Here is a 57671-nt window from a genome sequence, read left to right as displayed (position 1 = left end):
TCGTGGTGAACAAGATTGCCACGGGAGCCGCCCATGAACAGAGCGATGACCAGTATTTCAAGACAGCGGATGAATTGTATGACACGCTCCGTCCTCTGTTCTCCGGGCAATGGGACTTCGATTCCCTGTTTAGGCGCATGTGCCGTCCCACGGTGGAGATTGCCGGACGTGCGGACGCCTCATTCGAGACCGGGCGAATGTTCATGCCGGAATACCGTATGCGACCGGAAGAGCGGGAACGGTATGGTGACCGCCGTACGATGTTCCTCCGACTGCTTGACGACGGGCTGGACCGGAAAGTGCCGGAACCGGAGCGGGAACGCTATCGGGAACGGCTGGACGAGGAAGTCTATATCATTGAATCGACCGACAATGTGGACTATTTCCTGGTGCAGTGGGATATGGTGCGGGAGGCGCACCGGAGAGGCATCGCAACTGGTATAGGTCGCGGTTCCGCCGGGGGCTCGCTGGTTTCCTACTTGCTTGGCATAACCTCCATCGACCCGCTGAAATACGACCTTATCTTCTCGCGCTTCCTCGTGCCGGAACGCTGCGGGCTCAGCTGGAAAGACGAACTGACGGTGCTTGCCCCGGACATCACACTCGGCAAGGGCGAACGCTATGTGGAGATGGAATCTGAAGGCAAGACTTACCGTCTGTGCACGGATGCCCGGATGCGGGTAATCCGTAACGGAGAAGAGCGGACGATATACGCAGATGAATTGATGTGTGGCGACGAAATCCTTTTTGACCGCCGAGATTGCTTGTGGAACCTAAAGGAACTCGAAACCCATGAATCCGACCTACGAACACCACCGTCCCTATGACGGTTGCGACCTTTACCGGGGCGATGCACTCGATGTGCTGCCCCTGCTGGCTGAAGAAGGCATCACCGCCGACATGGTATTGTCAGACCCTCCATACGGTACGACACACTGCCGGTGGGATGCCGTGATAGACATCCCCGGGATGTGGAATGCCGTACAGGGCATATCCAGGCCCGACACTCCCGTACTGCTGTTCTGCCAGCATCCTTTTACGAGCCTGCTGGGCAGTTCCAATCTCCGCAGGCTGCGGTATGCCTGGGTATGGGAGAAGACGCAGGCGACAGGCTTCCTGAATGCCGGGCGTATGCCGATGAAGGCGCACGAGGACATTCTGGTCTTCTACGACAGGTTGCCGAAGTATCATCCGATCAAGACGGACGGGCACAGGCGCAAGGTCGTGATGGCCGAACACCAGCGGAAATGCGATGCCGGCGAGATATACCGGAAGCACGACAATTTCCGGGATTACATATCCACGGAACGCTATCCGCGCAGCGTGCTGAAGTTCAAGACCGACAAGCAACGCTCCTGCCTGCACGCGACACAGAAACCTGTCGCCCTGCTGGAATACCTGATACGCACCTACACCGATGAAGGGGACATCGTCCTCGACTTTGCGATGGGCAGCGGCAGCACGGCCGTGGCCTGCCGGAATACGGGACGCCGGTTCGTCGGCGTGGAGATAGACCGGGAAATTTTTCAGACAGCACTAAACCGTATAACCCATGGCTGACACCCGGGAAATCTGGGTGGATATCAAGAACTATGAAGGAAAGTACAGGATCAGCAACCTCGGGCGTGTCAAGAGTCTGGAACGGCAGGTTTCGCATGACGGCATTACCTGGATACAACCCGAACGCATTATGTGCCATTGGTGCGGGACGACTTCGCTCTATGACTGTGTCCGGCTCTACAAGGGCGGTGTCGGGAAGAAGTTCTCCGTGCACCGTCTGGTAGCACAGCATTTCCTGCCCGACTGGAATCCGGGACTGGAGGTGAACCATATCGACGGGAACCGCGACAACAACCGTGCGGATAACCTGGAGATGTGTACGCACCAGCGGAATATGGAACATGCCATAGCGGGTGGCCTCAAACGGGATTACGGCGAAAAAAGCGTGAATGCCAAACTGACCAACGGGCAGGCGGAAGAGATACGGGTGAGATATTCTTCCGGCCAGGCTTCCCAGAACAGCCTGGCAAAACAGTACGGCGTCAGCCGCCAGACGGTAAGCGCGATAATACGATACAAGAAATATATACGATAATGGACGAGGAAGAAATTTGGAAAGATATTCATCATTACGAGGGAATTTATCAAGTAAGCTCCTGCGGTAGAATTAGAAGTGTCGGAAGATATGTCCGTAATGCCACATCCCAATATTGGAGGAACGGACAAATCATCAAACCGTGGGTCGGGGGTACATCCCCGTATTACAATGTTTCTTTGGCCTCTGACGGAAAAATATGTAAAAAATTAATCCATAGACTTGTCGCAGAACATTTTCTTGATGATTGGAATGCGGCAAAGGAGGTTAATCATAAGGATGGCAATAAGCACAATAATCGAAGTGACAACCTGGAAATGTGTACCAGGCAAGAAAACGTCATGCATTCTATGGTGCATAAACTCAGGGATGATTATGGAGAGAACAGTGTGAACGCCAAACTGACAAATGAACAAGCGGATCATATCAGGCGGTTACACCGGTCGGGAGTCATGCAAAATGAACTGGCTGAACAATTCAAGGTTTGCAAACAGACGATATGCGATATCGTCCACTATAAAAAGTATAAAAAATGAAAGTGACAAACGTAACAATTAAAAAAGCGAATGAAGCATTCACCGTAATGGATTCGTTCGTGGGGAAAGGACTTGTGGAGGGCGGACATTCCGCCCTCCCGTAAGGCGGATATAGATGTCGACTATGCCTCCGACCGGCGGCAGGAGATCAAGGATTACCTGGAAGAACGGTACAACGCGGACGGCCGCCAGCGTGTCTTTTCCGCCGGCACCTTTACCACGATGAAACTGAAAGCCGCCTTGAAGGACGTGGCACGCGTACACCGCGTGCCTCACTCCATCGTGAACTATATTACCGCCATGATAGATGACGGCACGGACTGGACAGGACTGTTCAGACAGGCTGCCTCCAACAGAAAACTTCGGGACTTTATCCAGACCTATCCGCTGGTCATCGAGGACGTGCAAGGATTGCTCGGACAGCCCAAAGCGGCCTCCATACACGCCTCGGCCATCGTTGTCACACCGGACACGCGGGACGGCAGGCCCGCCGAATGCTTCGATTTCCTGCCGGTCCGCAAGATGGACGGGGCACTGGTATCGGAGTTCGACGGCTATTCGGTCGATGAGATCGGATTGTTGAAGGAGGATGTGCTGGCGACAAAGGAACTTGCCAAACTGAGTGCCGTCATCGCGTTGGTCAACCGGAATTTCGGGCAGGAACTCACCATCGGGCGTATCACGCAGGATATGCTGGAAGACGGGAAGACCTACCGGCTGCTCTCGGACGGTAACACGCAGAATGTGTTCCAGTTCTCTTCACCGGGCATTACCCGGTTTATCCAGGATGTACAGCCGGAGTGTATCGAGGACCTGATCGCCGTCAATGCCCTGTACCGCCCCGCCACGCTCGACATCGGCGCCACCGATGATTATGTCCGTTTCAGGCGTGGCGAGGTGGCCCCGGTCTATAACTACGGCTGTTATGAAGCGACGAAGAACACTTTCGGAATCATGGTCTACCAGGAGCAGTTCATGTCCGTCGCCCATACGCTCGGGGGATTCGACCTCGGGAAGACCGACCTCCTGCGCAAGGCCATAGGAAAGAAGAAAGCCGACCTGATGGCCACGCTGAAGGCGGATTTCATTGCCGGAGCCGTCGGGAACGGATGCCCGGACTATGAGGCGGAGGAAATCTGGCACAAGATAGAGGTGGCCGGGAAATATTCGTTCAACCGCTCCCATGCCGCGGCATACGCCCTTACAGCCTATTGCGGGGCATGGCTCAAGGCCAATTACCCGTCGGCGTTCTATACCGTGGCATTGCAATGGGCGGACGACAAGGAGATTCCTTCGCTGATGGCGGAGATGGAACGCTGCTCGCCGGCCAAGATCGTGCCGCCGGACATCAACCGCTCCGGGACGGAGTTCTTCACCGACTATGCCACCGATGAAATCTTCTGGTCGCTTACCCGAATCAAGCAGGTCGGCCTCAGGACAGTGGAATACATCGTCACGGAACGCGACCGGGGCGGGGCATATACGGGTATCGAGAACTTCATCCACCGCATATTCCGTTACAAGCTCAAGAAATACAGTTACTGGGACGATCCCGACAACGCGGAAGAGGCCGTGAAAGTCCCCGTGAACGCCCGGCATGTCAAGCACATGATCCTTGCCGGATGCTTCGACCGCATCGAAAAAGTCGGGGCGGTTACCGAACGCTGCGCGCTGCTCGAACGCGCCGCACGTGAACTGGGATTCTCCCTTTCCGAAAAGGACTTCCCGCAGGACATGCGCGGGCGGCATTTCTTCTGGTCGCAGCAGCAGATTGCCGTGTCGGGTATCGGCAGCATCGACTACCGCCGCATCTTCGACAATTCGGAAGCCAGCGGGCAGGTCAAGGGAAAAGCCTCCTACCTGACCCTGGACGAGGTGGCACGGGACGAGAATGACGGCAGGCGTGCGGCTGTCTGCGCCACGGTGGTGGATGTAGCCGAGCATACCTACAAGGACAGGGAGACGGGAAGCCGGAAGCGTTTCGCCAGGCTGACACTCTCCCAGAACAACCGCCTGGCGGAGTGCGTGTGCTGGAACGACTATTACATGGAGCACCGCACCGAGATCCAGTCGCTTAAGGACCGGGTGGTCATCCTCACGGCCGTCATCCGTTACAGCGACTACAACGGCTGCAATACATTGCAGACCTATAAGAACTCATTGTTATTCATCCAATCCTGAGAAGATATGGCACCACAGACTGAACAGAAAATATATGTAGGCATCGGGCTGGATTTCGAGACCGGAGGGCTGGACTGCCGTGAATGCGCCTGCACGCAGATCGCCCTGCAGGCCGTCCGTTTCGACACATGGCAGGTATTCGACCGCTACCAGGCGTATATCGCCCCCTACGGGAAACAGGACGCGGGACTTCCCCGGCGCAAGGTGTTGCGTACCCGCCATGAGCAGGCGAAAGGACAGGAATATGTCCCGATGAAGTACGAACAGGCGGCATTGGACTATTCCGCCATTACCATGGAGATGCTGCGCACGCAGGGTATGGACATGAAGAAGGTGGCCGGAGAAGTCATCGCCTTCGCCAAACGCGCCACCCTCTCGAAGGGCAACCAGTGCAAGCCCGTGCTGGTCGGACAGAACATCGCCTTCGACATCGGATTCCTGCAACAGCTGGTGAACTATGCCGGACTGGCCGCCGAGTTTGAAAAGACCTTTTCCGGGAGCAGGGACTATTACGGCAACTTCCAGCCGCACTACATCGACACGCTTGCCTTGGGGCGGCTGGCTTTTGCCGCCGATCCGGAGGTCACCTCGTACAAACTGGAACTGGTAGCCTCAAGGTTGGGCGTGGAACTGGACGATGCCCACGATGCGGCTGCCGACGTGACGGCCACGCTCGACATCCTGGGGGTCTATACCTCCCGTCTGCGCCAGACGGAAGGGACGGCAACCGCCATGCAGAAGAAAGAGAAAACCCGTAAATATTTCAAGATATGAGTATGGACACGAATAAGGAAGCCCCAGGCATTGACCGGGAACGGATTCCCGAGACCATCACATTCCGCACGGCGGACCGGATGACCTACGGGGCGCTGGGCTATGACGGGAACGAACTGATGGCGTTCATATCGGGCTACGACCTGGAAATCAAGTTCAACCTGCGGCTCATCAACTCGCTGGCGGACGCGGAGGCGTGTGCCGATGCGTTGGCCCAGGTATTCTATGACGCATTAATGGAACAATTGTTATGCAACGAAAAGGCGGGTTTTGTAAAACCTCCGGGACACAAACCCGCTACTCTTTCAGAAAAGGAAGGAAGAAACGATGTCAGACAAGATAGCGAACACGCAGGATAGGCCGGAAGAGAAACCGCTCACGGAGCAGGAGCTGCAATTCTGCAACCTCTATGTGAACGGCGGGCTGGAGTATGCCGGACGGCCGAAAAAATGCTTTGTGGAGGTATTCGGTGAGGATACGGTGAAGAATCCGTACGCTTCGGCCAATTACCTGATGAACAAACCGCATGTGCTGGCGCATATCAAGGCGCTGCTCTCCTCGGAACGGTTCGAGATGGAGACGATGGCCGTGAAGCTGCAGGTGGCCGAGACCCTCAAGGCCGTCATGGACGAGACGGCCACTTCGGACTATACCGACCGTTTCGGAGTGCCGCTTTCCCCTGCGCCGCTCAGGGCCGTGTCGGTCAATGCCGCCAAGGCGCTGATGGATATCTTCCCCATCAGGCACAAGGAGGAGAACCGCCTGCGCATCGAGGGCAGTGACGGCAATGTCATCTTCAATGTGATCGTACCCCAAAACCCTATGACAGATGGTGAAAAGGAAACATAAAGTCACCAGGGAAGAAATTGCCTGGTGGATATATCTGGTGATAATGGTCGCGCTGGTCATCTACGGATTCCGGGACAGCGCGGCGGCTGAGGTTCTGATAAGGGCCATCAGGGAGGCATTCTCACTTTTAATGGAATAATGATATGGAACAATTCAAGGAATTTGTAGTGAAGTACTTCAAGATTATCGTCGTGGTACTTTCGTTCTCGCTGACACTGTACATACAGCATGTGAACAACACGGCCCAGATTGCAGAACTGGAGACCAAATGTATCGGTTTGGAAGTGGAAATCAAGAACCAGTATGACCGCATCAACGCCATGAAGCTGGACAAGTCCGTGTTCGAGGCGACCATGATGCAGCTCAACACGGTGCAGAATGACCTGCACGAGATCCGGGCCGACATCCGGGAGCTGCTGAAATGCCAGAACCTGCATAAATAACCCGATTTTTAAACTGCCGGTTATGACAAAGAATACTTATGTGAAAATCATCGCTTCTCCGGAACTTTCCCGCATGAAGCTTGGCGGACTGGCCGGCCGGAGAGGGCTGGTCGTGGAGGACCTGTCCGGTGAAGACAGGAAAAACAAGGGCGGGCTGGTTCTGTTGGAAGAGGCCTACATGGATGAGTTTGTCTGGTTCATTCCCGAAAAATCCGTGACATATGAATAGGCTGGACAAAACACTTCTGATAACCGTGCTGCTGCTCGGCGGCATCCTCTGGTTGCAGCACCGGTGGACAATACGCCTCACGGAAGAACGCGACCGTTTCCGCATGAACAGCACAGCCCTGCTTTCCGATGTGAAGCGGATGCGGACCGATTCAGCGACGATGGCCCTCGATGCCAAGGCACTGCGGCTGACCATAGACGAGTATGAGGAGTTCCGTGCCGAGGATGCCGAAACCATCAGGCGGCTCGGCGTGAAAATCAGGAATCTCGAAGCGGCGGCCCGGCATGAGGTCGAGGTGAAAGCACCGATAGACGCCGCCGTCCGCGACACGCTCATTGTCCGTGATACCGTCCCGCTACTGCGGCAGAAAGTGGAGATGGTCACGCCGCATATACATTTTAGCGGACTGATTGAAGAGAACCGTCTCAAAGGTGACATAAAGATACCCGTGACGCTTAACCAGGCTGTATGGGTGGAATACAAGGGATGGTGGTTCTGGAAGAGGGTCAAAGCTATCCGTCAGACCATATCCAGCAACAACCCGTATGTGGAAATCAGGTATTCGGAATATATAAAGATAGACAAAAAATGATGGTGGACTGCAAGCGTTGGATAGGGTGTGTTGATTGAAGCGACATTTACTCCGGACCGGGATGTATCTCAAATGATGGTTTCAGATACATCCCGGTCCGGAATATTTTAGCCCGTTGCCTGATATGGCCATTTATAACGGGCACGAGTGGGCCTGGTCCAGAACAGTAGTTTGGAAAACCATCCAATCCACAGATTTGACATCCGCCAGACCCATTGTGCCGGTAAATCCTGCCATCTGTACAGCTATACGGTTGTTTCCGGCAGCCTGCGCCGAACAGGAAACATTGCAACAATTCTGCATTACCGATGACTTATCCGGCCATGTCCGGATATTAAATGAAGATTGGCGGGACCGGCTTTCCGTTTCATCAAGCGCACCATTTCTATATCTTTCCATTCCATAACAGGTAGAGGCATGCAGTGCGCGCACCTCTTCCGTTCCGTGCAATAATGACATTCTTTCATGTCTCCGCCATATCGAAGTAAAGAAATGTTAAGCAAGGTGGATTTTCTCTCATTTTACGATTGAGAAACATTATTATAGTAATATTTTTCCGGACTACATCCTTGCCAGACTGTTTGCCATATTCTTTAATGACAGAATATCAATCATTGAAAATTAAGTAATATGGCAACAGTAAAAGTTAAATTCCGGGCCTCTTCCGTCGAGATGAAGGAAGGCTCGCTCTACTATCAAGTGATTCACAACCGTCTGGTAAGACAATTGCATACCGGCTACAGGCTTTTTCCTTCGGAATGGGATGCCGGCATTTCCGAGGTCGTGGTGGCTTCCGGCACAGAAGAGGGACGCAGGAATTACCTGCTCTCCATGAAGACCGCCATAGCAGACGACCTGTCCCGGCTCCGGAGCGTCATCGCACGGCTCGAACGTTCCGACACGGGATATACCGCCGACAAGGTGGTGGAAGTGTTCTCCTCTCCGGCCGACTGTGGCGGTTTCCTTTCCTTTGCACGACAACTCATACAGGAACTGAAAAAGATAGGCAAAAGGCGCACGGCCGAAACATATACGACCGCCTTGAACAGTTTTTTGCGTTTCCGGGGCGAACGGGACCTGCTGTTCGAGGAAGTGGACTCCAACCTGATGGTGGAATACGAGACCTTTCTGAAAGGCATCAATGTCTGCCCGAACTCCTCCTCTTTTTACATGCGCAACCTGCGCGCCATCTATAACCGTGCGGTGGAAAGGGAACTGACCGTGCAGCGCTATCCCTTCAAACATGTCTATACGGGCGTGGACAAAACAGTGAAACGTGCCGTCCCGCTGAAAGTAATCCGCCGGATACGGGATCTGGACCTGACGCTCAGTCCTGTGCTGGATTATGCGAGAGATCTGTTCATGTTTTCATTCTACACCCGGGGAATGGCATTTGTGGATATGGCTTACCTGAAAAAGAAGGATTTGCAGAACGGAGTTCTGGTCTATCGCCGCCAGAAGACGGGACAGCAGCTTTTTATCAAGTGGGAGAAACCCATGCAGGAGATTGTCGGCAAGTACGATACGTCCGCGACTCCTTATCTGCTGCCGATCATCCGGGATATGGATACGGATGCCCGAAAGCAATACAAGAACGCCGCCCATCTTGTCAATGACAAACTGAAAAAAATAGGCCGGCAGTTAGGGCTTGCCATACCGCTGACAAGCTATGTCGCGCGCCACGCCTGGGCTTCCATCGCAAAGAGCAAGAACATTCCGATTTCCACCATCAGCGAAGCGATGGGACACGATTCGGAGAATACCACGCGTATCTACCTTGCCTCATTAGACACATCGGTCGTGGACAAGGCCAACAGCCTTATTCTAAAATCACTGTAATCGGGAGAAAGATTTGCATAATACCCGCACACCGTACGGACAGCAAAAAAGCCATTCGGAAAATGGCTATAGAAACTGAAAAGTTGTGCAATTTAAAACATCTCTTTTTAAGAGAAGTATTTTGCAAGTGCAAAGATACGCAAAAATCAAATAAGCGCTTCACGATTAACGAAATTTATTGTCCGTCAGAATGAAAAAACAGATGAGCCGTTAAGCGGGCATTTGCGATTTGTTTAGTAAAAATTACCGTTCAAAAAATAAACAGTAGAAAACCAGGTCTTTTCCTGAACGGTATTTTTCTTAAAAAGAGACAGACAGGAGACGGAATGATTTGACAGGAATCATGCAACCGAAAAAATGTTTTGCCAAACTTCAGAGAGCAACCATTGGAGTTTAAAAAACAAGTCGTTGAAATAGTGCGGGAAAATCCCGCCAAGGCGATAAACTGTTGAGTATTTGCCCGTTTCTCTCCGAAAGAGAAGTATTTGACGGTGCAAATATACGTATTTTATTGATTATAACGGCATAAACAGCTTGTTTTTTAAGTCTCAATCCGAGTTCTAAACCGGTTCTACTTCAATGAATGTTAAGCATTCCCAGTCGCTCGAACCGAACATAATCTGTTTTTCAGCCACTTATCATCAATGTTATACGCTACCACTTCTCTTTCGGAGAGAAGTATTGGTTTGGGAGTTGACGTGCCGGTTTTCCGGCCCGAATGAGATAACAAGAATAAGGAAAATATGAAAAAATTGATCTTCGGTGTTTTTCTTGCGGTTTGTTGGTGCACGGGCACTGTCAAAGCGCAGGATATCGCAGTAAAGACCAATCTATTGTATTGGTCAAGTACCACGCCCAACTTGAGTCTGGAATTTGGGCTGGGCAAACGCACGACCCTCGACCTCACGGGTGCCTACAACCCGTGGACGCTGAATAAGGACAAGAACAAGAAAATCAAACACTGGATGGTAATGCCGGAGTTCCGTTACTGGCTCTGCGAACGCTATAACGGCCATTTCTTCGGCCTGCACAGCGGTTACGCGTTCTACAACATCAGTGGCGTGAGAATCCCGTTCCAAAGCAAGTCCACGAAGGATCACCGTTATCAGGGCTGGGCTACGGGTCTCGGATTGTCGTATGGCTACTCATGGATTTTAGGCAAACGCTGGAACCTCGAAGCCACGATCGGTCTGGGTTACATCTACACGCAATACGATAAGTACGAGTGTGCCACTTGCGGCAAGTTCAAGGGCAACAAGGACAAGCATTATTTCGGCCCGACCAAGGCGGGCATCTCCCTGATATATATAATCAAATAACAAGAAAATGACTATGAGACGCATATACATCCTATTATTGCTGATATTGGCATGTTGTCCCATGATGTTGCATGCCGAGAACGAAACCAGTTACTTGCCTCTGATCGGGATTCGTCAGGGAGGGGTCGTCAAGCAGGGCCGCACGGTAGAGCTGACGATGTCCGTCGATTTGAGCAAGGCGAAAATCCGTACGCAGCACACCGTAGCACTGACACCCGTACTCATGTCGGCGGACAGTAGCCGCGAGGTGACCTTTCCCCCGATAGTCATCGATGGCAAGACCCGCCACAAGGTTTACTTGCGGGCGCAGCGGCTCGAAAGCGTGGAGCTTCCCCCTTTCCACAATGATTCCGCACAGGTAATCATACGCCACAGCAGCAAGGGGCAGCATTACGATTATGCGGCCACCGTGCCCTACGAGCGTTGGATGCTCGACGGGCGGATCAAAATCCGCGAAGAGGTACACGGCTGCGTGAACTGCGACAAGGGCAAGGCGGAGCAGTCCTTGTGGGCGGGCATACTTCCTGCCTATGTCCCCGATTACAAGCTCGACAGCATAGCCCCTGAACCTGAACCCGTGAAAGTGCGTGCCGAAACCCGCACCGCCCGGCTGCAGTTCCGGCAGGACAGTTATAATATATTGCCCGGATTCAAGAACAACCGTGCCGAACTGGACACCGTTTCCAACTCCATCGAGCTGGTAAAGAAAAATACCGACGTCAGGATTATCGGTATCTACATCACCGGTTACGCTTCTCCCGAAGGCAGCATGGCGCACAATATGGCCTTGTCCGAGAACCGCGCCAAGGCGCTGGCCGACTATATCCGCCGTTACGACGCTATCGCTCCCGAGATGCTCCACGTGGACTGGAAGGGTGAGGACTGGGAAGGTTTCGTCCGTGTGCTCGGCGACTTCCCGAACCTGCTGAAACGCGACGAGGTATATGAAATCATCGAACGTTACCCCGACGAACGGGATTTCTGCGAGCTGCAACTCCAGAAACTCGTGCCGCCGACCATTTACCACAGGCTGCTCACCGAGATATACCCCGCGTTGCGCCGCAACGAGTACCGCATCGAGTACAACGTGCGCAACTTTAACCTCGAAGAGGCTCGCCGCATGGTCGATGAGCGTCCCGACCTCCTGAGCCTGTCGGAAATGTACAAGGTGGCCGATTCCTACGGGAAAGGCACGCCCGGGTACGACAAGGTGATGGCCACCGCCTTACGCTATTTCCCCGCTTCGCCCTCCGCACTCAATGAGAATGCCGTGAACGCCATCTCCCGTGAGGAGTATGCCAAGGCGGTGGAGCTGCTCGAGAAATCGGAAGTCACCGCGCGGTCGGCAGAACTGCTCTCCACCCTCGGTGTGGCATACGCCGGGGCCGGACAATACGACAAGGCGGAGGATGTGTTCCGCCGTGCTTCGGAGGCAGGCTCCGCGACTGCCCGGCATAACCTCGAAGAGGTGCGGCAGGTCATCGACCAGTTGTAGACAAAATCCATAAGCGAGAAGTTATAAAAACCTTTTTACTAATTTTTAAATAACAAAAAGATGAAAGTCAAGAGTTTTTTATTGACAGCTTTAGCTGCTTCAATGACGTTTGTTGCATGTGACAACAAAGACGATGAAATGGGACAGTTGGACAACACCCCAAAGAGTGTAAGCATTGACCTGTCTAATGTGATTCCAGTAACCAGAGGCGCCGGTCAAGAGGTAGAAGACAACTCAAAGGTTTCTTTGACAGATTTACAGGTATTCTTTACAGACGGAACTACCCTGTATAAAGGAAAAACAATCGAAGGAACTGAGGCAACCCACTACTTCAGCAATAAAAGTAATTTTGACGACCGCGCAGATAAGGTATTCCATTTTTTACCTGCTGAGGTGAACAAGGTAATCGTTGTAGGTAACAACGGTAGTCAAATAAATGCATCTACTTATGTAGATTTGAAAAAAGACCTGATAATCGCCGAACAGCAAAATCCGACTGATCTAGACCTTTATAAAGAAGTCGAGTTGACTTCTGTGTCCGGTCAAGACGAGGCAGGACACCCGCTTTACAAAGCGAAGGTAGTGCTTGAACCGCGTGTATCCAGAATTGAAATCGGTAAATTTGAGTATACAGCTCCTACTCAAGGTCAGCGTAAGTACAAGAGTATTGAAGTTCAGCAGGTCATGTTGAACAACTATTTCGGGAAAGCAGACCGTCAGGGAGGAACAGCCAGTGACATACAGAACTCCGATATTAACCCCGGTTCTATATTCGGCCTTTTCGAGACAGCTGCTGATGCGTGGTATAACGATGAATTTACCTCAACAGAGAGTCCTGCAACCACCTTGCCTTTGGTTACATTGGATGAAAATACACAGTATAAGCATTCCTACGAGAAAGGCAATGTCCGTCCTGCATACCACTTCTTTCCTAAAGATAATAATATTGGAAATACTAACCATCCTCAAGTTCTTGTAAAATTGATTGGTACAACAAATGAAGGAACTAAGGTTCCTCTTTACTTGGCTACCAGTACATTCACTCCTGCTGTTACAGCAGATTTCGCCAAGATTTACGTCATGAACTTTGCATTTAGCGATGAGGATTTGGATAATCCTCAAAAATGTGTGGAGGTAACTGTTGACGTCATGAGCTGGGATGTAGTTCCTGTCACACCTGAATTTTAATTGATAACCCGATAGGCAGGGCGAAAGTTCCGCCCTGTCTATCCTTTAACTCTTCAATCACATATATATGAAATTGACGAATATTGTTTTCTGCCTGACGTTGCTCGCCGGAGCCGCCACATCCTGCATCCGTGAGGATCTGGACGACTGTCTGAGCACGAACACGCTGTTGCTCAGCTACAAGGGCGACGGCACCACGGAAATATTCCCCGACAAGATCTGCCGGGTGGAGATGTTCGTATTCGATGCAGAAAATCGATGCGTCAATTCGAGTATCTTACCAGAGGAACAGGTCAAGGACCGCACGGCTACGCTTCCCCCGCTCGCTGCCGGAGACTACCGGATTGTCTGCCTGGGGAACACCCACCACACGAAGGTCGATGGCATCGCCACGGGCGATTTCGGCCGGATGCTCTTTGCCGCCGGGGATTATTTCGACGAGAAACAGGTTGCCGGCAACGATTCACTTTACTATGCTACGACCTCTTATACCGTACTGCCTTACAGCGGTGATGAAGAGGCAAACCAGACCAAAACCATAGAGTTCGCCAGCTCTCACTACGATCTGTCGGTGGAAGTGGCCGGAGTTCCCGCCCCGGGAACCCGCGCAGGCTCGCTGCCTGTGCTTGAGATATGCGGAGTCTCGCCCTGTACCGATTTTGAGAATCGGGCCTGTGGGGAGGCAACCGACTATTTGCTTGAAACCGAATACGAAGCCGGAAAAGCGTTGCTCACGGCCCGTACCAACATAATGCGTCACAAGAACCACGAGAACGTGAACATCCGCCTGAGCGCCGCCCCGAACGGGGAACCGCTGGCCGAAGTCAACCTCGCCAGGTTCCTTGCCGACAATCCTATTATAGACTGTTCCAAACATGAAGTGCTCATCCCGATACGCATCGAGTTCAAGTCGGGAGAAATCACGGTAAGCGTACCCGAATGGTACATCGAACAAGTGAAACCTGAGTTTTAGACCGAACCGAAAAGAATATGCTGAATACAAGAAAAATATTATACTGGGCAGTTACAGCAGTGTGCTGTGGCCTGTTGCCGTGCGGGTGCGTCAAGGAAGATGCCGCATCGCTCGGGGAACGGCACGATGTGGCAGTGCGGCTCAACGTAGGGACATGCGCTGTCGGCGAAACCGACGGCACACCGACCGGCGAAGAATCGGCCATTCACTCGCTTCGTGTCTATGCCTTTGTAAAAGGACAACTGGCGGGCCACGAGTTCCGGAGCGGAGACATGGAGACTCCGGCTACATTCTGGATGGATCTGACGATGACTTCCCTGACTACCGAAACGGTAGACTTCTACATCATCGCGAACGAGAAGGCCATGAGTACCCCAGGTGCCGAGAAAACCTTTACGGAAAATACTACGGAAGCGGAACTAAATGATTTCACGTTTACCACGCTGACACGAGATGTCCAAGCCTACGGACTTCCAATGTTCGGCAAGGAATCCAAAACAATCGACTTCTCGAAACTTTCTAACCGTCAGCCGATCGACCCCGGCCATTCGGGGCATACACCGCTGGAAGATGTCTTGACGTTCCAACTGAAGCGTCCCATAGGCAAGTTGGGCGTGTTCGCGGCCAAAGAAGCAGGTGAGGCAGGAGAGCTGTGTGTAACGGACCTGACCTTGCTGGAAGCCGGAACGCGTGCGTATAATTACCTGATGCCACAGACCGACGAAACGCTGAAACTGGCAGGCGCCACTGGTACCGGCGAGTTTTCACTCGTCCCCTCTTCAGCACCGGTAACGAAGACGCTGGCCACGAATATCACGCCCGAAGAGAGGCAGAACCCCGAAAACTACACGCCTGTACTGGGGGCTCCTTTTTATCCTTTCGAGAACCCTTGGGGCAGCGATTCGTGGAACACACCGGGTGATGAGCATGGAAACATCCTCAAAATCGGCTACACGTTCGACAGCGAGCCGCGCGAAGGTCTGGTCTATATGCCACGCATTGAAAGGAACAAGTATTATGCGGTATGCTGCCTGATGCACAACAGCGGCAAGATAACTGTCGCATACGATGTGGCCGACTGGGAGGACGGTGGAGATTATCAGTTGGAGTTCGATTACCCTTCCTATGAACTGCTGCAACCTTTCGGTGGAGGGACCGCCCCCTACGCGCAGCCGACGGTTTACTACAATGGCGGCGCATCATCGACAGCGGGAACCTACTCTTTTAGGTTCACCATCACAGGTCCTGTGAGACAGGAATGGCAGCCCACGCTGTTTGATGCCACAGCCGCAGACTATGAACTGACGGTATATCAAAACGTGGATGGTGTCAACACACTCGTGACACCGCCTTATGTGGCTTCCGATACAGCGTACGAAATCCGGGTAAGGGCACTGAAAGGCGAGAACGTGGACAAGCAGTTCTCGTTGGGCATCGCCTATACCCCGAAGTGGGATCCTTCGGGAAGCTCGCTCCTGCTGATCAACATGCAGAGCGGAGCCACGAACTGGACAGGAAGCGAGAGCACCGAGAAGATTGTAATCAAACAGGTTGACATACCTACAAACTAACAAGCGATGAGACGGATTATATACAATATGATGATTTGTTGTGCGGCGGCATGGCTTCTTGCCGCTTGCAGCAAAGATGACGATCTCCCCGGCGGGCAGACAGGAGGTAACGGCAACAGCATTATCCTCGACATCTCGTCGGGAGCGTTGCCGGTGAGTCGTGCTACCGTACCGGCCGAAGGGGCGGAGGTCGCAGTGAGCCATATCGACGTGCTGATTTTCAACGATACCGACGAGAAAACGAAGGTGTGGAGCGACCGGGTGAACGCGTCAGCCAATGAAACGGGACGGATTACACTGCCCGTAAAACGGTCGTCTTTTACGGAAAATGAGAGGTATTGGGTGTATCTGATCGCCAACAGCACCCACCCGGAAAAGGATTTTGAAAACCTCGCGAACCTGAACGCCTTGAAGGCGATGACGCAGGAGGACGAGAACATTCACCTGACAGGGAAAGACATTGAAGGTGTCCCGGGAACATTCCTCATGGACGGCATAGCCTATCCCGAAGGGAACGATGAACCGGCGGTTGCTGCTCCGGTCGTCCTCTACGACGGCTCGCAAGGGAATGACACGCGGCTGGCGGTCACGCTGCGCAGGGCAGCGGCAAAAGTCGTGGTGACCATCAACAAAGGCCAAGACGTGACTTTTGATTCCAAAGGCATAGGTTACTACCTGCGCAATATGCCCTATACCACATCGGTAGTGGCGGGTGCGGACGGTGCGGCAAAGCTGAGGAATACCGCCCAGACCTCCGGCGGCTATCTTGAGTGGACGGCGAACAAAATTACCGTAACGGCTTACATGTATGCCCATGCTTGGGACAATGGAAGTTCCATGGAGCAGGAAGTGCGCCTGGTGATGAACATTCCCCTGACTTACCAGAAGGATACCGACCCGCAACTGCGTCCCGATAACTACTACCAGATTCCTGTCTGTAACGGCAAGGCCCTGAACCGCAACACCTGCTACAGGGTAACGGCAACGGTCAATGCCCCCGGAGCGGAAAATCCCTCCACACCGGTGCAGTTGACGGATTTGAAATATACCGTGGAGAATTGGATAGACGAGACGGTAAATGTCGGAGGCGGGGACCGCCCGACTTTCCTTGTGCTCAACCGGTACGACCTGGAAATGCACAACAAGGAGGACGACCGCACCAGCCTGATCTTCACCTCCTCGTCGGAAGTGACGGCACAGATTACCCGGGTTTACTATATAGACAAGTTCGGAAGGGAACAGAACTTGGAGAAAAGATACCCCGATAATCCAAACGATAACGAATGGGGAGTGAGTACCGGATACAGATGGCGCAGCCATGGCAACATCCTCATTACTCCCGACAAGGGGCTCAACGGCAAGCTGGATGTACACAGCGACCTCCCCAGGAACAATACGATACGTTATATCGAAGTCCGGGTAACAAATGAGGACGGCAACGAACGTACCGTAACCATTGAGCAGTATCCGTTGGAATATATCACGAATATCCAGGGGTGGTACTCGTACCGCGATGATTTCAAGAATTCAGATCCTAACCCGACTACCTATGAATATGTAGGTGATAAAATTACCGGAATCGCCCTTGCCACCAGAAATATCTCCAGTTGGAACGGAGAATATAGATACCTAACGGGGACAGATGGTTTATTTGGAGGTCCTCCGGACGGATTCTTCGTTTCAAAAGTAGCAAAATTGAGGAATGATGGAAGCGGACAGTCTGATTTATATGAATACTATTACACATCAAACTCAAACAGACTTCGGGAATCCCGCTATAGCGAAATTAACGGCAGAATGTACACCATTGTATTGACAGGGACATCCAGTGAATATACTCTTGGCCGTCCACGTATGGTCCAGGATACATACCATCCGGAACTTATGGTTACGGATCCGGGACAGGACAATGCCCAATTGGTCTCGCCGTCATTCATGATAGGTTCCTGTGTAGGCGAATTCCAAGTTGGAGGAGGAAACCTGAAGCTGGACGGGAGTGACAACAGTGTCCGCGTTGCACGCGAGCACTGCGCGCATTATGTAGAAACGTATAAAGACCCGAAAACCGATAGGACGGTTACCTTGGATGACTGGCGCCTGCCCACAGAAGCCGAACTTAAAATCATTTTTAAATTCCAGGGCTCGAAAGACCAGGATGCAGACGCCATAGACTACCGCTTGAACGGACAGTACTATTACAGCGCAAGCGGAAGATTTTATAATGAGAAATACACCGTTAGCGGTACCGGAGTGGCCTGTGTACGCGATGCCTACGGTAAAAAGGAATAAACGTAGAAACCTGTCAAAAAGAAACGAAATATGATAAAGGAAATAATAGACAAGCTTGTCGCCCTGCTTGCGGTATCGGCCCTGCTCGCTTCGTGCAGCGAAAGCGAGTTGTGGCAGAATCCGCAGACCGAGGCACGCGACGGCTACATCATGCTGAATTTCAAGACGGAAATTCCTGCGATGCAGGAAGTCGTCACCCGTGCGGTAGACCCTGACGGTGGCGGAGTGCAAGATATGACACTTTTCTGCTTTGACAGTTACGGGCTTTTCATCTCTACCGTCAAGGCCGGTGTCACGGTGCAGAAGCCCGGCCCGGGGGAGATGGAGGGCACATTCAAGGCTGAGGTGCCCGAAAATACCCGGACCATCCATTTCCTGGCCAACCAGAATATGGATGAATTCAAGGAGGACAGTTTCCGCAACAAGTCGGAGTCCGAGGTCATGGCAGTGTTGGAGGGCTCGTCCGGACGCATGATCTATTGGGGCCGTTTCGCCTGCGATGCAGGAAACGACAGCAATATAGCCGAACAGATGGCCACCTCGGGCAATTCCGTCAAACTGATCCGCAACCACGCGAGAATCTCCGTCGACAACCCGGACAATAACGGGCATATCGTGATTACGGGCTTTGCGGTCTGCAACACCAACGCTTTCGGAACGGTGGCCCCGCACCACCCGAAGAAAGGCTTTGATTTCACGTGGCCTTCCAGCGACGACCCCTTCGTCACGCTTCCCGTGAACGATGCCAAGATGAGCGATATTACGGACGTGACATCCAGCATGAACCAGTATGTCTTCGAGTGCGAGAACAGTGCCGATGCCCCTGTCAGCGTAATTCTTCGGGGACATCTTCCGGATCAGGACGAAGAGAAATACTACCGTGTCCTGCTGGTTGACGACAAGGGCGAGCAGCTCCTCGTGCGCCGGAACCACCATTACAAGCTTCACATCGAGGGCGCGCTATCTTTCGGTCAGGCCTCCTTTGCCGAGGCGTTGGAAGCGGCAGCCACGAACAACGTATGGATTTCCATTTCCGATGAAGTGAACGAGGTGGAAGATACGGACTATATCCTGACAGTAGAGAAGACTTTTGTCGTACTGGACGAGAGCTTTACGGAAAACGGAGGCAGCTACACGCTCAATTATACCATTAAAGGAAAAAATGACAAAGCCATCACCGAAGCCGATGCCGCAACGGTCTCCTGGATAGACAACGGGGTGGCGACGCAGACATTCGAGACGAAATTCGAGGTCGTGAACGGTGTCGGACAGGGACATATCCAGATACACCTGCTTCGTTTGGAAAATAACGAGAAACTGGAAGGTACGCTGCTTGTCAAGAAGGGACGGCTGCAACGCAAAATCAAGGTCATCACGATCAGGAAGCAGTCTTTCGTGCCTGCATGGGTCGGGACGGAAATATACGGTAATTTAGGGAACGGTGCCAACAAGAACAACCGTGCCCATGTTACGGCCATGTTCACCATACCCGAAAGCTGTCCCAAGGAGCTGTTCCCGATGAATGTGTACCTTTCCGTTGGCGATCTGGATATCCGCAACGCTTCGGGCATGGAACTGCCCGTGGTGCGCGAGGCGGACAATGACTGGTACAGCAGCGGTGAAATCTCTTCCGTCTATCAAGGCAAAGAGCCGGATTACAAATTTGTCTACACGGCCGATGGTCCCGGCGTCCAGCGTGTCTATTTCGAGAACATATTGAATCAGGAAAACGGCTACGAGGGCACGCTCTATATCGAAGCCGAATATTTCGAAACGATGCGGCGCAAGTTCAAATACTCCACCAATCTCGTATCCATCACGGTGCAGGGACTGAACAAATACGATGCCGTAGGCTCGGGCGTACAAGATGAAGTGATATACTATCGTCTGGTTCCACAGAAAAAAGGAGCCAACGTGCAGTTTGACATGCTGCTGGCAGAGAGGTCCGACAATGATCAAGGGACAGGGAACGACAATCCTGCCAATGCGCAAGGCAAAGACGAATTCCTGCTCTACTCGCAATACCTGGATTATTACGAGGACGGTGAGGAACCCGATGCCGGAGTGACTGCATTCGATTGCAAATTCTATCCCGATGAATCGAACAATTGGTGGCAGACCAACAATCCCCAAGGTGGCCGTATGCTGATGTTCAAACCGAGAACTGAAGTTTTGAGCAGCCCGTCGCAAGGTACCGGAAGATATTCCATCTACATGAAGACCAACCGTGCCCGGAGCGCCGAGGTGATCCACATCGCCTCCAACGACAACCGGCTCGGACCGGTATTGCCGGAAGATGCAAACGAGGATAATCCCGGTATATATGGCGGCCGATCATACCGCAGTACGACTTTCGAGCTGGCCAACTACACCCCGTTCCGGTTCGGAGCCCGCGTGAAGTACGGCAACAACGACTGGCAGGGAGAGGCCGACGAGCCTGACCGCACGGTAGCATCCGGTGCCATACCGGCAGACATACCGGAAAAAGTCACCCCGTTGGAATGGACATATCAACCCGACCAGCGGGTGGATATCGGCATCGATGTGACGAGCTTTGCCGGTTTTGACAACAAGTCGGTGGATCCTTTCGGCCAAGCGTTCGAAATCTATATCGACGCGCCTATGCTGAAAATCGATGCCGGCCGTCTTGCGGAAAACAGACTGGACGGAACCAAACTGAAAGCGCATCCCACGATTCCCGGGCGTTTTGTCTATACCGTGGATGCCAAGCGGGAGACGGAACGGCGATATGGTACGGATGATATTGCTAACACGGACAATATTGCCTCCAGTCAGCGTGGGGAACGCAAGACCCTGCCGTTCCTTGTGAATAGCGTCGTAAGTGCCGGGGACATCGTGATTTCGTCCGATGAAAGCCGGGTAGTGTATTATTCCAAGACTTTCCGTGTGTCGAACCAATCGATTGCCGGGACGCTTCAATATAAAAATACCGCCGGCGTGGTGCAAAACATACCGAAGGATGCTTTCGTATCCTTCGAGCGTACCCGCAACGGAAGCCGTATCGGGTCGGTAAGCGTAACAGCCGACGGCCAGTACGAACTTCGGCTTCGCAAGGAATATGAGTTTAACTGGTACACGGACGAGGTGGAACTGCATTACACAGGTGACGGAGGCATGGTTTATCATGCGACATACCCGAGCCTGTCCAGCCTGTTTGCCAGTCCGCACATCGTACTTGAACCGTCTGCCGGCGAATGAGATTTTCCGAACCGGTATATGCAACGGCACCGGACGTTTCCACATCCGGCGCCTTTTTAACAACATAAGATATGAAGATGCTGAATCATACTTTTTTCGCCTGTCTTTTGGGCATGAGTCTCGTTTCCTGTTCACATGCCCAACAGCAGAAAACCAAGGAATTCCGTCTGCCCGACGTGCCTGTCACGCTGACGGCGCCTGAAGACAGGGCGGCGTACTTGTCCCTGCATTACTGGGACCACTTCGATTTTGCCGATACGTCGCTCATCTCCCGTCCTGAAATCACCGAGCAGGCCTTTGTCGATTTCCTCGGCATCCTGCCCTATACCGACCGGGCACAGGCTGCCATCGATACTCTTTTCCGCCGCGCCGCAACCGGACAGGAGATGCTGTATCACTTCATCGGGCTGAGTGACAAGTACCTCTACGAGCCCAATTCGCCCATGCATGACGAGGAACTGCATATCCTCGTATTGCGGGCACTGCTGGACAACCCCTGCCTGTCCGATACGGACAAGATACGTCCCCGCTACCTGTTGGAAATAGCCATGAAGAACCGTCCGGGAGACGTGGCGGCGGATTTCACCGTCACTTGCCGGGACGGCAGGCGCAGGCAGCTCTCCGGCATAAAGGCCGACTACGTGCTGGTTTACTTCAACGACCCCGATTGCGAGGACTGCCGCCGGGTGAAGGAATTGCTCACCCTGTCCCCGGTTGTGAACGACCTGTTGGAGTCCGGCCGTCTGAAACTCCTCTCCGTGTGTGTGGAGGGCAAGACCCCCGCGTGGGAAAAGGCGGAATTTCCCGCCGGTTGGATAGATGGTTATGATGCCGATCAGCGGCTTACCCGCGAACAGGTGTACGACCTCAAGGCGATGCCCACCCTTTACCTGCTCGATGCGGAAAAACGGGTGATACTCAAGGACGCTTCGTTCGAGCAGGTGGAAGAACGGTTGTCCTGAAAGATGCCTCATGAAAGCCTATGAAGACATCCGGAAAAGACAGTAAGGAGAGCAACCGTTTCAGGGGCATCAGGCCGGAGACGGAGGAGAAATACCGCCGAGCGATCGAGATGTACGCTTCCACGGAGCTTTCCGGCTGTGAGATATGCCGTATCTGCGAAGTGACAGAATCGGGTTTCCGGTGTTACCTGACCAAGTACCACCGTGAACTCGTGCTGGCCCGTTACGCTATACTGTGCAGCAAAGAAGAGGCCGGGCAGATTAAGTTGGGACAGCTCCGGGGACAGTTGCCCGCTACCCGTGTCAAATACAAGGATACCATCGAGGCGTGCGGGAGCATGGAGCATATCGGATTGCACGTAAATTCGGGTTGGAAGGCACGAATCTGGGCAGGCAGCCGTGTACGCACTACCCCGAGATAATCGAATGGCGCGAGAAGGTGCGCGATTGGCTGGGTATCGGTGACGGGCTGCCGCGCGGCACGCGCCGCTCCTGCAAGGAATAGTATGCTGAGGCCGTCAGGCTCTTGCAGGGTAACTCGTATGTCACGGTGCCGGAGGTTGCCGACTCCTGCGGGCTTTCCTATACCGGACTGGAACAGCACCTGTTGTTCTACCATAAGGATCTGGTGAAGCGGCGCATCAGGATACGCAAGAAGGCTCTCCGACGGCAGCGGAAAGGGGAAATCACCGGTCGGGGTACCGTGCACGCCCCCTCTCCGGAGTTGGTGGAGAAGTATGCCGAAGCGGTGCATCTGTATGCCACGACACCCATGTCGGCCGCACGGATAGCCGGGAAGACGGGAGTGTCGAAGAAGGGATTCTACGAGCACCTGCAAAGGTGGCATCTGGACCTGGTATGCAGGCGGAAGAATATCCCCTACGAGGAAGGGCGGCTAGTGGACTGGTCTAAAGTCCGGAAATACAACCCCGCGACAAAGGCCAAATATGCCGAAGCCATCCGCCGGCTGAAAGAAAGCGGGCTGCCGACGGCACAGGTCGCCGCCGAGTTCGGGCTGCAACCCGAAGCGTTCCGCAGCTACCTGAAGGAACACGAGCCGGAACTGTATGCCCGGAAGGGAATGGTCAGGACGGATACGGGCGGCGCGGTGTCCCGCCGCAGCATGGAGAAATACAGCGAGGCCATGCACCTGTACGGCACGACAACCGAAAGCGTGAAGTCGTTGGCCAGGCGGTTCGGGTTCAACGACTGCTCGTTCGGGCAGTTCATCAGAAGGAATTTCCCCGAACTGGTCGAAAAGCACAACGAAATCGTCCAGAAAAAAGGAAAACAAAATAAATAACCGGCTTTCGTATGCCGCTCCGTTGCGGAAGATAAGCTGTCATAGACAGTCTGACAAAATTCAATTAGGATACCTACTATCAAAATGATTTGCAGGATTATCCGATTCTGTCATTTTTCAATACACTCTCTCTAATAATCATCAAGGTTAGATGGACATTCATCGCATTTTTTTTCTGTCTTTTAATCCTAAGTGTTGCATAATATCGGATAACGATTTAGGTTCAACGCAGCTGACAATCTTATTCAATCGACTATCAACTTTTGGGGAACCCCCAAGCATCATGGACATTTTTTAATATCCGGTTGCGATAAATACAGATAAATACTACATCTTCTCTCAAAATACTGTTATTGGGGACCCAGCATTATACCTTGATTTATAAAAACAAGGAATCTATATACCAATTTACTGTCAACCAACTTTCTTCCAACTTCGCCATACTTTCTCTATAAACAGATAGAGTTAAGTTACTTACTATCTGTTGGGGAAAACAAAAATTTTTTCTCTGTTTATAGAGGAAATAAGCAATTAAATGCGGGTAAAAGAAAACTTGCTCCTTATCTACAGAACGTAGCCCATTTGAAACCCGTTTAGACTTACTTAGCATGAAGTGACAAAAATTTGGCATGAAAACAAGTATCCTCGTCATGCGCTGTAAAGTGGTACATAATATATAGTATGAAAACGTCTAATTATTGGGAAGTGTATGACCGATAAGTTCAGACTAACAATAATGAAGCAAAAAAGGTTTTGTTACAAATAAGTCTGAGTGTAAGTTATAGAGAGATTGTTCGACAAAAATTCCGTTCTCTCCATAAGAGAAGTATTTGGGATACAAAATTATACAATTCACTGAAAATAACAATATAAAAATGATATAATTTTCAACCGAGTGCCTCATTTCAAACAGATGTTATAGGTTTTACTCAACAGTTGTTAAGTGAATCGTCTTCCAAGCAAATAAAACAAATATTGTTTACTAGCTGATTACAACCAATTTTATATTCAAATACTTCTCTTATGGAGAGAAGTAGCAGAAGATGGAGCCGGAAACGGCTTCAGAGATTTTGTGCATGTGTGAGATAACGGAATCTTTTATGGTGTAAACATGAACAGATATACTGACATGGGAAGTTATTCTCCAGCTTTTGAAAAGAATGTTTGTAACTGCTTGATATGTAGTATAATTTACAATCTTGCAGGATTAGAAGAATTGTCCTAAATCCAAAATATGGCTACTTCGGAAGGTGAAAAACAGACATGCTGGTACGTGATGCGCGACCTTAAACGGGCCAATGCCAAGTTGCCCGCATACAAGCAACTGTTGAACGAGCATTTCGAGGTGTTCACTCCCATGAAAGAGCAGTTGAGTGTTCATGGCGGCAAACGGACTCGGGAAGAAGTTCCCTTTATCCAGGATTTGCTTTTTGTTCATGATACCCAGGAAGCTATTGATCCGTTTGTGGAAAAGTATCCCACGATACAGTATCGTTTCCAGAAGGGAGGTGGTTACAAAAATCCGATGACTGTCGCTGATGCGGACATGGAGCGGTTCATACATGCTGTAAGTGTGTCGAAAAATCCGAAATATTATCTTCCTGGCGAATTGACACCCTCTATGTGCGGACGGCACATCCGTATTGTAGGCGGTCCTTTGGACGGTTATGAAGGAAAATTGCTGACTGTACGCGGGTCGAAAACGAAACGTCTGTTAGTGGAGCTGCCCGAGTTCTTTTCCGTAGGGGTGGAAGTCAATCCCGAATATATCAGGCTATTATAAAATAATGATATGTAAGCCCGACTCTATTTTGGATGATATATGGTCCAAAGTTAAAGCGGTGTGCATTGATTATGACCTGCCGGACGAGCTGCGGATATTAAAGGTTATGCTCCGGAACAAGATGAGTACTGGTTTCTGTTATCTGTTTTGACAAATGCATCTGTACAGAACAGCCCGGCGCATGTTACAATGAGGATAAAACCTGCATTTCTGGCTTTGTAAAATTGAATATACGCTAATTCCCGACAACGGATGAAACATTTTTGAAAGTAATGAATGGTTACAATTCCGGAACTGAGCCTTGCTGGATGCCATTGATGGAACTCATCGAAACATGCCTGTTCGACATCATTCACACAGAAGATACAACCGGACGATTCATTCGTCTGTATGGAGCAGGTGACTATTGGCACGCATTCGAAGAATCCGCCTACCAATTGAGTCAGCTGTTCGTGACACACGATGTAACTGTACTCAGGCATAAAGTTTACCCATTTCCCGTTTTAATGGTCAGCATCTCGGATGACGAACTCCAGGCTTACGGCAAAAATCACATCTTCAGAAAGAAAGTATCAGGGTACAGGGAACTTGTTGGGATAGGAATCTCGATGAAGCGGTACAAGGAATGGCACAAAAAAGAGGTGATGAAATTCTCTTCTCTTCCATGACTTTGCACAAGTAAAGAACAAATTCTGACATAATATGATTTTTTGGATAGTTAATTGCAGTATTGCATTCCTGATCTGTGTGTTCTGTGCGGGTATCATCATTCCCCAGATTTTGTTGATCGCTTTCCGCAAGCGGTTATTCGACCTTCCCGACGAACGGAAGATTCATCATTGTGCCGTGCCCCGGTTGGGCGGCATCGCATTCAAGCCGGTAGTGTTTTTCACCGTAGCCTTGTTGCTGGGGATCAATATGGTTATGGGGCATTCGGAGATGTTGTCCGAAATCGAGAACGATGTTCGGCCCTTGGCTTTCGCCTTCTGCTCCATCATGGTTCTGTATCTGGTTGGCATGGCCGATGACTTGATCGGCATCCGTTATCGAGCCAAGTTCGTTATCCAGATTCTGTGCGGCATGATGCTTATCGCCGGTGGTATATATATCGATAACCTGTACGGCATTCTAGGCATTCATTCGGTTCCATTATGGCTGGGGTATCCTCTGACCATTCTGTTCGTGGTCTTCATCATCAATGCCATCAACCTGATCGATGGCATTGACGGACTGGCTTCCGGGCTATGCAGTATTGCCTGTTTGCTTTATGGGTTGACTTTTCTTATGTTTCACCAGTATATATATGCCATGCTGGCGTTCGCCACATTAGGGGTGTTAGTGCCGTTCTTTTATTACAATGTTTTCGGGAATGCCGAGCACGGAAAAAAGATTTTCATGGGTGACACAGGCAGCCTGACCGTTGGCATGATGCTCTGTCTTCTCAGTCTCAAGTTGACTATGTGTGGGACAGATGATAATACGGTACATATAAATCCGATGGTGCTGGCATTCTCCCCGCTGCTGATTCCTTGCTGTGATGTGGTCCGGGTTTATCTGCATCGGGTACGCAACGGAAAGAACCCGTTCTTGCCGGATAAGAACCATATCCACCATAAACTACTTGCTGTCGGAATGCAGCAGCGAAGTGTCATGATTATCGTCATATCCGTATCGACCGTATTCATACTGTTTAATATTCTTCTCTCCCTTTATCTGAATGTAAACTGGATCGTACTAGTCGATATCCTGATATGGACTTTCACCAATATCCGACTGACGAAACGTATCGGACAGCTTCAGTCGAGACAGGCAACCAACAAATAAAAATCAATGAAATATGAAAATCAGATACATTTTACTCTTATTGACCGTGGCTTCCCTGCTAGGATCATGTGCCGCGCCGAAAGTCGCTTATTTTACGGACCTGAAACCGGGTATGGCAGAGCAGGTTCTTAATCCATTGGAAATCAGGGTACGTCCCGAAGACAAGATTTCCATATTGGTCAACAGCAAAGACCCTTTGTTGATGGACCTTTTCAACCTTCCGATTATATCCCGACAAATCGGTATAAGATCAGAAGCATCCAACAATCAAGGAATGTCAGGATACACGATAAACAAGGATGGAAATATCGATTTTCCCGTGCTGGGGCATATCCATGTGGCGGGAATGACACGCGAGGAGATTGCCTTGTGCATAAAAGAAGAGTTGATCTCGAAAAACCTCGTAAAAGATCCGGTAGTAACAGTGGAATTCATGAACCTGACCGTTTCCGTGTTGGGTGAGGTCGCCAACCCCGGACGTTTCAATATCGACAAGGACAGGCTGACGCTCCTGGACGCTTTAAGCATGGCCGGGGACCTTACCGTCTACGGGAAACGGGAGAACGTGCTGGTACAGCGGGAGGAAAACGGCAAAAAGACCCTGTACCGGGTCAATCTGAATTCGGGATATGACCTTTATGCTTCTCCCGTGTACTACCTGCAACAGAACGATATTGTTTATGTCGAACCTAACTCGGTCAGGGCAAGACAATCGACAGTCAATGGGAACAACGTGCGGTCTACCTCTTTTTGGTTATCGTTGGCCTCGCTGCTGACCACCATTACCGTGTTGATCGTGAAATAAATATAGAATCTGATATGGCCGTAAATCAAAAGAATACAAAACCGGGACAGCCGGATGATTTCCTGCGGATACAGGATCTGTTGTACCTGTGCCTCGCGAGGTGGAAGTGGTTCGTCCTGTCTTTGGCGATAACGACAGGTGTTGCTGCTGTCTATCTGCTGTGTACCCCTGCCGTATATACACGCACTGCTTCGGTGTTGATCAAGGAGGATTCCAAAGGCAAGTCGGTTTCCCCGGATCTGGAATCCTTTTCGGAGTTTGGGTTGTTCCAGTCCAGCACCAATGTAAATAACGAACTCATCACCTTTCAGTCGCCGGCTTTAATGACCGAGGTAGTTAAACGATTTCGTTTGGATATGAATTACTTCGTTCCGGGGAAATTCCACCGTCAGGTGGCCTATGGACTGACATTACCAGTGGATGTAACGATAAGTGACTTTCCTGAAAACGAATCGGCTGGGTTTACATTGGAAGTACAGCCAGACAGCACATTACTCTTATCCGACTTTACACGTAACGGGACGGAGCTCGACGGAAAGGATATAAAGGGCCGCTTGCTCGACTCCATCACTACGCCATTAGGGAAAATCATTATCCATGCAACCCCCAATTATGTGAAAGGCGAGACATACACATTGTATGTAGGTAAATCCAGTTTGTATGATGCTGTAAACTCCTGCTCGTCCAATCTGTCCGTTTCATTGAATAATGAGAAAGCGTCAGTTATCGACCTGTCATTCAGGGATAATTCTGTACAACGGGCGGAGGATGTATTGAGCATGTTGATTTCCGTTTATAATGAGAACTGGGTGAAGGACAAGAACCAGATCGCTATCAGCACCTCGATGTTCATCAACGAGCGTTTGGGCGTAATCGAACAGGAACTGGGCAACGTGGACGAGGACATTTCATCCTACAAGTCCGAACATCTGTTACCCGACGTGCAGGCGGCTTCGAGCATGTATATGGCGCAGAGCAGCCAGACGAATGCGCAGATTCTGGCTTTGAACAACCAGCTCTACATGACCCGCTACATCCGGAACTATTTGTCCAATGACGCCAACCGTACCCAACTGCTTCCGGCCAATTCCGGCATTGAAAGCGCCAATATTGAATCGCAGATTGCCGAATACAACAAACAACTGTTGCAGCGCAACAGCCTGGTTGCGAACAGTAGTACGGAAAATCCGCTGGTCGTTGATATGGATCAGGCCCTGGCATCCATGCGTGGGGCGATAATCAGGTCTATCGACAATCAGATAGTAACCTTGAATTCGCAGATAAAAAGTTTGCGGCAGACGGAGCAACAGACAACATCACGTATAGCAGCTAACCCTACACAAGCCAAATACCTGCTCTCGGTGGAACGCCAGCAGAAGGTAAAGGAGGCTCTTTATTTGTTCTTACTGCAAAAGCGTGAGGAGAACGAACTCTCACAGGCATTTACGGCCTACAATACCCGTATTGTTGCCCCGCCCCACGGTAGCATGTTGCCGATGTCACCCGTGCGCAAAAACATCTTAATGGTCGCGTGTGCTTTGGGACTGCTTATTCCGGTAGTCATTATCTTTATATGTGAGAACATGAATACCCGTGTACGGGGAAGAAAAGATCTGGAAAGCGTAACCGTACCGTTCATCGGTGAAATTCCGCTGTTCACAAGAAAGAAGAAAGGAATATTCAGAAAGAAACCACAGGAAGTCAGGGCCATTGTTGTCAAGGAGGGCAGCCGTGACATCATCAACGAGGCATTCCGTGTATTGCGTACCAACTTGGAGTTCATGACTGGCAAGGATAAGGCATCGAATGTCATCATCGTGACCTCGTTCAATCCGGGCAGCGGCAAGTCGTTCCTGACCATGAATATCGCCGTGAGCTTTGCCATTAAAGGGAAGAAAGTGTTGGTAATCGACGGTGACCTGCGTCACGGCTCTGCGTCATCCTATATCGACTCTCCTACCAAGGGGTTGAGCGACTATCTTGGCGGCAGGATTGACAATCTCAATGAAATAATTGTCACCAATCCGAAACAGAAATATCTGGACATCCTTCCTGTCGGCACCATACCTCCCAACCCCACCGAACTGTTGTTCGACGACCGGCTGAAACAGGTAATAGATACCGTAAGGGAACAATACGAATATGTGCTGATTGACTGTCCGCCCATCGAACTGGTGGCCGACACGCAGATAATCGAGAAGCTGGCTGACCGTACTATTTTCGTGGTTCGTGCAGGATTGCTTGAACTGAGTATGCTTGCTGAACTGGAGAAAATCTACGGGGAGAAAAAATACAAGAACATGTCCCTGATCCTGAATGGAACCGAGGGAAGCGGTGGTCGCTACGGATACCGTTATGGCTATCGGTATGGTTATCACTATGGTTACGGTTCGGAATATCACTATGGTTCCGATGAAAAATATATAGAGTAAATCGTTGATTATCAAGCAATTAAATACGGAGTAAGAATGTAAATTTGATTTCCCTATTGTTTCACTAAAAATCACAACTATGGCACAGAACGATTTTACAGAAGACAAAGCGACCTTATTCGGTGCGGGTATGGTTACTGTAGGTGTATTTGGTAAAACAGCATTGATTACCAAAGGAGTCGGAGTGGTTGCCGCAACAAAAGCCGGAGTATTGGCTGGTGGATTTATCTGTCCTCCTGCGGCTATCTGTATCGGTTTAGCTTGTGTTGGGGCCGGGTTGATAAATCATTTCGGCAAGCGAAACTGGTGGTGAAGTTTATCACCGGGACAATCAATTCATTCCCGGATTCCGCATATATGTCATGTGGAATCGGGAATGATTAAAAAGTTTTATGTCATTATATGTGGTTTTTTAAAAAAAGGGAAAAACAAAATATAATAAAGCTAATCGGTTTTACAGACTATCATTCGCATATTCTTCCGGGCGTGGATGACGGTGTACAAACGATGGACGAATCTTTGGAAATTCTACGTTTGTATGAGGAGCAAGGGATCAAATCCGTATGGCTCACACCGCACATCATGGAAGACATTCCCAATACGACTGCCCATCTTCGCGACCGTTTTGCAGAATTGCAGGCTGCTTACACAGGTGGCGTACAACTGCACCTTGCAGCGGAAAACATGCTTGACAATCTCTTTGAGGAACGGCTGGGAAAGAATGACCTGCTACCTTTAGGCGAGAATGGCGACCACCTGCTGGTGGAAACCTCTTATTTCAGTCCTCCGATGGGCTTGAAAAATATCCTGCTTCGCATCAAATCTAAAGGATACCACCCTGTTCTCGCCCATCCGGAGCGTTATGCTTATATGGATGAATCGGATTACCGACAGCTAAAAGACATGGGTGTGAAATTCCAGATTAATCTTCCATCAATAGCGGGTATGTATGGCAACCGGATTAAGAAAAAGGCCATGTTTCTTATGAGAGAACAGGCTATTGCTTATATAGGGACAGATATTCACAGTTACAGTATATTTCAAAAGTTCATTTGTACAAGCGTTACAAGAAACGTACAAAAACTGCTTGATTTATAGTCAAGATTATTGCGGCTATGGATAGCCAAGCTATAACAAAAATTCCTATTAATAAACAACAAGATGACAAGCGGAGAAAAGGCTCTTTATCATTCCATTATAGAGCAGTTAAAAGATAAGGAACTTTCCGATAGCCAAAAAGACAATTTTGTGAAAAAGCTGGATGAACTGTTCAAAAGTATGAATGACCAATCAAAAGAATTTCAATTAAACTCAATTTTATGAAAGCATGTTTTATGGGCTTGGGCTATATCGGATTGCCTACAGCCATTATCGCAGCAAAGCACGGAGTACAGGTAACGGGTGTTGACATCAACCCCAAAGTTGTAGAGCTGACCAATCAAGGTAAGCTCCACATCATTGAACCGGGGATGGAAGAAATGCTGCAAGAAGTTGTGAAAAACGGGACATTGCACGCAAGCACGAAGCCGGAGACAAGTGACGCTTACTTTATGGTTGTTCCCACCCCGTTCAAAGGTAATCATGAGCCTGATATTTCGTATGTAGAGGCGGCAACTCGTGCTGTACTTCCTTTTCTCAAGGAAGGTGACTTATATGTAATTGAAAGCACATCACCCGTTGGTACGACTGATAAAATGCGTGACTTAATTTTCGCTGAGCGTCCTGAATTGGAAGGTAAAATTTATATCGCCTATTGCCCCGAGCGTGTACTTCCGGGCAATGTGATTTATGAGTTGGTACATAACGACCGTGTCATTGGCGGTATGAACGAAGAAAGTACAACAAAAGCAATCGAGTTCTACTCGCAGTTCGTACAGGGGACGCTGCATCGGACTAATTGCAAGACCGCTGAAATGTGCAAACTGACTGAGAACAGCAGTCGTGACGTGCAGATAGCTTTTGCCAATGAACTTTCATTGATTTGCGACAAGGCAGGGATTAATGTTTGGGAACTTATCAGGCTTGCCAACAAACATCCGCGCGTAAATATCCTGCAACCTGGCTGTGGAGTCGGAGGTCATTGTATTGCTATCGATCCATATTTCATTACAGCGGATTTTCCGGTTGAAAGTCGCATAATTTCTACAGCACGCGAAATCAACAATTATAAATCGTTCTATTGTGCTGAAAAAGTAAAGAACGCCATGTTTGAATTTGAACTGAAAAATCACTGTAAGCCTGTGGTAGCAATGATGGGGTTGGCATTCAAACCGGACATTGACGATTTGCGTGAATCTCCAGCAAAATATATCACAACTAAAGTAATGCAAGGATGTAATAATGCCAACATTTTAGTGGTAGAGCCAAATGTGAAAGAACATAACGTGTTCAAGTTGACAGACTATAAAGAGGCTTATGACAAAGCCGATATTGTTGTGTTCCTTACAGCCCATACACCTTTCAAAGAACTACCGTGGAAAGATGATAAAGTGATACTTGATTTCTGTGGAATATTTAAGCAATAGAGGTAGACAATCATTAAGTTTACCAAGACTTACCCTCCCAATAAACGTACACATATACTGATTGCAGATTTACAGAAAATCTATTGCTTTAAGAAGATGACATTAAGCCAAGTTTTCAAATCAAGATTGTTGTCAAATATTTGGAATCAGTTTCTCCTTTATGGTTTCAGTAGCATTATACCAATTCTACTAATTCCATATTTGTTGAACGTTATAGGAGTAGAAAAATACGGTCTTGTAAATTTTGCCATTATATTTAGCTTTTACTTTCAGATATTCAATGAGTTCGGTTTCGATTTATCTAATGTCAGGCATGTCGTCAATAATAGAGACAATCAAGAAAAATTGGGAAGGATAGTTTCTTCTATTCTGCAATGTAAGTTTTTTCTCATACTCTGTTCTCTATTTGTTTATATTTTAGTTGTAGGGTTGATTCCTTCACTAAGGAATGAACTCACGCTTTATATATTAGCCTTTATTCGTTTGATAGGGGTTGTCATTGCTCCCTATTGGCTTTTCCGTTCAATGGAGGACATTAAATATATAACACGTATCAGCGTGCCAATAAAGCTATTATGTATATTGCCTATTTTTTTAATCGTTAAGTCTACTGATGATTATGCATTGGTGATGTTGTGCTATGCTCTTGAAACATTTGTTTCAGGTATTGTCGCTTTATTCATTGCCCAAAAAAGATACGGGATCAAACTTCAAATAGTCTCGGCACAAGAAGTGAAATTTTATCTTAAGGATAGTATTCCGTTTTTCTCATCAACTTTTTTGATGAGAGCCTATAAAACAATGAATACCTTAGTGCTTGGCTTTATTCTTGGAGATTTTGCAGTCGGATTATATACAGCTGCGGAAAAACTTCATAATGCGTATTCATCATTTGTTTCTCCGCTTTTATCTCAGATATTTTACCCATATTTCACAAGGATAAAAAATATGGGTAGAGCGACTAAGATGGTATTGCTTTTATGTATTGCCAATACAATCGCTTTAGCTTGTATATATTTCTTATCACCGTATCTTATACCGATTTTTATTAAGACTGAAACAGCAAGTATAACCACGTATTTCAACCTATTCTTGCTTTTATTGGCGATTAGTGTGCCAGCTGACATGTTCGGTTTCCCTTATTTGGGCGTACTTGGAAAAATCAATGAGGTAAATATGACAACCATTTATTCTGCAATCATATACATCATTGTTGTCCTTGTCTTGATTCTTACTCACAGTATTAGCATAGGAAGTGTTATTTGGGCTTTGATTATAGCGAACGTGGGATGTTTGGTTTTGCGCCTATATTTAGCCAATAAAGTAAGAGTTGGTAATGTTGATAAACAATAGGATATACAATATAGATACTAATTCTCGACATTGGGCTATTTCTTTAGCCTTAATTGTAATCTTGTCTGTAATAATGACATTTATTCCTTTTGTAGGACTGTGTTTGTCATTAATGTTTTTCAGACAAAGGTTTGCCCCCATTCTATTTATTATCTTTTCTTTCTATTTTGGTTGGTTTTATGAGCCACAAATGGATTTGTTGGTTCATTATGAGCATTTTCATCGTATTGCCGACAAATCATTGGTTGAGCAATGGATGGACTCTGGAACATCAAAATATGGCAAAGAAATATATCCTGTATTATTTAAATATTTCATTGGTTTAATTGCTGATAACCGGAATTTTTTCTCTGCTTGTGCGTGTGTGGTATATACTTCTCTATTTATATTTGGAGTCGTAAAACCACTCCAGCCATTATATATGCAGAAAATGTCAATTCCTGCATGGCTACTCTTCCTGGGAGTGATTTTTACTGTAGAATACTATTGGTTTCTCGGTTTTCGCTTTTGGAGCGGAGCATTTGTTTTTACTGGCTTCTATTTGAGATACCTTAATTCAGGAGCCGTTAAGTACCTTTGGTTATCTGCGTTATGTATTTGTTTTCACTATTCACTACTCGCCTTATGTGTCGCGGCTGTATTAAACCTACTCTTGCGATATAGGTTTAAAGTGTACTATTTAATTCTTATCGTATCATTCATCGTTCGCTTTGCGAAAATCGCGTTTGTCACTAATATCGCACAATTTGGCATATTTGAAAACTACGTCAAAGAGAGCGTTAGGAATCAAAATATCATACAGTCTGTTGGAAAGTATGCAGAGGAAATACGCGAGTATGGTAATCAGTTCTATTTGCTTCGTGAAACAATTGCCGTTTTCGGTGTCTTGGCTGTGATCTATATACTATATAAAAAAATAGGGAAAGAATTTTGGGAGCAGAATGTCAAATTCTGGGGGTTCTGTATTCTCCTATTGTCTTTTGCCAATTTCGGATATGTCAGTTTGACTTTTTATGATAGATTCTTCAAACTTGCCGTGCTATTCTTATATGTTTTTACATATATGTGGGTTATGGATATTCAATCCAAATTGAGTTTTAAGTCCCAGCTACTAATAACTATGGTTACAATTATACCGGTATTGTATTTCATTGTTACACCATTAGTTGAACAGAGGCACATGTTGTTCCAACTAAACTTATGGTTTAGTAATCTATGTTCATGATGAAAAATTTTGTAATCTGAATTTCTCATCGTGCTGATGTATGGTCTATGGATAGCTACCAATACGAACAACCAAAAAGGCATAACATCAGAAAACGAAAATAGATTAACCGTTGATGTTCAATGTTCTTAATTATTTTAATCATATCAATTGAAACACTAACAATGAGGGTATTAATAACTGTTCCCACTAAATCCGGATATGGAGGAGTAACTAATTATTATTTAGGGATTAAAGAGTATTGGAAAGAAAATATTGAATATTTTTATTTCGGTCGTAAGCCTTGGCGTAATATATTTTATCCATTTTTAATTATCCGTTTTATAATCCGATTGATTTGCTTTAAACCTGATATAGTACTACTTAACCCATCGCTTGGAGATAAAGCCTTAAAACGAGATTTTATATATTTAAACATTTGCCGATTTTTCAGAAAGAAAACATCCGTATTTATTCATGGTTTCAATTTCGAGTATGCTAAAAATGCAGATTGGAAATGGATAAGTGCCAATTTGAATAAGGCCTTGTGTATTTTTGTGTTATCCCAAGATTTCAAGAATGAATTGATAAGGAGGGGGATAAAATCTGATATACATCTAACTTCGACAAAAGTACCCGATTATTTTATTTCAGGTTTTGACCTTTCGATGAGACAAGGAAAAGCCGAAAACATTATGTATAGCGGGCGAATAGAAAAGGCCAAGGGTGTATATGAAACAGTCGATACATTTTCAATACTTAAGTCACAATACAAGGATCTGACATTGACCTTTGTCGGTGATGGCTCAGAACTTCCTATGTTGAAACAATATGTTGAGAATAAGAAAATAAAGGATGTCCGTTTTACTGGAGAGTTACGTGGGGAAGATTTTAAAAAGGAATACATTAACGCCGATATGTATTTGTTTCTAAGTTATACGGAAGGTATGCCAACTGTGGTTTTGGAAGCAATGATTTTCGGACTCCCTATTTTTACCAGAAAAGTGGGTGGCCTAATAGATTTCTTTGAAAATGGAAAGATGGGATATATATCAAGTTCGTTAGATCCGGCAGTTTTTGCAGAAGCAATGAAACCATATATCGAGAATCCTGCTAAAATGAGGAGTGTATCAATATATAATTCCGAATATGCGAAAACCCATTTTGTTGCATCCGTTGTTGTCCGAAAATTTGAAAATACACTAAAGAAATATATTGAGCTATGAATATTCTGAGAATCAAGAAGCTAATATTTTTACACCTCCAACATCTACCCATGAAATCAAGGGCATGGAGACCATTAGTTTGCAAATGGGGTGGAGTGCAGATAATCAGCCCCAAAAGAACGTTTATCGGTGAGGGCGTCATATTTGACACAAATTATCCACAAGATATTTTTATCGAAGAAGGTGTTCGTTTGACATCGGGGGTGAAAATAGTAACACATTTCATGAATCCTAATACTGGAAGTTACGACAGGGGGAAGGTTCATATCTGCAAAGGCGCCTATCTCGGAATGAATACTTTGGTGGTAAAACCTGTAACAATTGGAGAGCGAGCTATAATTGGAGCAGGTTCTGTTGTGACCAAAGATATACCAGCCAATGAAGTTTGGGCAGGAAATCCCGCAAAATTTATAAGAAAACGGTAGGATTAATTCATATGGACATTATATCATTCTATAGGGTAGAACGTTGGCTATTTGAACGCCATATTCCGGTTTTGCCCAAAATCGTACAACTATTGATTTTTCTCATTTTCAATTCAAAAATAACCGCTGATTCAAAAATAGGAAAAGGGTCATACTGTGTGTGCAAAGGGATTAGCACTGTCTTAATACCGGGAACAGAAATCGGAGAAAATTGCGTATTAGGATTGCGATTTTCTACTGTACGGCAGTTTCCATATAAAGAAGTTCCTTGTCTAAAGAATAATGTTTGGGTGGGACCTAATGTTATTATTGCTGGCCCTGTTGTAATAGAAGATGATGTGGTAATCGCTGGAAATTCATTTGTCAACCGAAGTGTTCCCAAAGGTGCTATTGTAGCAGGATGTCCGGCAAAGATTATTGGCTGGAGAAAGAATCTTGATTATGCGATTGAGACAAACCCAAAGTATAAAGATGGCCGTATGCCATTCTTGACAAAATGAATAACACCAATGAATGATATTGCAGATGCTTTTTATAAGCTAAAAATTTATTGTGAGACTGAACATTTCAAGGGTTGGGATCCGTATGATGGTCTCAACTCTAAAATTTTTCAGGCAATTCCGCTGCTGAAAAAGTCTGTATTGTGCAGATTGATGGTCATACAAGGTTTCAAGCGTTGCCCTTTCAATATGAGACGGATGGCTTTCGTTCCGAAAGAGTATAACGCAAAAGGTATCGGGCTGTTCTTGTCCGGATATTGCAATCTGTATAAAGTTGTGGAAAATCATCCGCAATTATCCGAAAAAATGGGAACGTTGGAGATGATAAAGGCTCGGATTGAAGAATTGGCAGAGTTGCTTATATCCTTACAATCTAAAGGCTACAGCGGTGCTTGCTGGGGGTATAACTTCGATTGGCAGGCACGCCGTCTGTTTCTTTTTCCCAAATTCACGCCCACAGTAGTTGCTACAAATTTCTGTGCCACGGCACTGATGCAGGCATATGAAATAACTAGGAACAAACACTATTTGGAGATTGCATTAAGTGCAGCGGATTTTGTAATAAAAGATTTGCATCGCACGCCGTATAATGGTGGCTTTCTCTTTTCTTATAGTCCGTTAGAGGGTAATGACACTGTGTTCAATGCTTCGCTGCTCGGTTCTCGATTGTTGAGTTATTGTTTTTATTATACACAACAGGAGGAATACAAAAGACTAGCGGAGCTATCCATTAAAGCCTGTTGTTCCGGGCAACGGGAAGACGGGGCTTGGGTATATGGAATGCTCCCCGTACAGAATTGGGTAGACAGCTTTCATACAGGATATAATTTAGATGCGCTGATCGCTTATCAAGAGTTGACAGAGGATCATGCTTTCAATGGTTACATCGAAAAAGGTTTCGACTACTATGTCAATCATTTTTTCGAAGCGGACGGAACTCCTAAATATTATGATAACCGAATGTATCCTATTGACATCCATTGTCCAGGGCAGCTATTGATAACATTGACCCGCCTACATAAGATGAAAAAATATGAGGAACTTGCCAAAAAAGTATTGCAATGGACAATCCGAAATATGCAAGATAAAAAGGGGTATTTCTACTACCAATTAAAACCTGGCATCAGTTCTAAAATCTCGTATATGCGATGGAGTAATGCATTTATGTTTAATGCAATGTCGCATTATTTACTCGCAATATAAAATTTCCAACATAAATGAATAAAGTTTCTTTAAACGGAGTCGAAATATATCCGTTCGATTCCGAACAGTCTTTGTTGTCTTTTGTAAACGATAATAAGGGCATATTAGTAGCCATAAATGCTGAGAAAATTTTACATGCTACAGATCAGACACGAGGAATTATCAATCGGAACATAGGGTATTGCGATGGAGCCGGCGCACAAATGGCTCTCAAACAAAAAGGTTTTGAAAATGCGTGTAAAATTCCCGGTTGTGAGTTGTGGCTCAAAATTGTAGCTCAATTTTATAGAGAAAAGACTTTTTATTTGATAGGTGGTAAACCTCAAATCATAGAAGAAACTGTGTCTAAACTGCGTAAAGAATATGCAGGGATTCACATTATCGGTTATCGGGATGGATATATCAAGGCAAACGAGGAACGGGAAAGACTTATAAAAGACATAACCGAAAAAAGACCTGATGTGGTATTTGTGGCTATGGGGTCTCCTAAACAGGAATTACTGATGGAAGAAATACAGCATAGACACAAAGCCATCTTTCAAGGATTAGGCGGCAGCTTCGATGTATATACTGGCCATGTGGAAAGGGCTCCTAAATGGTGGGTGAACCACAATCTTGAATTTGCCTATCGGTTGCTCAAAGAACCGAAAAGAATAAAACGGCAAATTCACTTGATAAAGTATGCCTGGTGGCTGATAACTAAAAAATTATAGAACAATGAAGAAGGTAATGCTGGTCTTCGGGACTCGTCCGGAGGCCATTAAGATGGCTCCGTTGGTGAAGGAGTTCCAAAAAAAATCAGCAGACTTTGAAACAATCGTCTGCGTGACGGGGCAGCATCGTGAAATGCTCGATCAGGTGTTGCAGATATTCGATATCAAGCCGAATTATGACTTGAACATCATGAAGCAGGGGCAAGATCTGTATGATGTAACCGCCCGTGTGCTGACCGGGATGCGTGATGTGTTGAACAAGGCGAAACCTGATGTGGTATTGGTGCACGGTGACACAACCACTTCTACTGCCGCCGCACTCGCAGCTTTCTATCAGCAGATCCCTGTAGGTCATGTAGAAGCGGGCCTGCGTACCCACAACATATACAGCCCTTGGCCGGAGGAGATGAACAGACAAATAACAGGGCGCATTGCCACCTATCACTTTTCTCCGACCGCTTTAAGCAAGAAAAATCTGTTGACGGAAGGTGTGCAGGAGGACAAGATAACCGTAACAGGGAATACGGTCATCGATGCCCTTCATATCGTTGTTGATAAAATAAAGACTGACGGAGCTCTACAACAAGAACTTGCCGGGGTGCTGGAAAAAGCGGGTTACGATACCTCACGGCTTGCTGATGGCAAGAAACTCGTTTTGATAACCGGACACCGACGTGAAAATTTCGGAGACGGATTCATCAGCATGTGCACAGCCATTAAGGATCTGACGGCAAAATATCCATATGTGGACTTTGTCTATCCGATGCACTTGAACCCCAATGTCCGCAAACCTATCCATGAAGTATTCGGGGAGAATTTGAATAGTTTGGGAAATATGTTCTTTATCGAACCATTGGAATATCTGAGTTTCGTGTTCCTGATGGAAAAAGTGACCCTTGTCCTTACCGACAGCGGTGGTATTCAGGAAGAGGCTCCGGGGTTAGGCAAACCGGTACTGGTGATGCGTGACACCACCGAACGTCCGGAGGCGTTGGATGCAGGAACGGTAAAATTGGTAGGAACCGATTATAACAAAATTGTCTCCGAGGTATCGATTTTATTGGATGATGCATCTGCTTATGAGCAAATGAGTAAAGCCATTAATCCTTACGGTGACGGAAAAGCGTGTATGCGTATAACGCAAACACTTAATGTTCGGTTGTAACTTTTGTATTTTCTTGACACATTCACCAGAAGAAATATGTTAGTACCGAAGGTGAATGTCGTATTGCAGGCGGACAAAGACATCGGCAGCATAACAGAGGCAGACATTTGGCTCAATTGTATGGACGGCAACGGTAACTTCTTGTCTGTGGCTGCGGAAGACCATACCGGCGACGGACATTACATTGCCACCTTGCCGTTAGACTACAGCCCGGTAGAGCCTTTCATCCAAGTTCACTTGAATGAAATGGTCTATGATTACCTGTCCATTCCGAATTTCAAAGCGGGACAGGAATGTCAAATCTCGCTTATACTCGGTACGGACGGGCTTCGCACACCGGGAATAGGAGCTGAAATCGACGACTGGGAAGTTGTGGAAGGAGATGTCACATTCGTAAAATGACAAAATATAATAAATGACGCCTGCTGGTTTTGTTATCATTGGCAGGCGTTTCACTTTTTATCCCTCATTCAGGAATCCCGGCATTTACCGAGTGTTCCGCTTGTTCTGCACGTCTTTTTCCCATTTCGATGTGAAGGATTTACCACAAAGGGCTTGGAGAAGAAGAAACACATAGCAGAACTGAAAATCCGACCTAGCTAAAAAGAAAAACAGATTTCTTATTTATGCCTTCAGACTCCGGACAAATTAACTCTATAGTTTTTTGAGCATTCCTTCGTTCGTATTGGGATTTATGGTTATTTTTGTAATTCAATCAATAATATGACGATAATGGCAAAGACATACCAAAGGACTAAATTACAAGAAGTCACGATCAGAGGATATAAATCCATAGCCTATGACAGACCTGTGACCTTGAAGCTGGGTGATGTCAGCATCTTGTTGGGTGCCAACGGTGCAGGCAAGAGCAATATCATCAGTTTTTTCCGGATGCTGAGCTACATGATGAGCAAGTCATTCGGGAGATATGTGGAAATATCGGGCACGTCTCATGCCTTGCTGCATTACGGCATTAAACGGACACCGGTCATGTCCGGAGAACTGAAGTTTGCCGACAGCAATTCCATGGATGTTTATGGCTTTTCATTGGCCAATGCCACTCCCGACAGGCTGATTATCACGGAAGAGCGGATTACATGGCATCGCAAGGGGGAGAAAAAGCCCTATGAGATAGCACTGGAACCGAATTTCAAGGAGTCCGCTCTCGCAGAGTGTGAGGATCCGGTTGCCAAAACTATTTTCCAGATGCTTTCTTACTGCAAGGTATATCAGTTTCACGATTCATCGACAGAGGGGCCGCTACGTCAGGCTTGTCCCGTCGAGACGGCCAATTACCTCCAGTCGCACGGAAACAATCTGCCTTCTTTCCTGCTGTTCCTGCGGGAGAACTACAAGGATGCCTACAACCGGATTGTTGACTATGTCCGTGACGTAGTTCCCCAGTTCCAGGACTTCTATCTGGAGCCCGTGGGTGGTATCATTTCTCTCCGGTGGATAGATAATTCTGCCACGGACTATCGTTTCAATGCCTACCAGTTCTCCGACGGATCTATCCGTTTCATTGCCCTGGCCGCCTTGCTTCTGCAGCCTGCCCAGACAATGCCCAACGTCATCATTTTGGATGAACCGGAACTTGGCTTGCATCCCTATGCCATCAGCCAGCTGGCAGAAATGATTAAGGATGCGTCCATACACGCACAGGTCATTATTGCCACGCAGAGCAAGGATTTGGTCGATCATTTCGACATCGGCGATATCTCTGTGGTGGAAATGAACAAGGAAACGCAGGCAACCTCTGTCACTCACCTTGACGCCAAAGAATATCATCTTTGGCTTCAGAACTATACGGTGAGCGAACTTTGGGACAAAAACATCATAGGAGGACGTCCCGTATGAAAGCGAAGATTATTCATGTCCTTTGTGAGGGACAGACGGAACAGGGATTTGTGGAGGAAGTGTTGCGTCCCTACCTGCAAGCGCAAGGTGTGGCAGGTGTAAAAAGCATCCTGATTACCACTAACAAGAAAAAGAATGCCCGTGGTGGAATGCTGAGCTATGCTCAGGCGGTGACAGACCTAGAACTGTTGCGGAAAATGAAGATGGACGGCGAATACGAACGTCATGTTTTCACAACGATGTTCGACCTCTACGCATTGCCGGATGATTTTCCCGGTTATGAAGCAGCCAAAGCAATCGGTGAGCCTTACGCCCGTGTCGCAGCATTGGAAACGGCGTTTGCTGAAGCAATCAACGATAGTCGTTTCATTCCCTATATTCAGCTGCATGAATTTGAAGCTCTGCTCTTTTGCGGTATTGACTATCTGGCAAAGCGTTACCCCGGTTGTGAGAAACGCTGCGAACAGCTGAAAAAAGACCTGGAGAAAACCAGCAACCCCGAGCTGATAAACAATAGTCCGGAAACGGCTCCGAGCAAACGTATTATCAAGGCGATAGAAGGAGACAAAAAACAGCATTACAACTACAATAAGCCGGCTACCGGCAAAGATGTTACCAAAAGTGTCGGCATGGATGAACTTCGTGCCCGGTGCAGTCACTTCAATGAATGGATAGAAAAGTTGATAGACTGCTGATTCTGTAATCAGATAATATCAAGGTTCTGACAGACAGGTTCGAGTGTTTATCTCAAAAATGGAAGAGATGGGGATTATACAGAAAGAGGGTGTAGGAAGAAATACTCGCTATATAAAGACTGCGAGTTTCCCATCTTTTAATTGAGAAGACAATTTTTGCTCTGTCCAAAAAACAAGTTTTTGGTCAAAAAACAGCACAAATAACTGATTATCAATTATTCTTTCAATGCCCGAAAATCTGTTTTTTTGTACGAAAGAGTTCTTTCACTTTTCTATCCCTCATTCCGGAATTCCGGCATTTACCAGATATTACTAATTAAAAAATTTAGATAAGTAACGAGATGCTAGATTTGATTAGTTGCTCGTAAGGTATAAGGCATCGACATTCTTCTGTTATTTAGTCAGTTGAAAAAATGTAACAATTATTTCTCTGATACCTAATACTTTTTCTATTTACACCATCCACGGATTCTTATACGGATCATAATCCGTCTGGAAAGTAGCCAGTTGCCAGTCGGTGACAGGTTTCTTCGAGTCATCGACTTTGCGGGGAATCTGCGGATTAAGCCGTAGTTTGGCGGCATCATTGAGCCATTTCATGCTATCCTCGTAATCGCGCATGCGGACAACACTGACATTATTCGGAGCAATGAGTTTCGTGAGTTCGTAGATGGCCAGCCGGACCATGTGCTTCTTGAGATTGTAGTTGCGGGGGTCATGCAACGAGAGGTTCTGCCCGACTTGCGGTGTGTCCGCGTTCACATCCGTTTCCGGGTAAAATACCCGTCCGTCATAAACGACATATTCGTGTTCCGACAACTCATAGGCATTGTATGATGAATCGTAATCGGCTATGGCTCCCCAGCAGTCGGAAACCATCGGGTCAAGATTGTAATCGAAACCTTCAAGCGTCATCAAAGTATAGAATGCTCCTTCATACTCGACGACTGCCCACAGAGGATACTCGACAGGCTGCCATAACGAGGCTTCCGCCTCGATCCAACCGCCGACCAACGGGATACGGACATCATCGAACTTGTACCCGTTTTCATTAAGACAAGTATAAACAATGCCGTTATAATTCACTTTATCTCCCGGATAATAGGTGTTGAACTGGGAATAATTTACAACTTGTCCCGCATCGACACGGATATCAGAACTCTCTTCCCAATAGACAACCGTTGCCGGCTTGCGATAGCCGCTGACGGAGCGTATCACCTCATGGATTTGTCCCTCGAAATAGACATGCACACCCACGGGATAGGTAATCCGACGGTCGTATTCGGCGATATATTTTCCTTTTGCAAGTTCCTTTTCAATCTCGTAGTTCTCCGACAAATATTCCACGATACTCATCTCCGTCGATTCTTCCGCCTGGATGAATCGTGCATCATTGCCCCGCGTGAGTTGTGCCAGGGCTTCCGGAGTAATTATCCCAAGATAGTCGTCATTATTGAGAAACCGTCTGTACATATCCTTGTTCCGTTATTAGTATGAAAATCCTTCCTGAATTACCGATGTGGATACCACATACCCGTTCCCGTCGCCTCCGCTCTTGAACTTGTACCAGCTGTCACGCAGGTAGTAACAGAGCAGGTAGTCAAGGCAGTCGGACAAGTGCCCGTACCGTTCATATTTGACACCGGTTTTCGGGTCGGTGGTCTTCTGTTTGCTCTTGGTACCGTCCTCGTTACGAAGCTGGTAAATCAGATCCTGGGTAAGTTTGCGACATTTGATATCGATTTGTATCTCCCAGCCTTCATAGCCCCCGAATACCTCGTTGACGAACTCGCACCGTGTAGCCTGCGGAGGCTGCTTGCGTAATAGCTTTACCTTCGGTCGCAGGATTCCTCTGCCGAAAGTGTCCGTGATGATGGTATAGTTGTTGATGCCGTCCTCGTTGGTGGTGGAGCGTTGTAACCCGGAAGGGTCACCGGTCACATCCACTCCGCCGATATGCTTGTCCCGGTAAAGTTTTAAGCGTACTTTCCGTGCCAACGCAGGTGTGTTGTTCTCCTTTTCCTCCGGCTTGCCGAGTATCTCTTCCAGTATATAGACCTTCCTGTTTTCATAGTCTATTTGTGCGGAGAGCACCGACATTTGGGGGGCAACATTGAAGTCCCACACCGTGATGAGCGGCTTGGTCGGATCGTATGCTTTTTCTTTCAGTCCGGTAACGAGATGCCGGGAGCCGTCGAAACTGTTATAAATCGCCATATCGTTGGCTTCCACGAAATCCCAGTTGCCATAGAGCAGGCGTTCCTTTGTCGCCTGATCCCGGATCTTGTTCAGGGCCGCCTCGTACACCTGACGGAAAGCGATATTCGGGTTGTCAAACACGGAAAAAGGTATATACGCTTCACCCTCGCGGCAGATGACCTTGTCTCCGTTTTCGTCCTGCACGAAGCGGGAACGCACCCAGTTAATCGTCGGATTGGTGGTGAGCAGCATTCTCGGAGTCTTGAATGTCTCATGGGTTCTCCAGCGGAGACGGGAGAACAGCACTTCGACGGCCCGTTCCGAGATTTCCGACACCTCGTCCACCATGGCGATGGTGTATTCCGAAGAGCCGAAACGCTCGAAGTTGGGGTCGCTGGGGATATCCGCCATCTCCTTCATGATGATGACCGAGTCATTCCAGAATGTGAGCGTGCCTTCGAGGTTGTTTATCTTGTAGTTTGTATCCTCTTTCAGTCCCCAATCCTTCAGAATCGACTTGATGGTATTCCATGTCGATTCCTTCAACGACTTGAGTGTCTTACGGGCCACCACCGCACGGATATTCTCGAACCGGATACATGAAGACACCAGCCAAACGCTGCCGATATACGATTTTCCGCCGCCGGCCGCTCCGCCTCCCAGTATCAGCTGCGGCAGGTTCTGCGACTTGCAATGCCTGCATTGGGGCCTGTACTGAGGGTTGCCTTGCTGGTCATAGCCGATAAGGATTTGCTCGATCTCCCCGCCACAATGGGGACAATAGTTCGGTTGCAACAGTTTCCAGAGTTCATACTGCCGTGGGGACGGTTTGAACTCGATGCGCAGGTTTCTGGGTGGTTTGAGCCTGTTGACCGCCATTAGATTTATACAATCTGAATGGTTATGTCCCTTTCGGACTCGAGTATAGCATACAGTTTTTGGAATGTAGTACGGGATTCCAAAACTTTTCCCTTGACCGTATTCTTTCCCACGATGATACAGCCGGCGGAATCGACTTCGGTATTGCCGGAATGGATCAGGATGCCGAGGAAATGCGGCACATCATGCAGATATGGCATTTTCTTCTTGTACCTGGGACTGTACTGAAGAGTGACTTTATAAGTCCCGGCAGGAATGGCAGTCTTGGCATAGACCTTTTCCTTGCAGGTACAGGAACGGCCGCGAGGAGTATCCGGACAGGTTGCCGGAAGTTCCCTCACGGCATCTTCGATGGTATTACAGAAAAATTTGCCGTCGATGGACAGGTCACCTATGGTATAGGTCTGACCTTTGAATTTGCGGTTGAGTGTCAGCTTCATACTTCGATACTATTTGTATCGAAAGAGTAGAGACGGACGCCGGCTAATGTTTATTATATGTGTTTGTAAAAGGAGGATATTTCAGGAAATGATGTATCTTTGTGAACGGATTGACAGTATTTAATCAAGAGTTAATATGACAAAAGCGGATATCGTCAGGGAAATAGCAACGCAGACCGGTCTGGAGAAGCAGGTCGTGTTACAAGTTGTCGAAGGATTCATGGATAGCGTAAAGTCTTCCATGATAAACGGCGAGGAGGTTTATCTTCGCGGCTTCGGCAGTTTCATCATCAAGCACCGTGCGGAAAAGACAGCACGCAACATAAGCAGGAATACCACGGTGATAGTGCCTGCCCACAATATCCCGGCATTCAAGCCGTCAAAAGCCTTTGCAGGAAGGATGAAATCAGACAAATAAGGTGATTATATGCAACAGGAGCGTTATTCAGATGATCCTGTTACTTTATACAGGGCAACGAGGTTGGCATTGTCCGATTGGAACAGGAAACGGCCGTTGCTTAAAAGGCATTCGTGGATGGTGTTGTCATTAGGATCCGACTCCAATAAAGCCCCCGCCTTGTTTTCATCGATAAGAAGCATTTCTATGCCTTGTACGGTGGCGGCAGTTGCATCAGCAGGAATTTTCAAAAGTTCATCCATCAGATTCATGTCGTTCATAATATCTCCGTATTTGGCTTGAGTCCCGTCAAGCATTCAATGTACCAAGACCAAAAAGCGTGGGACATAACCCGTAGCACCGAGGTTCTGGTAAACCTATCCGCAAACAAGTTAAGCCCACGCAAAAGCATAGGCGAAAACTGTTTGTCCTGCGGATAAGTGAAATTTACCAGATTTCGGTGCATGACAAAAGCTAACGCTTTCCGTATTTTATTATGTCGTTCTGCCAATATGGTTTTTATGCCGCATCTGCAGAAGAACCGGCATTATGTGATAACGACCGGACGTGTAAAGGCTATTTCTTGGATTCTTCCAAGGAAACCTTACGAAACTCTTTCATCAGTTTTTCCAATTCCAACGAAGTCTTGCGGGCACGGGTACCTGCGGCCTTGTTGCCTTTTTCAATCTGAAGTGCCGCATCCGTGGAGAATGTAGCATATACTTCCTGTATCTTTGAAACCAACTCTTTCATATAAATATTATTTAAGTTATTGACTACAAAGGTAGTGAAAATAATCAAGAATAAGAGCGATTCTGTCAATATAATAAATATCACATTGGTAATCAATGACTTTTAACAGCCATTATACCGTATGATTTATCCATCAGAGAAATTGTCAAGGTGTTTACAACTTTATGGATATGTCTGGTCAGAACATTTCTTCCATCTGCCGCTTGATTTCTTCCCGCTTTGTATTCTTGTAGTAATGCTTATAGATGGTCAATGGGCTGTTACCAGCCATCTCTGCAACCACATACGGATTATTACCGGCATCTACCATCTTCGATATGAAAGAGCCACGGGCGGAATACCATGTGATGTTTTCTTTAATGCGCAACATCTTGCATGCTTTCGTCAAGGTTTGTGAAAGGCGTGTGGAAATTTGCTTGACACGTGTAGTCTTCTTGGAAGTGGTCGTGTGTTTATGAGTAAAAACAGGAAATACATAATTTCCATAACTTTGCCCACGGTATTTATTCATGATGGCTTTTGCTTTACTGAGTAATTCCGGTTTGGCTGTTTTGGGAAACTTGATACGTTCATAGACGATGCGGTCTTCCTGGACCAAATCCCATGTCAGGTTACATACATCGACATTCGCCATACCTCCGGTATAGTAGCTGAACAGGAACAAATCAAGATGCAACTGCTCTTTTTTCGTAAACAAGGTACGGTCAACATTTGCGATTTTAGCTATGACTGTTTCCGGAACTGCTCTTGAAGTGGTTTCCGGCCAATTAATATCATCACCGAGACAGAGGAAGTTATCCATATTCACCCCGTACATCTCTTTCTTTTCTGCCTGCCTGCATACGGCACGGAGCAACCTTAGTTTGTGTGTAAGTCCGGCCTTGTTGCCATTTCTGATACCTCTTTCTTTAAGCCAAAACGCAAAGTCAAGAAGAAACTCTTCTGTAATATCCGTAAAGAAATAAGAGGAAAAGGCTTTTTCATATTTTTCCTTTGTAAACGCCTGCAGTTCACGCTTGAGATAGACATACCGTTTAGCATTGGTCGTGCTGTCGACAATCTGACCGTTCTTGATGCGTTTCTTGTTTTTGAATGTCTCTTCAAGATAATCGATCATCTGCTGGACACTCTTTACTTTGACCTCGGGTTTGGCCGCCTTGATTTCATCGAAGCAATGTGATAGCTGGACGGGCGACCAGTTCCTGCCTTCCATCTCCCAGGTATCGGCGACATGCAGATATTTGGTTCGCAAATCGAAAAGCAGTTTGTTCTTGGTAGTGGCCTCCGCACTCCCTACACGGAAACTCTGAGACTTGACATCCCAGTCTTTTAATAGCCCTGTGATGTTTATAACCTTCGGCACACGGGCGTAACCGGTCTTGAAGAAAATTATCTCCAGCTTGACCATCTTGGTGTCTTTCGGGTTCTGCTTACCCCTGATGTTAATCGTGTACATAGACTGATAACGAGTTAGTTAATGACTTATTATTAATTCGCATTAGTAGGAATCAATTGGTATTAATTAACCTACATAGAAACCTACATGAAAAGAGTAGTTTCCTTAGCGAAATAATGTTTATACGGATAAATCCGTACTTGTGTCATTTACTAACTCGTTATCAATCAACTATTTTCCCTAATCACAAAAGTTGTGTCCGAAAAAAGGGTGTGCCGGTTGATACGGTCCTTTCTGTTTTAGTATTTGGAAGTAGGGGGATGAGGGAAAGGAGCCTAAAGGCTGAGTGTCGGTTTTTGAACTTTTGTAAAAAATGCTTAAATTGAAAAATGAAATAAATTATAGTCATGGATATTCAATCTGTTTTACAAAAAGGAGAGGGAATTAGTGCCGAGTTTAAGCGGGCGGAGTCTAAGGTTCCGGATAATTTGTTCGAGACGGTTTGTGCATTTTTAAACCGGAATGGGGGCATCATATTGTTGGGTGTAACCGATTCCGGGAAAGTAGAAGGGATAAAGGCCGGAATGGTAGAAAAGTTCTGCAAGGAAATTTCGAATTTGTCGAATAATCCGCAGAAATTAAATCCGACTTTTCTGTTGGAACCTGCGGTTATTGATTTCAGAAGGAAAAAACTGATATCGGTTTATGTTCCTGTTTCTTCACAGGTACATCGATGTGCCGGGAAGATTTTTGACCGGAGTGTGGACGGAGATTATGAAGTACGGAGTGATGATCAGATCCGGAATATGTATAGCCGGAAAAGTGCTTATTATTCGGAGGGTATGGTGTATCCTTATGTAAGAGAAGCGGATTTTGTACCCGGGATTGTGGCCCGTGTTCGTCAGATGATGGAAGTACAACGCCCCGATCAGCCATGGAATACATTATCCGATGAAGAATTCTACCGGATATCCGGATTATACCGCCGGGATATGCTGACCGGTAGGGAAGGATTTACTTTGGCTGCCTTGCTGTTGTTCGGGCAGGAGGAGGCTATACGGGATGTGGTACCGCATTATAAAATCGATGCTTTGTTACGCAGAAAAGATAAAGAGCGTTACGATGACCGGGTAAATATTCGTTGTAATCTGATCGATGCCTATCCTTTATTGATGCAGTTTATTGCCAAGCATTTGCCGGATCCGTTTTGGCTGGAAAGAGATCAGCGGATTTCTTTACGCGATATTATTTTCCGGGAAGTAATTGTTAATTTTTTGATTCACCGGGAGTATCTGAATGCTTATCCGGCTTCACTGATTATCTATGATAATGGGGTAGTATTGAAAAATGCCAATAAACCGCATGTATTCGGTGAATTGTACCCGGGAAATTACGAAGCATTTCCTAAAAACCCTAATATAGCGAATATATTCACACAAATTGGAAGGGCCGAAGAATTAGGGACGGGAGTGAGAAAGGTGTTTCAGTATATTAAGATGTATTCGGGATGTGAACGGGCTTTGTTCCGGGAGGAGGATTTATTTACCGTAAAAATCCCCTTGGTTGGCATGGAGGATGATTTGGATTTTATTGTGGGAGAAACTGTGGGAGAAACTGTGGGAGAAACTGTGGGAGAAACTGTGGGAGAAACTGTGGGAGAAACTGTGGGAGAAACCGGATTGAAAATATTGCAATTAATTAATAATAATCCATTTATAACGCGATTGGAATTGTCGGAAGCAATCGGGTTGTCTGTCCGGGGAATAGAATGGAATTTATTGCAGCTAAGGAAAAAAGGGATATTAAAACGTATGGGCGCTACGAAAAAAGGATATTGGAAAATTGTCCGGAGGTTGAAATAGCCTGATAAATAAAATCAGGGTTGTAATATTCTTTTGAGAGGGAATATTACAACCCTTACAGATGATTATATTTTTGCTTTGTATATTCTTATTTTTCGAATTCCCCTTGTTGTCTTTCGACCTCTTTCAGGCGGATGGAATTCAATTCCTGTTGCAGTTTCTGAATTTCCTTTTTCAATTCAAAGTTTGTTGTTTTATCTCCGTTTTTTTCCATATTCCGGGTATTCAATTTTTCAGCTTCCTGCGGGTCATAAAGCATTTGAAAACCGGGAGCCACACTCTCAAAAGTTACTTCTCCGGCTACTGGCATCTGTGAGCCTTTCAGCAAGACCTCTGCATGCACGGTAATTTTACCCGGTTGTAATCCGGAACGTATCAGTACGGGAGCAGTTCCCCATTCGATAGGTTTCGGATTTACAAATCCTGATTCTTCACCGACAATGCTTGCGGGACCTTTCACTGTGAATCGGATTTCATCTTTATTCAGGCGTTTGATGTTTCCCTGCTGATCGGCGATAGCAGCCACTACGGTGACAAAATCCGAACCGTCGGCAGTCAGTTTTTTCCCGTTATCATCTACCCACATTATAATTTTAGCCGGTCGCCGGGCTGGTCTTTTGATCTCTCGGGCCACTACTTTTCCGTCGATCAGTCCCTCGGCCAATAGGTATACCTCTTCTTGCTTTCCGGCTCTGCTTAATTCTTTGTCGTGCATAAAATCATATATATCCCGGAAAATAACAATCGGAGAGGGCATTCCCGTATTGCGCTTTTCCTTATGATAAATCCGGGTCTCTCCGTCTTTACAAAAAGTCAGGCGCACCTCGTCACAATTGGAATAGACCGTTACATCGGAGGGAGAAAAAGGTGTCATTTCGTGGGCGATATATATCATCGGTTCCGTTTTTTCCCGTTGAGCCATAAACATGTAATAGGCATATTTGGGCTGGCGGAATACATCCATCAATCCTCCGTAGAAAGGGTCGGGATGATATCCCCGCTGGTGGTCGAAGGAGTGCCAAAGGCAACCGCCGGCATGCTGGCGGCCGGTTTGGTACAATGTTTCGTAGCAGGTGTATTTATACGAGGGGGAGGCATAGTGGTTCGCCTGTATCAGCATCGGTTTTTCTCCCCAGCTCCGGTCTACCCGGCTCGGAGAGTTATGTGAATTCCAGTCGTCCACATTGTCGCCCCATTCCCGGGTAAAATAAGTAACTGTATCGTTACTTTCCCGGGATTCCCAACCGGCGTCGCCGGTTGCCGGATGGGTATAACGGATGGCGTAATACTCTTTCCCGCGTGCTGTTTCGTCACAAGCGCAGTAGCAGCCTGGGTAAGGATATTCTTCTTCTACGATGTGCCGTACTTTTTCTGCAAAATCTGCGGGATACCAGGTTTCATTCAGAATAGGCTCCCACAGCCACACTGAAGGATGATTCCGGTCGCGTCTCACCATATTCCGGATATCTGCATATACCCTTTCGCCGAAAACAGGATCGTTGTTCCAGAATTGCCAACCCGGCGTATTTACGATTACGAAAAGTCCTAATTCGTCGCAGGCATCCATAAAAGCGGGATCCTGTGGATAATGAGCATTTCGGATTACTTTCAGTCCGGCTTCCCGTAATTTTTTGGCATCTCTCCAATGCATACTATTAGGCAGTGCATTACCTACAACGGCAAAATCCTGATGTCGGTTGGCTCCGATCAGTGGAAACGGATAAGGTTTGCCGTTCAGCCAGAATCCGTCTTTTCCTCGGAATTCAATACTCCGGATTCCGATACGTTGTTTATATCCGTCTATCGTTTTGCCTGCTGCATCTTTTACAGTCACTATCAGCCAATATAAATTCGGATGCTCCGGGGACCATAAACTGGGAACACGAACCTCCATTTTTCCGTTGCGTTCTGCAGTTTGCCCGGCTTTAATGTGTAATTTTTGAGTCAGTCCGGCTACTTTTCTGCCGACTGTATCTTCCAGGATATAGTTGATTTTTCCCTGAAATGTTTTCTCTGTAACATTTTTTACTTGCAATTTCAGTAATACTTCTGCACTTTGTTCCGATACCCGGTCGTAACCGACAAAAATTCCCCCGCCTGCCGTTTCGTTTTCATAATTCGGGTCAGTGATGAATATGTGATTGTGAGTAATCAGGTAACAATCGCGGTATATGCCTCCGAAATAGGAGAAATCCAGGGTTTCCTGCGGCTTACCGGGAGGATATGCCGGATCGTTGCTATTGTCTGTACATACGGCGACTATATTGTCTTCTCCCGGTTTTACGATCTCTGAAATATCTACTGCCACAGGTAGGTATCCTCCGAAATGTTCGGACAGTAGCCGCCCGTTTACCCAGATTTTTGATTTTCCCATAATACCTTCGAAATACAGAAATATCTTTTTGCCTTTTAGTTCTGCAGGAAAAGAGAAATGTTTCCGGTACCAGGCGATACCCTGGTAGTTGACACATCCGCTGGCTTTTTCGGGTAAGTATTCCAAACCGTGGGGAATATTTACTACCTCCCACAAAGAATCCGGGTAGTTCGTTTGCCAGGCGTCGGGTATATCTCCTTTCCGGAAACGCCATGCCACATTCATATTATATACTTTCCGTCCGGAATTTTTCAGTTCGTAAAATCCGGCAGTCGACCAGGAGCTTTGGTTGTCGGCAAAGGATTGACAAGCAATTCCCCATAGAATTCCGATCAAAATAATATATTTTTTCATAGAGACAGAGATATAATTTATTTAGCAAACAGGATGATCATGCTTTATTAATAAACGAACATCTTGAATATCGTTTTATTTTAAATGTTAATGAAAGAGTCGTTTATTCTTTTCCGCTTTCCAAAATCAGGCGGATTGATAATTGGAAATTGACAGATATAGATCCGGACGACTTTCTGAACTTCGTATTTATTTCGCCTTTATCCTAAAATTAATATCAGGATGGATCATTTTTACCGGTTCGCATAGCAGGCGAAATTTCGGTAAATATAATACTTCTGATTTCAATATGCCAAAAAAAGAGCAGTCGGATCTTTATCGGATATATGGTTTTGTAAGGTATGCCTGAAGAAGACGTCTTTGTTCCGGATATTTTTGCTGGTATTTTATTTGGCGTATCCTTGTCATTCAATATATTTTTCAGGAAAGAAATGAGTGAAAATAATCTTATAGGATCGGGTACTGGCTTGATTGATATATGATTACGAAAATGAGACAGCCGATTTGTGATGTATTATATTTCTTTAAGAAACATTGGGGAATCGGAATCTTATGTATATTTGTAAAAAGTGAAATTATGAAGAATGAAGATCAGTGTAAATCGGGGTTGTTGTATAAGAATTTTTCTATCGTTTTGATGCAGACTTTTACTTCCCGTTACATCGATATTTCTGAAAAAGAACTTTTCCGGGATAAAAGATCCGGGGATATCGACGATCAGTTGTTTACTCATCAGGAAAGGATTATCGACAGGTACGAACTCGAAGGTTTCAGTATTAGGATTCAGATTGATGAGCCCAATGTTGCTGTATTGGAAGGGCATGTACAGGTTTTGGTTGCTGTTTTCTTCGATAGAACGATGCAATTGTCTTACCGTATTGTGGTTCCTCCGGGGGAGGCGGACGAGAATGCCGTGTTGCCGGAGGAGGATAGGGAAGAAAGAGAACGGGAGAAGCAAAAGTTTTGCCGGATCAGCGAACCCTTTAATACAGATCAGTTGATTGTGGTGGCCGGTATTGTGCAACGCGTCGAACACTGGATTTATAATAAGGAAAAATGCCGGCAGGAGATCGACGGAGCCTTGAAGAAAGTAAAGATTACGGGACTGCATTTGGATGCCGGCGGCAGATATCGGGAAAAGGACGTTTATGAGCCGGGAATTTCATTTGAAGAAGTGCAGAGACGTTACCGTAAATACTTTGACAGGACACCTGAGAAAGATTTTTATTATCCGGACCATAATTATATCTATATTGATATCTGGGAAACGGTCGGGCATCAGGGAACGGTTATGTTCGACAGGATGAAGGAAGACGATATTATCCAGCATATTGAGAAATTTCATCGTTCGGAATTGGTGGGATTAATGACTTTGTATCCGGAAGAATGGCCTTACCGGATGGAAAAAAGTTTTGGAGATATATGCGGAAAAAATATTGCGATTGATACGGACGACCTCGTGCTTGTCAATGAGAATGTATGTGTGGTGATCGGTACTTATGGGAAGCGTGGGAACTGTGCTGCGACAAATTGGAAAGAACATCTGGGCAGAAGGGAGTGTTATCACGTCAGTTGGCCGGAATATCTCGTGTTGGTTGAAATTTTGCTGGCGAAAAAACAAACGATCAATTATGTGCTGAATAAGTATATTTATAATTCCCACCGGGCTATGGAAAAAGATTTCCAGCATCAGGACAATGTGCACGATATGATCAAAGAAAATGCCCGTTTGAGTGTGGAATTGTCGAATATCGTTCTAAAACTCGATTCGGTGCGGTATTTGCGCTACATGTCGCATAAATACATGTATCATCAGACAGCCCGGAATCTGAAAATCGAGGAAGATGAGAAACAGTTGAATATGACGATCAAGCAAGTGGATAAGTCCTTGAATAATGTCAGTAATATGTTGGAAATCAGTCAGGCCAATAGTACGAAATACATATTGTTATTTATATCCGTAGCTTCTTTGTTTTCTGTTATATTGCAAGGGGATGAAGTGCCTTTATTAACGGATTTATCTCAGGAATTGGGTAAGCAAACAGCTACGGTTTTGGTTTTGCTGACGGTTTTGGGTGTTATATTCGGGTTTGTCGTTTTATTGAAAACAGCCGTGAAATATATAGCTAAAATATTGCGTTTGAACGAGCCCGGATATATTATGCTATTCGTGTATCTGACATCGGTTTTTATTATAGTTTTGCAACAGAATACAATTTTGTTGTTATCCGAATGGTATGCTAAGATCGGGCGTTTACCGATTATAGTCGTATCGGTGGTTATTGCCTCTGTTGTGGCTGCGGGGCTGATATCCTGCATAAAAATGATAGTGGGGGATACGAATGGAAAATTGAGAAAACATAAATCTGATGTGAAATGATCCGGAATTATAAATTTGAAGACAGAACGACATTGTGTGATTTTTTTGCAATTGTGCTCGAAGAGCATAAGGACTATATATCTCACGGGGAACTTCAGATGGGGATTGCAACGGATCCCGGTATATTGGCTGCCGATTATAAGCAAAAATGGCTGCAATACTTGGACAGGCAGACAGCGGATCCCTCCAATACCGTGTTGTTGTATGAAGACAACGGTATTTTGACCGGATTTATCATATTCGGTGTTATGGAAGACGGGGCAGAACCTTATGGTGTAATTTTCGATATGGCTGTTGCTCCGGATGCCCGGGGAAAACGTATCGGGGAGCAGTTGCTGGAAAAAGCTGTAGAGAATTTCCGGGAACGCGGGATCCGCAACTGTTATCTGGAATCGGGCGTTAATAACCATTCGGCTCATCATTTTTTTCAAAAACACGGTTTTGCACAGGTCTCCGATATCTTTCGAATGAAATTGTGATTGTACCTGTTACCGGAACGATCTGCCCGAACTGTTATTGCTCTGAAATTATCTGCATGTAAAATTTGGGATTTACGAATTTTCCCTGAAAAGGGTAATATGTTTGATCTGAAATAGTAAGTTAGAATAACTTAAAGATTCTTTACGACTTATTCTCTATTTAAAGTTTATAATTAAAGTCCGGAATTGCTTTGTTTTCTTGAATATTCTGTTTTAATTTGTTTCCGGAAAAAGGGGGTGCCTCTTTCATGAGGCTGAGATTATACCCGATGAACCTGATACGGTTAGTACCGTCGTAGGGAGTTTTTTTGAGTATCCGACTTCTCTGAACGTGCGCGGCACACTCTCTTTCCATAGATAACATATTTAAGAGAGTTTATGTTCGACGTACAATTTATTACTCATTTTACCGATACGATTACTTATCTTGATTCTGTGCGGATTGCGCTGGAAGGAGGTTGCCGCTGGATACAGTTGCGCATGAAAGAGGCGACGGAGGAGGAAGCAGAAGTTGTTGCCCGACAGACGCAGGCTCTGTGTTCTGATTACGGAGCAGTTTTTATTATCGACGACCGGGTGGAATTGGTGAAA

The 57671-nt window shown here is 46.9% G+C and carries 57 protein-coding genes and 1 riboswitch (2 of these 58 cut by a window edge); of the genes, 48 read left to right on the top strand and 9 right to left on the bottom strand.

From position 1 onward, the window contains the following. The 12 genes from BN8908_RS07045 to BN8908_RS06995 form a co-directional block, all read left to right on the top strand. A protein-coding gene (locus BN8908_RS07045; protein ID WP_004293558.1) for a PHP domain-containing protein crosses the window boundary here: on the top strand, positions 1 to 827 show its 3' portion. Its footprint begins 931 nt before the window's first position; only the last 827 of its 1758 coding nucleotides appear in the window; its start codon lies off the left edge, out of view; it ends in the stop codon at positions 825 to 827. Beyond that, positions 793 to 1560, top strand: a complete 768-nt coding sequence (locus BN8908_RS07040) for a DNA-methyltransferase (protein WP_004293557.1) — start codon at positions 793 to 795, stop codon at positions 1558 to 1560. The genes BN8908_RS07045 and BN8908_RS07040 overlap by 35 nt, the downstream gene beginning before the upstream one ends. Next, a complete protein-coding gene (locus tag BN8908_RS07035; RefSeq protein ID WP_004293556.1) occupies positions 1553 to 2095 on the top strand; it encodes an HNH endonuclease in 543 nt (180 codons plus the stop codon). The genes BN8908_RS07040 and BN8908_RS07035 overlap by 8 nt, the downstream gene beginning before the upstream one ends. Then, a complete protein-coding gene (locus BN8908_RS07030) occupies positions 2095 to 2631 on the top strand; it encodes an HNH endonuclease (protein ID WP_004293555.1) in 537 nt (178 codons plus the stop codon). The genes BN8908_RS07035 and BN8908_RS07030 overlap by 1 nt, the downstream gene beginning before the upstream one ends. A gap of 72 nt (positions 2632 to 2703) precedes the next feature. After that, positions 2704 to 4812: a helix-hairpin-helix domain-containing protein gene (locus BN8908_RS07025; protein WP_004293554.1), complete on the top strand. Its 2109-nt coding sequence runs from the start codon at positions 2704 to 2706 to the stop codon at positions 4810 to 4812. Between the two features lie 6 nt (positions 4813 to 4818). Further along, the gene (locus BN8908_RS07020; protein WP_004293553.1) at positions 4819 to 5586 is read left to right on the top strand and encodes a 3'-5' exonuclease; all 768 of its coding nucleotides are present in this window, start codon (positions 4819 to 4821) and stop codon (positions 5584 to 5586) included. Continuing rightward, positions 5583 to 5945, top strand: a complete 363-nt coding sequence (locus tag BN8908_RS07015; RefSeq protein WP_004293552.1) for a hypothetical protein — start codon at positions 5583 to 5585, stop codon at positions 5943 to 5945. The genes BN8908_RS07020 and BN8908_RS07015 overlap by 4 nt, the downstream gene beginning before the upstream one ends. Next, positions 5914 to 6435 carry a hypothetical protein gene (locus BN8908_RS07010; RefSeq protein WP_004293551.1) on the top strand — a complete coding sequence of 174 codons (522 nt, stop codon included), beginning with the start codon at positions 5914 to 5916 and terminating at the stop codon, positions 6433 to 6435. Before BN8908_RS07015 ends, BN8908_RS07010 begins: the two co-directional genes overlap by 32 nt. Next, a complete protein-coding gene (locus BN8908_RS18775; protein WP_008672755.1) occupies positions 6416 to 6574 on the top strand; it encodes a hypothetical protein in 159 nt (52 codons plus the stop codon). Before BN8908_RS07010 ends, BN8908_RS18775 begins: the two co-directional genes overlap by 20 nt. 4 nt (positions 6575 to 6578) lie before the next feature. After that, positions 6579 to 6878, top strand: coding sequence for a hypothetical protein (locus tag BN8908_RS07005; protein ID WP_004293550.1), 300 nt, complete (start codon positions 6579 to 6581; stop codon positions 6876 to 6878). Positions 6879 to 6900: 22 nt separating this feature from the next. After that, a complete protein-coding gene (locus tag BN8908_RS07000) occupies positions 6901 to 7107 on the top strand; it encodes a hypothetical protein (RefSeq protein WP_004293549.1) in 207 nt (68 codons plus the stop codon). Continuing rightward, positions 7100 to 7699, top strand: coding sequence for a DUF6549 family protein (locus BN8908_RS06995; protein WP_004293548.1), 600 nt, complete (start codon positions 7100 to 7102; stop codon positions 7697 to 7699). Before BN8908_RS07000 ends, BN8908_RS06995 begins: the two co-directional genes overlap by 8 nt. Positions 7700 to 7831: 132 nt before the next feature. On the opposite strand, the gene BN8908_RS06990 is transcribed toward BN8908_RS06995, so the two are convergent. Then, a complete protein-coding gene (locus tag BN8908_RS06990; RefSeq protein WP_008672759.1) occupies positions 7832 to 8158 on the bottom strand; it encodes a hypothetical protein in 327 nt (108 codons plus the stop codon). Positions 8159 to 8329: 171 nt separating this feature from the next. Here BN8908_RS06990 and BN8908_RS06985 point away from each other — a divergent pair, with 171 nt between their 5' ends. The 7 genes from BN8908_RS06985 to fimD all read left to right on the top strand — a co-directional run bounded on the left by BN8908_RS06985 (position 8330) and on the right by fimD (position 18373). After that, positions 8330 to 9538, top strand: a complete 1209-nt coding sequence (locus BN8908_RS06985) for a site-specific integrase (protein ID WP_004303986.1) — start codon at positions 8330 to 8332, stop codon at positions 9536 to 9538. 743 nt (positions 9539 to 10281) lie between these two features. Further along, positions 10282 to 10857 (top strand): DUF3575 domain-containing protein, encoded by a 576-nt coding sequence (locus tag BN8908_RS06980; RefSeq protein ID WP_004293545.1) that lies wholly within the window; start codon positions 10282 to 10284, stop codon positions 10855 to 10857. A 13-nt stretch (positions 10858 to 10870) separates the two neighbouring features. Beyond that, positions 10871 to 12352, top strand: a complete 1482-nt coding sequence (locus BN8908_RS06975) for a DUF3868 domain-containing protein (protein WP_004293544.1) — start codon at positions 10871 to 10873, stop codon at positions 12350 to 12352. A gap of 60 nt (positions 12353 to 12412) precedes the next feature. After that, positions 12413 to 13540: a hypothetical protein gene (locus tag BN8908_RS06970; protein WP_004293543.1), complete on the top strand. Its 1128-nt coding sequence runs from the start codon at positions 12413 to 12415 to the stop codon at positions 13538 to 13540. A 67-nt stretch (positions 13541 to 13607) separates the two neighbouring features. Next, entirely contained in the window at positions 13608 to 14513 is a 906-nt protein-coding gene (locus tag BN8908_RS06965; protein WP_004293542.1) for a FimB/Mfa2 family fimbrial subunit, read from the top strand. A gap of 17 nt (positions 14514 to 14530) precedes the next feature. Beyond that, the gene (locus BN8908_RS06960) at positions 14531 to 16084 is read left to right on the top strand and encodes a fimbrial protein (protein WP_004303989.1); all 1554 of its coding nucleotides are present in this window, start codon (positions 14531 to 14533) and stop codon (positions 16082 to 16084) included. Positions 16085 to 16090: 6 nt separating this feature from the next. Beyond that, the gene (gene fimD / locus BN8908_RS06955) at positions 16091 to 18373 is read left to right on the top strand and encodes a fimbrial tip adhesin FimD (protein ID WP_004303990.1); all 2283 of its coding nucleotides are present in this window, start codon (positions 16091 to 16093) and stop codon (positions 18371 to 18373) included. Positions 18374 to 18849: 476 nt separating this feature from the next. Here fimD and BN8908_RS18915 read toward each other — a convergent pair whose 3' ends face one another. Beyond that, a complete protein-coding gene (locus BN8908_RS18915) occupies positions 18850 to 19101 on the bottom strand; it encodes a hypothetical protein (RefSeq protein WP_229032441.1) in 252 nt (83 codons plus the stop codon). 22 nt (positions 19102 to 19123) lie between these two features. Here BN8908_RS18915 and BN8908_RS06950 point away from each other — a divergent pair, with 22 nt between their 5' ends. The 24 genes from BN8908_RS06950 (at position 19124) to BN8908_RS06840 (ending at position 43567) form a co-directional block, all read left to right on the top strand. Further along, complete coding sequence (locus BN8908_RS06950; protein ID WP_229106165.1) at positions 19124 to 21592, top strand: hypothetical protein; 2469 nt, start codon at positions 19124 to 19126, stop codon at positions 21590 to 21592. A 71-nt stretch (positions 21593 to 21663) separates the two neighbouring features. Continuing rightward, positions 21664 to 22554: a DUF5106 domain-containing protein gene (locus BN8908_RS06945; RefSeq protein WP_004293538.1), complete on the top strand. Its 891-nt coding sequence runs from the start codon at positions 21664 to 21666 to the stop codon at positions 22552 to 22554. Positions 22555 to 22574: 20 nt separating this feature from the next. Beyond that, positions 22575 to 22976, top strand: coding sequence for a hypothetical protein (locus BN8908_RS06940; protein WP_004293537.1), 402 nt, complete (start codon positions 22575 to 22577; stop codon positions 22974 to 22976). A gap of 128 nt (positions 22977 to 23104) precedes the next feature. Next, positions 23105 to 23857 carry a hypothetical protein gene (locus tag BN8908_RS06935; protein WP_004303991.1) on the top strand — a complete coding sequence of 251 codons (753 nt, stop codon included), beginning with the start codon at positions 23105 to 23107 and terminating at the stop codon, positions 23855 to 23857. Between the two features lie 1234 nt (positions 23858 to 25091). Continuing rightward, positions 25092 to 25640 carry a UpxY family transcription antiterminator gene (locus BN8908_RS06930; protein ID WP_004293535.1) on the top strand — a complete coding sequence of 183 codons (549 nt, stop codon included), beginning with the start codon at positions 25092 to 25094 and terminating at the stop codon, positions 25638 to 25640. 272 nt (positions 25641 to 25912) lie between these two features. Continuing rightward, positions 25913 to 26308 carry a hypothetical protein gene (locus BN8908_RS06925; RefSeq protein WP_004293534.1) on the top strand — a complete coding sequence of 132 codons (396 nt, stop codon included), beginning with the start codon at positions 25913 to 25915 and terminating at the stop codon, positions 26306 to 26308. 34 nt (positions 26309 to 26342) lie between these two features. Further along, a complete protein-coding gene (locus BN8908_RS06920; RefSeq protein WP_004293533.1) occupies positions 26343 to 27464 on the top strand; it encodes an MraY family glycosyltransferase in 1122 nt (373 codons plus the stop codon). 13 nt (positions 27465 to 27477) lie between these two features. After that, positions 27478 to 28269, top strand: coding sequence for a polysaccharide biosynthesis/export family protein (locus BN8908_RS06915; protein WP_004293532.1), 792 nt, complete (start codon positions 27478 to 27480; stop codon positions 28267 to 28269). A gap of 14 nt (positions 28270 to 28283) precedes the next feature. Then, the gene (locus BN8908_RS06910; protein ID WP_004293531.1) at positions 28284 to 30701 is read left to right on the top strand and encodes a GumC family protein; all 2418 of its coding nucleotides are present in this window, start codon (positions 28284 to 28286) and stop codon (positions 30699 to 30701) included. A gap of 79 nt (positions 30702 to 30780) precedes the next feature. Beyond that, positions 30781 to 31014, top strand: coding sequence for a hypothetical protein (locus BN8908_RS06905; protein WP_004293530.1), 234 nt, complete (start codon positions 30781 to 30783; stop codon positions 31012 to 31014). Between the two features lie 89 nt (positions 31015 to 31103). Beyond that, positions 31104 to 31799, top strand: coding sequence for a tyrosine-protein phosphatase (locus BN8908_RS06900; protein WP_004293529.1), 696 nt, complete (start codon positions 31104 to 31106; stop codon positions 31797 to 31799). A 63-nt stretch (positions 31800 to 31862) separates the two neighbouring features. Further along, positions 31863 to 32024 (top strand): hypothetical protein, encoded by a 162-nt coding sequence (locus BN8908_RS18770; RefSeq protein WP_004293528.1) that lies wholly within the window; start codon positions 31863 to 31865, stop codon positions 32022 to 32024. Then, entirely contained in the window at positions 32021 to 33226 is a 1206-nt protein-coding gene (wecC, locus tag BN8908_RS06895; protein WP_004293527.1) for a UDP-N-acetyl-D-mannosamine dehydrogenase, read from the top strand. The genes BN8908_RS18770 and wecC overlap by 4 nt, the downstream gene beginning before the upstream one ends. 96 nt (positions 33227 to 33322) lie before the next feature. Next, a complete protein-coding gene (locus BN8908_RS06890) occupies positions 33323 to 34579 on the top strand; it encodes an oligosaccharide flippase family protein (protein ID WP_004303994.1) in 1257 nt (418 codons plus the stop codon). A 73-nt stretch (positions 34580 to 34652) separates the two neighbouring features. After that, the gene (locus BN8908_RS06885; protein ID WP_227043624.1) at positions 34653 to 35804 is read left to right on the top strand and encodes an EpsG family protein; all 1152 of its coding nucleotides are present in this window, start codon (positions 34653 to 34655) and stop codon (positions 35802 to 35804) included. Between the two features lie 122 nt (positions 35805 to 35926). After that, positions 35927 to 37009: a glycosyltransferase family 4 protein gene (locus BN8908_RS06880; RefSeq protein WP_004293524.1), complete on the top strand. Its 1083-nt coding sequence runs from the start codon at positions 35927 to 35929 to the stop codon at positions 37007 to 37009. After that, entirely contained in the window at positions 37006 to 37434 is a 429-nt protein-coding gene (locus BN8908_RS06875) for an acyltransferase (protein WP_004303995.1), read from the top strand. Before BN8908_RS06880 ends, BN8908_RS06875 begins: the two co-directional genes overlap by 4 nt. Before the next feature lie 11 nt (positions 37435 to 37445). Further along, positions 37446 to 37934, top strand: a complete 489-nt coding sequence (locus BN8908_RS06870; RefSeq protein ID WP_004293522.1) for a serine O-acetyltransferase — start codon at positions 37446 to 37448, stop codon at positions 37932 to 37934. Positions 37935 to 37943: 9 nt separating this feature from the next. Next, positions 37944 to 39137, top strand: a complete 1194-nt coding sequence (locus tag BN8908_RS06865) for a glycoside hydrolase family 88 protein (protein WP_004293521.1) — start codon at positions 37944 to 37946, stop codon at positions 39135 to 39137. 14 nt (positions 39138 to 39151) lie between these two features. Then, positions 39152 to 39850 (top strand): WecB/TagA/CpsF family glycosyltransferase, encoded by a 699-nt coding sequence (locus tag BN8908_RS06860; protein WP_004293520.1) that lies wholly within the window; start codon positions 39152 to 39154, stop codon positions 39848 to 39850. A 4-nt stretch (positions 39851 to 39854) separates the two neighbouring features. After that, positions 39855 to 41015: a non-hydrolyzing UDP-N-acetylglucosamine 2-epimerase gene (gene wecB / locus BN8908_RS06855; RefSeq protein WP_004293519.1), complete on the top strand. Its 1161-nt coding sequence runs from the start codon at positions 39855 to 39857 to the stop codon at positions 41013 to 41015. A 36-nt stretch (positions 41016 to 41051) separates the two neighbouring features. Beyond that, positions 41052 to 41417, top strand: a complete 366-nt coding sequence (locus BN8908_RS06850; protein ID WP_004293518.1) for a hypothetical protein — start codon at positions 41052 to 41054, stop codon at positions 41415 to 41417. A 330-nt stretch (positions 41418 to 41747) separates the two neighbouring features. Then, positions 41748 to 42872, top strand: a complete 1125-nt coding sequence (locus tag BN8908_RS06845; RefSeq protein WP_004293517.1) for an AAA family ATPase — start codon at positions 41748 to 41750, stop codon at positions 42870 to 42872. Next, positions 42869 to 43567: a DUF4276 family protein gene (locus BN8908_RS06840; protein ID WP_004293516.1), complete on the top strand. Its 699-nt coding sequence runs from the start codon at positions 42869 to 42871 to the stop codon at positions 43565 to 43567. The genes BN8908_RS06845 and BN8908_RS06840 overlap by 4 nt, the downstream gene beginning before the upstream one ends. 453 nt (positions 43568 to 44020) lie before the next feature. On the opposite strand, the gene BN8908_RS06835 is transcribed toward BN8908_RS06840, so the two are convergent. The 3 genes from BN8908_RS06835 to BN8908_RS06825 are packed head-to-tail and all read right to left on the bottom strand — an operon-like array spanning position 44021 to position 47085. Beyond that, complete coding sequence (locus BN8908_RS06835; RefSeq protein ID WP_004293514.1) at positions 44021 to 45040, bottom strand: hypothetical protein; 1020 nt, start codon at positions 45038 to 45040, stop codon at positions 44021 to 44023. Between the two features lie 15 nt (positions 45041 to 45055). Further along, a complete protein-coding gene (locus tag BN8908_RS06830; protein WP_004303996.1) occupies positions 45056 to 46645 on the bottom strand; it encodes a phage terminase large subunit in 1590 nt (529 codons plus the stop codon). Between the two features lie 5 nt (positions 46646 to 46650). Then, the gene (locus BN8908_RS06825) at positions 46651 to 47085 is read right to left on the bottom strand and encodes a DUF5675 family protein (RefSeq protein WP_004293512.1); all 435 of its coding nucleotides are present in this window, start codon (positions 47083 to 47085) and stop codon (positions 46651 to 46653) included. A gap of 136 nt (positions 47086 to 47221) precedes the next feature. On the opposite strand from BN8908_RS06825, the gene BN8908_RS06820 reads away from it, so the two are divergent. Next, entirely contained in the window at positions 47222 to 47503 is a 282-nt protein-coding gene (locus BN8908_RS06820; protein ID WP_004293511.1) for an HU family DNA-binding protein, read from the top strand. Between the two features lie 23 nt (positions 47504 to 47526). On the opposite strand, the gene BN8908_RS06815 is transcribed toward BN8908_RS06820, so the two are convergent. From BN8908_RS06815 to BN8908_RS06805, 3 genes are all read right to left on the bottom strand, one after another. After that, positions 47527 to 47763: a hypothetical protein gene (locus BN8908_RS06815; RefSeq protein WP_004293510.1), complete on the bottom strand. Its 237-nt coding sequence runs from the start codon at positions 47761 to 47763 to the stop codon at positions 47527 to 47529. 295 nt (positions 47764 to 48058) lie between these two features. Further along, positions 48059 to 48235, bottom strand: a complete 177-nt coding sequence (locus tag BN8908_RS06810; RefSeq protein ID WP_004293509.1) for a histone H1 — start codon at positions 48233 to 48235, stop codon at positions 48059 to 48061. Between the two features lie 178 nt (positions 48236 to 48413). Further along, complete coding sequence (locus BN8908_RS06805) at positions 48414 to 49691, bottom strand: phage integrase SAM-like domain-containing protein (RefSeq protein WP_004293508.1); 1278 nt, start codon at positions 49689 to 49691, stop codon at positions 48414 to 48416. 347 nt (positions 49692 to 50038) lie between these two features. On the opposite strand from BN8908_RS06805, the gene BN8908_RS06800 reads away from it, so the two are divergent. Continuing rightward, positions 50039 to 51493 (top strand): RNA-binding domain-containing protein, encoded by a 1455-nt coding sequence (locus BN8908_RS06800; protein ID WP_082989233.1) that lies wholly within the window; start codon positions 50039 to 50041, stop codon positions 51491 to 51493. A gap of 88 nt (positions 51494 to 51581) precedes the next feature. Here the strand turns inward: BN8908_RS06800 and BN8908_RS06795 are convergent, their stop codons facing one another. Beyond that, positions 51582 to 54221 carry a glycoside hydrolase family 2 protein gene (locus BN8908_RS06795; protein ID WP_068689849.1) on the bottom strand — a complete coding sequence of 880 codons (2640 nt, stop codon included), beginning with the start codon at positions 54219 to 54221 and terminating at the stop codon, positions 51582 to 51584. Positions 54222 to 54798: 577 nt separating this feature from the next. Here BN8908_RS06795 and BN8908_RS06790 point away from each other — a divergent pair. The 3 genes from BN8908_RS06790 to BN8908_RS06780 form a co-directional block, all read left to right on the top strand. Continuing rightward, positions 54799 to 56601: a hypothetical protein gene (locus BN8908_RS06790; RefSeq protein WP_187373430.1), complete on the top strand. Its 1803-nt coding sequence runs from the start codon at positions 54799 to 54801 to the stop codon at positions 56599 to 56601. After that, a complete protein-coding gene (locus BN8908_RS06785; RefSeq protein ID WP_021988487.1) occupies positions 56598 to 57080 on the top strand; it encodes a GNAT family N-acetyltransferase in 483 nt (160 codons plus the stop codon). The genes BN8908_RS06790 and BN8908_RS06785 overlap by 4 nt, the downstream gene beginning before the upstream one ends. A gap of 223 nt (positions 57081 to 57303) precedes the next feature. Then, a riboswitch (TPP riboswitch) is annotated at positions 57304 to 57400 on the top strand. Positions 57401 to 57458: 58 nt separating this feature from the next. Continuing rightward, positions 57459 to 57671, top strand: the start of a protein-coding gene (locus BN8908_RS06780; protein ID WP_068689845.1) for a thiamine phosphate synthase. Its footprint extends 408 nt past the window's final position; only the first 213 of its 621 coding nucleotides appear in the window; it begins with the start codon at positions 57459 to 57461; its stop codon lies beyond the right edge, outside the window.

It is taken from the genome of Culturomica massiliensis, assembly GCF_900091655.1.
Taxonomy (GTDB): domain Bacteria; phylum Bacteroidota; class Bacteroidia; order Bacteroidales; family Marinifilaceae; genus Culturomica; species Culturomica massiliensis.
Note: the sequence above shows the minus strand (reverse complement) of the source record. Positions and strands in the feature narration are given on the sequence as shown.

Bases quoted from the DNA above. Each gene is read 5' to 3' on its own strand.
- BN8908_RS06915 (WP_004293532.1), top strand. From the start codon at position 27,478: ATGAAAATCAGATACATTTTACTCTTATTGACCGTGGCTTCCCTGCTA.
- BN8908_RS06820 (WP_004293511.1), top strand. From the start codon at position 47,222: ATGACAAAAGCGGATATCGTCAGGGAAATAGCAACGCAGACCGGTCTG.
- BN8908_RS06975 (WP_004293544.1), top strand. From the start codon at position 10,871: ATGAGACGCATATACATCCTATTATTGCTGATATTGGCATGTTGTCCC.
- BN8908_RS06965 (WP_004293542.1), top strand. From the start codon at position 13,608: ATGAAATTGACGAATATTGTTTTCTGCCTGACGTTGCTCGCCGGAGCC.
- BN8908_RS07035 (WP_004293556.1), top strand. From the start codon at position 1,553: ATGGCTGACACCCGGGAAATCTGGGTGGATATCAAGAACTATGAAGGA.
- BN8908_RS06990 (WP_008672759.1), bottom strand. From the start codon at position 8,158: ATGTCATTATTGCACGGAACGGAAGAGGTGCGCGCACTGCATGCCTCT.
- BN8908_RS06950 (WP_229106165.1), top strand. From the start codon at position 19,124: ATGAGCGATATTACGGACGTGACATCCAGCATGAACCAGTATGTCTTC.
- BN8908_RS06790 (WP_187373430.1), top strand. From the start codon at position 54,799: ATGAAGAATGAAGATCAGTGTAAATCGGGGTTGTTGTATAAGAATTTT.
- BN8908_RS06900 (WP_004293529.1), top strand. From the start codon at position 31,104: ATGTGGTTTTTTAAAAAAAGGGAAAAACAAAATATAATAAAGCTAATC.
- wecC (WP_004293527.1), top strand. From the start codon at position 32,021: ATGAAAGCATGTTTTATGGGCTTGGGCTATATCGGATTGCCTACAGCC.
- BN8908_RS06980 (WP_004293545.1), top strand. From the start codon at position 10,282: ATGAAAAAATTGATCTTCGGTGTTTTTCTTGCGGTTTGTTGGTGCACG.
- BN8908_RS06815 (WP_004293510.1), bottom strand. From the start codon at position 47,763: ATGAACGACATGAATCTGATGGATGAACTTTTGAAAATTCCTGCTGAT.
- BN8908_RS06885 (WP_227043624.1), top strand. From the start codon at position 34,653: ATGACATTTATTCCTTTTGTAGGACTGTGTTTGTCATTAATGTTTTTC.
- BN8908_RS06905 (WP_004293530.1), top strand. From the start codon at position 30,781: ATGGCACAGAACGATTTTACAGAAGACAAAGCGACCTTATTCGGTGCG.
- BN8908_RS07015 (WP_004293552.1), top strand. From the start codon at position 5,583: ATGAGTATGGACACGAATAAGGAAGCCCCAGGCATTGACCGGGAACGG.
- BN8908_RS07020 (WP_004293553.1), top strand. From the start codon at position 4,819: ATGGCACCACAGACTGAACAGAAAATATATGTAGGCATCGGGCTGGAT.
- BN8908_RS06870 (WP_004293522.1), top strand. From the start codon at position 37,446: ATGGACATTATATCATTCTATAGGGTAGAACGTTGGCTATTTGAACGC.
- BN8908_RS06920 (WP_004293533.1), top strand. From the start codon at position 26,343: ATGATTTTTTGGATAGTTAATTGCAGTATTGCATTCCTGATCTGTGTG.
- BN8908_RS06940 (WP_004293537.1), top strand. From the start codon at position 22,575: ATGAAGACATCCGGAAAAGACAGTAAGGAGAGCAACCGTTTCAGGGGC.
- BN8908_RS06860 (WP_004293520.1), top strand. From the start codon at position 39,152: ATGAATAAAGTTTCTTTAAACGGAGTCGAAATATATCCGTTCGATTCC.
- BN8908_RS06875 (WP_004303995.1), top strand. From the start codon at position 37,006: ATGAATATTCTGAGAATCAAGAAGCTAATATTTTTACACCTCCAACAT.
- BN8908_RS06800 (WP_082989233.1), top strand. From the start codon at position 50,039: ATGGATATTCAATCTGTTTTACAAAAAGGAGAGGGAATTAGTGCCGAG.
- BN8908_RS06995 (WP_004293548.1), top strand. From the start codon at position 7,100: ATGAATAGGCTGGACAAAACACTTCTGATAACCGTGCTGCTGCTCGGC.
- BN8908_RS06840 (WP_004293516.1), top strand. From the start codon at position 42,869: ATGAAAGCGAAGATTATTCATGTCCTTTGTGAGGGACAGACGGAACAG.
- BN8908_RS06960 (WP_004303989.1), top strand. From the start codon at position 14,531: ATGCTGAATACAAGAAAAATATTATACTGGGCAGTTACAGCAGTGTGC.
- BN8908_RS06845 (WP_004293517.1), top strand. From the start codon at position 41,748: ATGGCAAAGACATACCAAAGGACTAAATTACAAGAAGTCACGATCAGA.
- BN8908_RS06785 (WP_021988487.1), top strand. From the start codon at position 56,598: ATGATCCGGAATTATAAATTTGAAGACAGAACGACATTGTGTGATTTT.
- BN8908_RS06805 (WP_004293508.1), bottom strand. From the start codon at position 49,691: ATGTACACGATTAACATCAGGGGTAAGCAGAACCCGAAAGACACCAAG.
- BN8908_RS06830 (WP_004303996.1), bottom strand. From the start codon at position 46,645: ATGGCGGTCAACAGGCTCAAACCACCCAGAAACCTGCGCATCGAGTTC.
- BN8908_RS06945 (WP_004293538.1), top strand. From the start codon at position 21,664: ATGAAGATGCTGAATCATACTTTTTTCGCCTGTCTTTTGGGCATGAGT.
- BN8908_RS06930 (WP_004293535.1), top strand. From the start codon at position 25,092: ATGGCTACTTCGGAAGGTGAAAAACAGACATGCTGGTACGTGATGCGC.
- BN8908_RS06890 (WP_004303994.1), top strand. From the start codon at position 33,323: ATGACATTAAGCCAAGTTTTCAAATCAAGATTGTTGTCAAATATTTGG.
- BN8908_RS07010 (WP_004293551.1), top strand. From the start codon at position 5,914: ATGTCAGACAAGATAGCGAACACGCAGGATAGGCCGGAAGAGAAACCG.
- BN8908_RS06970 (WP_004293543.1), top strand. From the start codon at position 12,413: ATGAAAGTCAAGAGTTTTTTATTGACAGCTTTAGCTGCTTCAATGACG.
- BN8908_RS18770 (WP_004293528.1), top strand. From the start codon at position 31,863: ATGACAAGCGGAGAAAAGGCTCTTTATCATTCCATTATAGAGCAGTTA.
- wecB (WP_004293519.1), top strand. From the start codon at position 39,855: ATGAAGAAGGTAATGCTGGTCTTCGGGACTCGTCCGGAGGCCATTAAG.
- BN8908_RS06910 (WP_004293531.1), top strand. From the start codon at position 28,284: ATGGCCGTAAATCAAAAGAATACAAAACCGGGACAGCCGGATGATTTC.
- BN8908_RS07000 (WP_004293549.1), top strand. From the start codon at position 6,901: ATGACAAAGAATACTTATGTGAAAATCATCGCTTCTCCGGAACTTTCC.
- BN8908_RS06925 (WP_004293534.1), top strand. From the start codon at position 25,913: ATGAATGGTTACAATTCCGGAACTGAGCCTTGCTGGATGCCATTGATG.
- BN8908_RS06985 (WP_004303986.1), top strand. From the start codon at position 8,330: ATGGCAACAGTAAAAGTTAAATTCCGGGCCTCTTCCGTCGAGATGAAG.
- fimD (WP_004303990.1), top strand. From the start codon at position 16,091: ATGAGACGGATTATATACAATATGATGATTTGTTGTGCGGCGGCATGG.
- BN8908_RS06795 (WP_068689849.1), bottom strand. From the start codon at position 54,221: ATGAAAAAATATATTATTTTGATCGGAATTCTATGGGGAATTGCTTGT.
- BN8908_RS06835 (WP_004293514.1), bottom strand. From the start codon at position 45,040: ATGTACAGACGGTTTCTCAATAATGACGACTATCTTGGGATAATTACT.
- BN8908_RS06810 (WP_004293509.1), bottom strand. From the start codon at position 48,235: ATGAAAGAGTTGGTTTCAAAGATACAGGAAGTATATGCTACATTCTCC.
- BN8908_RS18775 (WP_008672755.1), top strand. From the start codon at position 6,416: ATGGTGAAAAGGAAACATAAAGTCACCAGGGAAGAAATTGCCTGGTGG.
- BN8908_RS06880 (WP_004293524.1), top strand. From the start codon at position 35,927: ATGTTCTTAATTATTTTAATCATATCAATTGAAACACTAACAATGAGG.
- BN8908_RS06825 (WP_004293512.1), bottom strand. From the start codon at position 47,085: ATGAAGCTGACACTCAACCGCAAATTCAAAGGTCAGACCTATACCATA.
- BN8908_RS07030 (WP_004293555.1), top strand. From the start codon at position 2,095: ATGGACGAGGAAGAAATTTGGAAAGATATTCATCATTACGAGGGAATT.
- BN8908_RS06865 (WP_004293521.1), top strand. From the start codon at position 37,944: ATGAATGATATTGCAGATGCTTTTTATAAGCTAAAAATTTATTGTGAG.
- BN8908_RS07005 (WP_004293550.1), top strand. From the start codon at position 6,579: ATGGAACAATTCAAGGAATTTGTAGTGAAGTACTTCAAGATTATCGTC.
- BN8908_RS06850 (WP_004293518.1), top strand. From the start codon at position 41,052: ATGTTAGTACCGAAGGTGAATGTCGTATTGCAGGCGGACAAAGACATC.
- BN8908_RS07040 (WP_004293557.1), top strand. From the start codon at position 793: ATGAATCCGACCTACGAACACCACCGTCCCTATGACGGTTGCGACCTT.